This is a genomic window from Candidatus Poribacteria bacterium, assembly GCA_009839745.1.
Lineage (GTDB): Bacteria > Poribacteria > WGA-4E > WGA-4E > WGA-3G > WGA-3G.
This window is the reverse complement of sequence record VXPE01000016.1, coordinates 1-57671: the sequence shown is the minus strand read 5'-3', so window position 1 is coordinate 57671 and position 57671 is coordinate 1. Positions and strand designations below refer to the sequence as shown.

At 49.0% G+C, this 57671-nt stretch carries 44 protein-coding genes (1 of these 44 running past the window's edge); 23 read left to right on the top strand and 21 right to left on the bottom strand.

Features of this window, described 5'->3' with window-relative positions:
• The 7 genes from F4X88_02570 to F4X88_02540 form a co-directional block, all read left to right on the top strand.
• Nucleotides 1-1012: the 3' portion of a hypothetical protein gene (locus tag F4X88_02570; GenBank protein MYA55156.1), read on the top strand. Its footprint begins 74 nt before the window's first position; only the last 1012 of its 1086 coding nucleotides appear in the window; its start codon lies beyond the left edge, outside the window; its stop codon occupies nt 1010-1012.
• A 23-nt stretch (nt 1013-1035) separates the two neighbouring features.
• On the top strand, nt 1036-2754 hold the full coding sequence (locus tag F4X88_02565; protein MYA55155.1) for a glycosyltransferase family 4 protein: 1719 nt from the start codon (nt 1036-1038) through the stop codon (nt 2752-2754).
• Nucleotides 2755-2777: 23 nt separating this feature from the next.
• Nucleotides 2778-4442 carry a hypothetical protein gene (locus F4X88_02560; GenBank protein ID MYA55154.1) on the top strand — a complete coding sequence of 555 codons (1665 nt, stop codon included), beginning with the start codon at nt 2778-2780 and terminating at the stop codon, nt 4440-4442.
• Between the two features lie 143 nt (nt 4443-4585).
• Nucleotides 4586-5260: an NTP transferase domain-containing protein gene (locus tag F4X88_02555; GenBank protein MYA55153.1), complete on the top strand. Its 675-nt coding sequence runs from the start codon at nt 4586-4588 to the stop codon at nt 5258-5260.
• 383 nt (nt 5261-5643) lie between these two features.
• Nucleotides 5644-6123, top strand: a complete 480-nt coding sequence (locus tag F4X88_02550) for a hypothetical protein (GenBank protein ID MYA55152.1) — start codon at nt 5644-5646, stop codon at nt 6121-6123.
• Nucleotides 5924-6616, top strand: a complete 693-nt coding sequence (locus F4X88_02545) for a hypothetical protein (GenBank protein ID MYA55151.1) — start codon at nt 5924-5926, stop codon at nt 6614-6616. Before F4X88_02550 ends, F4X88_02545 begins: the two co-directional genes overlap by 200 nt.
• A gap of 144 nt (nt 6617-6760) precedes the next feature.
• Nucleotides 6761-7222: a hypothetical protein gene (locus F4X88_02540; protein ID MYA55150.1), complete on the top strand. Its 462-nt coding sequence runs from the start codon at nt 6761-6763 to the stop codon at nt 7220-7222.
• A 48-nt stretch (nt 7223-7270) separates the two neighbouring features.
• On the opposite strand, the gene F4X88_02535 is transcribed toward F4X88_02540, so the two are convergent.
• Nucleotides 7271-8638, bottom strand: a complete 1368-nt coding sequence (locus F4X88_02535; protein MYA55149.1) for a hypothetical protein — start codon at nt 8636-8638, stop codon at nt 7271-7273.
• Between the two features lie 56 nt (nt 8639-8694).
• Nucleotides 8695-10185 (bottom strand): M81 family metallopeptidase, encoded by a 1491-nt coding sequence (locus F4X88_02530; GenBank protein ID MYA55148.1) that lies wholly within the window; start codon nt 10183-10185, stop codon nt 8695-8697.
• 173 nt (nt 10186-10358) lie between these two features.
• Between F4X88_02530 and F4X88_02525 the strand changes: the two genes are divergently transcribed.
• The 14 genes from F4X88_02525 to F4X88_02460 all read left to right on the top strand — a co-directional run bounded on the left by F4X88_02525 (nt 10359) and on the right by F4X88_02460 (nt 32504).
• Nucleotides 10359-11318 (top strand): aldo/keto reductase, encoded by a 960-nt coding sequence (locus F4X88_02525; GenBank protein ID MYA55147.1) that lies wholly within the window; start codon nt 10359-10361, stop codon nt 11316-11318.
• 59 nt (nt 11319-11377) lie between these two features.
• Nucleotides 11378-12586, top strand: coding sequence for a phytanoyl-CoA dioxygenase family protein (locus tag F4X88_02520; protein MYA55146.1), 1209 nt, complete (start codon nt 11378-11380; stop codon nt 12584-12586).
• Between the two features lie 19 nt (nt 12587-12605).
• On the top strand, nt 12606-14066 hold the full coding sequence (locus F4X88_02515) for a sulfatase-like hydrolase/transferase (protein MYA55145.1): 1461 nt from the start codon (nt 12606-12608) through the stop codon (nt 14064-14066).
• A 231-nt stretch (nt 14067-14297) separates the two neighbouring features.
• Nucleotides 14298-15311, top strand: coding sequence for a MoxR family ATPase (locus F4X88_02510; GenBank protein ID MYA55144.1), 1014 nt, complete (start codon nt 14298-14300; stop codon nt 15309-15311).
• Nucleotides 15312-15373: 62 nt separating this feature from the next.
• Complete coding sequence (locus F4X88_02505; GenBank protein ID MYA55143.1) at nt 15374-16276, top strand: DUF58 domain-containing protein; 903 nt, start codon at nt 15374-15376, stop codon at nt 16274-16276.
• Between the two features lie 94 nt (nt 16277-16370).
• Entirely contained in the window at nt 16371-18434 is a 2064-nt protein-coding gene (locus F4X88_02500; GenBank protein ID MYA55142.1) for a hypothetical protein, read from the top strand.
• Between the two features lie 163 nt (nt 18435-18597).
• Nucleotides 18598-20838, top strand: coding sequence for a VWA domain-containing protein (locus tag F4X88_02495; GenBank protein ID MYA55141.1), 2241 nt, complete (start codon nt 18598-18600; stop codon nt 20836-20838).
• Nucleotides 20839-20857: 19 nt separating this feature from the next.
• Nucleotides 20858-24277: a hypothetical protein gene (locus tag F4X88_02490; GenBank protein ID MYA55140.1), complete on the top strand. Its 3420-nt coding sequence runs from the start codon at nt 20858-20860 to the stop codon at nt 24275-24277.
• On the top strand, nt 24274-25221 hold the full coding sequence (locus F4X88_02485; GenBank protein ID MYA55139.1) for a hypothetical protein: 948 nt from the start codon (nt 24274-24276) through the stop codon (nt 25219-25221). Before F4X88_02490 ends, F4X88_02485 begins: the two co-directional genes overlap by 4 nt.
• A gap of 15 nt (nt 25222-25236) precedes the next feature.
• On the top strand, nt 25237-25428 hold the full coding sequence (locus F4X88_02480) for a hypothetical protein (protein ID MYA55138.1): 192 nt from the start codon (nt 25237-25239) through the stop codon (nt 25426-25428).
• A gap of 131 nt (nt 25429-25559) precedes the next feature.
• A complete protein-coding gene (locus F4X88_02475) occupies nt 25560-26588 on the top strand; it encodes a terpene cyclase/mutase family protein (GenBank protein ID MYA55137.1) in 1029 nt (342 codons plus the stop codon).
• A 170-nt stretch (nt 26589-26758) separates the two neighbouring features.
• Entirely contained in the window at nt 26759-29290 is a 2532-nt protein-coding gene (locus tag F4X88_02470; GenBank protein MYA55136.1) for a hypothetical protein, read from the top strand.
• A 134-nt stretch (nt 29291-29424) separates the two neighbouring features.
• The gene (locus F4X88_02465) at nt 29425-31338 is read left to right on the top strand and encodes a hypothetical protein (GenBank protein ID MYA55135.1); all 1914 of its coding nucleotides are present in this window, start codon (nt 29425-29427) and stop codon (nt 31336-31338) included.
• Nucleotides 31339-31613: 275 nt separating this feature from the next.
• Nucleotides 31614-32504 carry a phytanoyl-CoA dioxygenase family protein gene (locus tag F4X88_02460; protein MYA55134.1) on the top strand — a complete coding sequence of 297 codons (891 nt, stop codon included), beginning with the start codon at nt 31614-31616 and terminating at the stop codon, nt 32502-32504.
• A 147-nt stretch (nt 32505-32651) separates the two neighbouring features.
• Here the strand turns inward: F4X88_02460 and F4X88_02455 are convergent, their stop codons facing one another.
• The 5 genes from F4X88_02455 to F4X88_02435 form a co-directional block, all read right to left on the bottom strand.
• Complete coding sequence (locus F4X88_02455) at nt 32652-33203, bottom strand: hypothetical protein (GenBank protein MYA55133.1); 552 nt, start codon at nt 33201-33203, stop codon at nt 32652-32654.
• Nucleotides 33204-33221: 18 nt separating this feature from the next.
• Entirely contained in the window at nt 33222-34985 is a 1764-nt protein-coding gene (locus tag F4X88_02450) for a VCBS repeat-containing protein (GenBank protein MYA55132.1), read from the bottom strand.
• A 108-nt stretch (nt 34986-35093) separates the two neighbouring features.
• The gene (locus F4X88_02445; protein MYA55131.1) at nt 35094-35699 is read right to left on the bottom strand and encodes a TetR/AcrR family transcriptional regulator; all 606 of its coding nucleotides are present in this window, start codon (nt 35697-35699) and stop codon (nt 35094-35096) included.
• A 120-nt stretch (nt 35700-35819) separates the two neighbouring features.
• Nucleotides 35820-36620 carry a hypothetical protein gene (locus tag F4X88_02440; protein MYA55130.1) on the bottom strand — a complete coding sequence of 267 codons (801 nt, stop codon included), beginning with the start codon at nt 36618-36620 and terminating at the stop codon, nt 35820-35822.
• 33 nt (nt 36621-36653) lie between these two features.
• Nucleotides 36654-37277 (bottom strand): class I SAM-dependent methyltransferase, encoded by a 624-nt coding sequence (locus F4X88_02435; GenBank protein MYA55129.1) that lies wholly within the window; start codon nt 37275-37277, stop codon nt 36654-36656.
• A gap of 256 nt (nt 37278-37533) precedes the next feature.
• Here F4X88_02435 and F4X88_02430 point away from each other — a divergent pair, with 256 nt between their 5' ends.
• Nucleotides 37534-38334, top strand: coding sequence for a LamG domain-containing protein (locus F4X88_02430; GenBank protein ID MYA55128.1), 801 nt, complete (start codon nt 37534-37536; stop codon nt 38332-38334).
• Here F4X88_02430 and F4X88_02425 read toward each other — a convergent pair.
• The 14 genes from F4X88_02425 to F4X88_02360 all read right to left on the bottom strand — a co-directional run bounded on the left by F4X88_02425 (nt 38331) and on the right by F4X88_02360 (nt 57127).
• Entirely contained in the window at nt 38331-39152 is an 822-nt protein-coding gene (locus F4X88_02425) for a hypothetical protein (protein MYA55127.1), read from the bottom strand. The two genes, F4X88_02430 and F4X88_02425, sit on opposite strands and share 4 nt — an antisense overlap.
• 17 nt (nt 39153-39169) lie before the next feature.
• Nucleotides 39170-39958: a nucleoside phosphorylase gene (locus tag F4X88_02420; GenBank protein MYA55126.1), complete on the bottom strand. Its 789-nt coding sequence runs from the start codon at nt 39956-39958 to the stop codon at nt 39170-39172.
• Between the two features lie 260 nt (nt 39959-40218).
• Nucleotides 40219-41712: an alkaline phosphatase family protein gene (locus F4X88_02415; protein ID MYA55125.1), complete on the bottom strand. Its 1494-nt coding sequence runs from the start codon at nt 41710-41712 to the stop codon at nt 40219-40221.
• Nucleotides 41713-41835: 123 nt separating this feature from the next.
• Nucleotides 41836-43488: a CRTAC1 family protein gene (locus F4X88_02410; protein ID MYA55124.1), complete on the bottom strand. Its 1653-nt coding sequence runs from the start codon at nt 43486-43488 to the stop codon at nt 41836-41838.
• Nucleotides 43489-43494: 6 nt separating this feature from the next.
• On the bottom strand, nt 43495-44919 hold the full coding sequence (locus tag F4X88_02405; GenBank protein ID MYA55123.1) for a tetratricopeptide repeat protein: 1425 nt from the start codon (nt 44917-44919) through the stop codon (nt 43495-43497).
• A 135-nt stretch (nt 44920-45054) separates the two neighbouring features.
• Nucleotides 45055-46074: a hypothetical protein gene (locus F4X88_02400; GenBank protein ID MYA55122.1), complete on the bottom strand. Its 1020-nt coding sequence runs from the start codon at nt 46072-46074 to the stop codon at nt 45055-45057.
• A 170-nt stretch (nt 46075-46244) separates the two neighbouring features.
• A complete protein-coding gene (locus F4X88_02395; GenBank protein MYA55121.1) occupies nt 46245-46925 on the bottom strand; it encodes an O-methyltransferase in 681 nt (226 codons plus the stop codon).
• Nucleotides 46926-47077: 152 nt separating this feature from the next.
• Nucleotides 47078-48199, bottom strand: coding sequence for a Gfo/Idh/MocA family oxidoreductase (locus F4X88_02390; GenBank protein ID MYA55120.1), 1122 nt, complete (start codon nt 48197-48199; stop codon nt 47078-47080).
• 192 nt (nt 48200-48391) lie between these two features.
• Entirely contained in the window at nt 48392-51337 is a 2946-nt protein-coding gene (locus tag F4X88_02385) for a hypothetical protein (GenBank protein MYA55119.1), read from the bottom strand.
• Nucleotides 51338-51390: 53 nt separating this feature from the next.
• Entirely contained in the window at nt 51391-52344 is a 954-nt protein-coding gene (locus F4X88_02380) for a DUF5050 domain-containing protein (protein ID MYA55118.1), read from the bottom strand.
• A 23-nt stretch (nt 52345-52367) separates the two neighbouring features.
• Nucleotides 52368-55451 carry a hypothetical protein gene (locus tag F4X88_02375; GenBank protein MYA55117.1) on the bottom strand — a complete coding sequence of 1028 codons (3084 nt, stop codon included), beginning with the start codon at nt 55449-55451 and terminating at the stop codon, nt 52368-52370.
• A 142-nt stretch (nt 55452-55593) separates the two neighbouring features.
• Nucleotides 55594-55950 carry a hypothetical protein gene (locus F4X88_02370; GenBank protein MYA55116.1) on the bottom strand — a complete coding sequence of 119 codons (357 nt, stop codon included), beginning with the start codon at nt 55948-55950 and terminating at the stop codon, nt 55594-55596.
• A gap of 196 nt (nt 55951-56146) precedes the next feature.
• Nucleotides 56147-56647, bottom strand: coding sequence for a hypothetical protein (locus F4X88_02365; GenBank protein MYA55115.1), 501 nt, complete (start codon nt 56645-56647; stop codon nt 56147-56149).
• A gap of 57 nt (nt 56648-56704) precedes the next feature.
• The gene (locus F4X88_02360; protein ID MYA55114.1) at nt 56705-57127 is read right to left on the bottom strand and encodes a hypothetical protein; all 423 of its coding nucleotides are present in this window, start codon (nt 57125-57127) and stop codon (nt 56705-56707) included.
• A gap of 88 nt (nt 57128-57215) precedes the next feature.
• On the opposite strand from F4X88_02360, the gene F4X88_02355 reads away from it, so the two are divergent.
• Nucleotides 57216-57533 carry an NAD-dependent epimerase/dehydratase family protein gene (locus tag F4X88_02355; GenBank protein ID MYA55113.1) on the top strand — a complete coding sequence of 106 codons (318 nt, stop codon included), beginning with the start codon at nt 57216-57218 and terminating at the stop codon, nt 57531-57533.
• Nucleotides 57534-57671 lie beyond the last annotated feature (138 nt).

Genomic DNA, 57671 nt, shown 5'->3' with positions numbered 1-57671 from the left:
GTTGATGTTTGGCTACAGTCTATTCTTTATAAATACTTGGGCACAAGCCTCCGGGTTTGGAACTCTGGCATTTGCTTCCAACCAAATGGGGCACTCTGATATCTATATCCTAAACAAGGATAGTGGGAATCTCCATAGACTCACAACTGATCCGGCGCGTGAATTCCAGCCAACATGGTCGCCTGATGGTCGTTTCTTAGCGTATACCTACGACCTAGATGGAAACTCGGAGATTTACGTGATAAACACCAAAACAAAAGAACACCGTCAATTGACACATAATATAGTTGATGATTATTTTCCAGCTTGGTCGCCTAATGGCAAATGGATTGCTTTTGTTTCTGGCGGTCATGAACAGAACGCGGACATCTACAGAATGGATATTGATGGCACGAATCTGAGGCGATTAACCGACCGCGGAAAGAACGGCCGCCCCACTTGGTCTCCTGACAGTCAATGGATCGCATTTGTTTCTCGCGGGCGGGGTGAAAGGAAAGGCATCTATATAATAGACACCAGTGGGAAAAGACTGAGACGACTTGATGACAAAGAGATACAGATGATCAACGGTATATTTCACGGTGAGTGTGCGTGGTCTCCCGATGGAAAACGAATTGCTTTCGGACTTCATATCCCTCATGAGAAGCGAATGCACCTATATACCATTAACATAGAGGGCAAAAACTTCCGCCAACTCACCCAAGGCGGTCCCATACTGAAACCGATGAAGGTATTGGGCTTTCCGAATCCAGCCATTTATTATCCTGCTTGGTCACCTGACGGTAAATGGATCGCTTATGTTTTTTCAGATGATCCATGGCCGTTCCAATTTGCTGACATCTATGTTATAGACGCGATGGGTAACGGGCGTGAGAGACCTATTCTTATAGGGGAAGTGGATATGTCAAGTAATATGTACCCGGCATGGGCACCCGAAGGATACTTTGATATCTCTCCGAGAAGTAACCAGAAGGTAATCCTCTGGAGCAGACTTAAACAAGGAGCAAATTAAAAATTTATGAGGGTGAATACATTATGACATCTACACAACGCTTATTTCAACCTCCAAAACCGACGCATCGGTTGCATCCGTTTACGCGTCAAGATCGGCTTTTCATCGTTGACTTAGACGTAGGACAGGTATTAGAAACTGACGATTTGGTCTGGGAGATACTACAACTGTGCCCGAAATCAACGACAGATGAGATTTTCGAAGTTTTATCTGAAAGGTATGAGCCTCAACTCATTTATCAGGCTCTTGAGCAGCTACACAGTTATGAGGAAATGGGACTTCTTCTTGGAGATACGGGGCGTGAAACGCTCGAAAAGAAAAACCGCCTCAGAATCCTCGTGGCAAGTCCTATTGAAACGTGGATGTCAGATAAAACATACATTAAGAGTGGATACCGTCTCGCCTCTAAAGAAATTCTGAGTGCACTGTCGAAGTATGCAGATCTTTTTTTCCACGCCGCAAAATCGGAGGTCATTTCAGACGGGATTTACACCCTTTCCGGAGGCACCTCAAGACACAATTTTTTATTTCAGCTTCAGCAAAACCAGATTGATGGGATTTTCATACCGATGATCCCATTGGACATGGTGGAACAGATGCCACTGCATCTATTTTCATCGGGAATTCCCCTGATAAGCCGGCTTGGCTCACCCCGCGGACACAACGGGTCAATGATTGATTCTATCCTATGCACTTATGCCGCAATGAACGAACATGATGCTTTCATAACGCCAACGCACTCTATCAAAGATTTCTATGCACAACATGTTCTTGATACGGACTGTTTTCATGTCATTCCCAACGGTGTTGATTCGGACCTTTTCCGTCCGATGGATAAAGCACAGGCTCGCTCTCAAGTGGCAGAGATGCTCAATCGACCAGAGATAAGAAATCAGAAGATCGTCGGTTTTTTTGGACGTTTCCAACCTGAGAAAGGCGCGGGCATCTTTATCAAAATAGCCAAAATGCTTCCTGAGGTCCTGTTTTTTGTGGTTGCCCCGACTTTACATGCGTATCAGCTCCAGAAGTTACCCCCGAATTTAATCTATATCGGCGAGCAGCCGCCGAGAGAGATGCTCCCGTTGTATTTAAATACTTTTGATGTCCATTGCTTCCCTTCTATCGTTGGAGAGGAGGCTTTTGGCAACGCTGTTCTCGAAACAATGGCGTGTGGGGTGCCACCCGTCGTAACAAACTTCGCGGGTTTGCCAGAAGTCGTCGGAGACGCGGGGCGCGTTGTGGCATGTCAGACCTTCGATCAAGACATTGGCAGTTTCGCCGGGTATGTTGAACCCGAAGCACTCTTGACAGCGATTCAAGAACTTTTGAATGACGATGCCTGTCGAATGAAACTTGGTAAACAGGCTCGCGAGCGGGCATTGGAATTTAAATGGGATACAACCGCAAAGAAACTCGTCAGGCTCTACGAACGCCTGAAAAGAAAAAAGCAGTTTTCTTCACGAACGCGTTTCAAAACTTCGTTTGTGCCTTCCTATGATTTATTAGACGGCCGATTGCAGTGCCAGTCGATTTTGACGAACATAACGGAGCAGCATAATCAGCAGCCGCTGATGCACAGTAGTTATCATCAAGATTGGAAGACGACATTGGCTTTAACGTTATTGGAGCGTCGGACGGTTCATGAAGTGGAGGCGGTCCTTATGCACATCGTGAAAGACAGACACTCGGTCGCTGATATTCTCAATCGCGTCAATGGATTTACGCAAGCAACATCTTTATAGATGCTGATAAAAGGTTGATACTTATGATAGATTTTCCTGTAAAACTTCATGAAATAGAGAAGTTTCAGATTGACAATCAAAACTACGTCGTTGACTTGGATCGAAATGAAGTAGTATGTGTTGATCCCGTTGTTTGGAACGTGTTGGAATTGTGCGGTTCAAGGAGCCGGGAAGAAATCATCAGACACCTAAAAGAACAACACACTGAAGCAGAAATCTTTGAAGCGTTTGAACGCCTAAAGTATTTTGCGGAATCAAATTTACTTGTGTCGAACGCAGGGCATTACGTCCCGGATGCGGACCGAAAATTACGCCTTTTGACGTTCCTAAGTCAGATACCGGCTTCACAGTCCGAGGATGGGAGTATCTATCTGCTTTTAGAATCCCTTTCACAGAATATGGAGGTTACCGTTGGGCTTCCGAAAGATCAATGGGATGAAGCTTATCGCGATGATGAAGTTTTTCACTTTATTCCAATGGAAACGGATCTTAAACGCGCGCGAACCTATTATATAAACGCAACCTATGATGTAACAATAGCGTTCGCCCCTATTGATTTTGGGCTTTTATCTGTGCAGGCGAATGGAGTTATTCCTTTCTTTTCTTGGAATAGTGTTCCAACTATTGTGCGTGTCCAGGGTGGGATTAGAGACGAAGCCGCTTTTATAAATTTCGTTTTGGCTATATACGGAGCGAAGCGTCCCTTTGATGCCATCGTTGTTGATGCGCCTTGGCTCATACATCGGTTTCAAGAGATATTGTCGTCTGACGTTGATTTTTCTTTTATCCCTGATCCGATTGATCTGGAAAGGTTTCGACCATATCAAGAAAAGATGGTAGGAAAACGATGTATAAGTGCCATTTTTGATACGCAAGAGGTCTTCCAAAAACCTGTTGTTGGAATCATCGCTGGAGAAGTTCCCGAAATCAATTATCGTGTTGGGAAATTTATGGCACAATTGTGTCCAGAACTCTTCTTTGTCATATTCGCACCTATATTACCCGATCTGTATTTAAATAATCTACCCGGTAACCTTGTTTTTTATACAGAGACCGAACAATTCGGGACAGATCCACACTTGCTCCCGATGCTATTCAACGCCATGGATACCTGCTTTTTCCATGCGACCTTACAAAGTTCGAGTTCACTACTGTTTCAGAGTTTAGCTTGTGGAGTCCCCACGCTCATAGGGACGAGTATTGCTATGCCAGAGCTTGGGAACGCTTGTGCTTTTATAGATTCAAAGAGAGGAATCACCAACCGCGAATACTTGAGGTGTGTTCTCGATTTCCTGAAGCAATTATTAGCAGATCCGACAGAAATGGATCGGCTTTCTAAGGATGGACGGAAATTGGCGGAAGGTTTTTCTGCTGATGCGATTTCAGCGCAATTTGCTAATCTTGTTCACGCGTTAACGCATCGGCAAATCGAGACGCAGACGATGCCCACTTATAATTCTTTCCCTAATCTGTTCTGCTATTCATATAATGGTGCTCATGGGACTGTCCGATCTCAGGCACTTCAGCGTCCACACTATTTCGCAGAAAGTATTGAGGTTGGACTTGCTAAGGAGCTTCTCAAATCTCATTCACGCCTACAGGCTGAGATGCTTCTCACTGAAATATACGATGGGGACAAAGAGAGGGCGTGTCACATTTTAGACACACTCTCCGATTCGGTGCTGTAGTATGAGTTATCACTTATGTTATTTATACCATAAGTGCCTGCTCATTTATCGTCCATCAGATAGGAAATCCAGACTAACAATCTATGCTACGAATATGTATTGTTAATTCTGGGATCCGCTAAAAGGGATATAGTATGTAGGCTATTATTTTATGCGGTGGTTTAGCGACGCGGTTGGGTGAGACGACGAAGACGGTCCCTAAGGTTTTGATTGACATTGCTGATCAGACGGTATTAGATTGGCAGGTTCAACTGCTGAAAGAGGCAGGGGTCGAGGAGGTCATCCTCGCCTCAGGGCATCTGCACGATGTGCTTTATGAACGCGTAGGTATCTACCACAACGGTGTGCGTATTCGATATGCGAAAGAGGTGAAAAGGCTTGGTACCGGCGGCGCGATCCGGAACGCTATGAAATATATCACCGCGTCACCCTTTTTCGTCCTGAACGGCGATGTGCTCCTTAATAACTTTTCGCTCCGAGAGATGTCAAATTACTTTCGCCGAGACATGACGGGATTGCTGTTGAGTGTGTACGTTGATGATATACGTCCGTACGGACAGATTATATCCGACAGAAACGGGAAAATCATAACCTTCTGTGAGAAACAATTAACCTATTCTGCAGGATACATCAATGGCGGGGTGTATCTTTTCGATGAAACAATAGCCGATGCATTTTCCAAAGATCGGAACAGTTTCTCGGTCGAACGGGATGTTTTCCCGTACGTGTCCGATCTCTGGACATTGCGTACCGATGCAAGCTGGATTGATATAGGTGTTCCAGAACGGCTGGCATATGCAAGGCAACGTTTCCGATGAATCTTGACATTTTCCAAGCGTATGATATTCGCGGCATTGTTGGCATCAACTTTGCCTCGAAAAACTTCTATTAAATTGCTTGTCGTTTGAAACTTGCTGTCATATACGAGATGTTCTAGAGGCGGTCAATGATGTGATACGTTCAATAGCCCTTAAAAGTCCGATACTAACTTTGATGAAAATTCACTAAGATCGTTATGACCTTGCTGACATGTAGCTTTCGAGAGCATCCGCGTTTTTCAGGAAATATCTCTGGTAATTTGATATTTTTCAAGTGGCAGAAAAAAAGTCGTCTATTTCACAGAAAAGTAATACAATAGGCATTGGGGAACTCCTTTTTGAGGGGTTAGTTACCTGATGATACCAGATGGAGGAAGAATCTTATGAACCGCTCATGTTTATCTGTCTTTTTTGGACTCAATCTGATGCTGTTGTGTGAGACGATATGTCCTGTTTTGGCAAACGCTCCAGCAACTGCGAAAATCGTGTTTAACTCTACCCGTGATGGCAATGTGGAAATTTATATGATGAATCCAGACGGGAGTCAGTCGGTCAGATTAACCAATCGCCCTGCGCGTGATATGGCACCCCATTGGTCACCAACAGGCGAACAGATTATTTTTACCTCCGATCGCGATGGGAAATGGGACATCTACATTATGGATGCGGACGGGACAGATGTGCGGAGAGTGTTTAAGACGCTTGCACATAGAGAATATGCGGTATGGTCTCCCGATGGAAGATGGATTGCTTACACACAGCTTCCTGAATGGGCTATCTATATTGCGGGGATTGATTGGGCGCAATGCCAGGAGGGTCGCTTCGACAGGTTGGCTTGGGGGGGAGCCAGCATGGTCTCCTGACGGAACACAGATCGCGTTTCACTTAACACAAGCCATAGATCCCCTAAGTTACCAACTTCGACTTGCTAACCCACAGACTGGTGATCGAGAAACGATCCATCCGGAGCCTTGGCTGCGAATGGACGAACCGGCTTGGTCTCCGAATGGCGACCAAATTGCTTTTGCCCACGTTCCATTAATGAGAAAGGATCTCCCTAAAGGGACAATCTGCACGATGAATCGCTTTGGTGGGGAACTCAGGCAGATTGTTTCTGAGAAGGGTAGGAGGGTGTCCCAGCCCGCTTGGTCTCCAGATGGAGAGGAACTTCTTTATCAACAGAAAATCGGAAATCATACGCAACTCTTTAAAATCAATTTGCGGACGGGTCAAACCCAAAAACTCACCCGTGGTGATCACAATTTTTGCGCCGATTGGTTTGATCCGGGGGTGTTGCCTGTTCAGCCAACGAAACAGACACTCACAACAACTTGGGCGGAAGTGAAGAAGGAGTAAGGTGAGGCTGTAAAGGAACCCTGTTGTTTGTGGGAATTACTCGCGTAGAACCAACGGGATTTCCGCTGTCAAAGGATTGAAACAATTTTCCATTTTTTTTTTAGCAGTATGCACCCTTTTCACCGATAAATGTGTCTTTAAGTTATGAGGCATGGAAGAGTTATCCTACCGAAGAAAGCGATGTCTTGGCAACATCGACCATCTTGGGCTACCACTGGTGCCAAACTTGTTTTTTCTTGGAACAAGCATCCGTTCCCACCGGACTTCAACCCGCGGGCTGATCGCGCGCCTCTCGCATGGAAAAATAAACAGACCATCTACAGTATCAACCGAGACGGCACCGGACTCAAACAACTTGTCGATGAAGCGGGCAATTACGCACAAATTCCCAAGTTATCACCAAATGGCGATGAACTCCTCTATACACAAGAAATTATGGGACGATTTCAAATTTTCAAAATCAATCTAAACAGTGGCGTTCAAACACAGATGACACATACCGAGTGGAATCTCGGTGGAGATTGGTTTGACCCGGCGTATGCGTTGCCTGTTTCACCCCAGCCGGAGTTGCTAACGACAATGTGGGGAAAAGTGAAAAAGAAGTAAAGTTGGCAAATTCGCGAGCAAAGCTCGCTCCTACAGGAAACGTGTGTGCTACAGCAAATCGAAGGTTTGTCCGCCTTCTGTCTGCCAGTTAGTGAGATCGTTCAACGGAATTGTCCGTAATCCGACTTGAGCGTTTCCTGTGTAAAAGACGTATCCGATACCATCTTTGACGAACATACGGGGCCAACCGACCCAGTTGCTGTCGAATTGGTCGGCGTTGATGCCGAGACCGGGCAGCGCAGGATTTCTCGGGTAGTATTCCCAGTTGACGAGGTCTTTTGAGCGGGCCAGTCCTACCGTATCCCACCAACCGTGATGCGACACACCCTCCGGTTTCCATGTATTACATCCTTCATACCACAGATACCACATATCCCCAATCCGATTCAGAGATCTCGGTCGGACGTGAATCGCGTCCCAGTTGTCCAACGTTTCGGGACTAAAGACCGGATTCTGTTTATCGAGGTGCCAGTTCACCAAATCGTCGCTGTATAGGAGGTACCCGCGATCGCCTGCGGGGCCGTGTTGAGGTTCCGGCGTAAATCCCGCGTAGAAAAGGAGATAGCGATGCGGTAACCCTTCAGCGTGAACGAGATCAAACTCGTGCGCATGCGTGGGATGTTTATAGACTGGATTGTCCACATACTGAGTGAATGGACCCATCGGATGATCCGCCATGGCTAACATGAATCCTTGCCACTCTGGAAACTTCTGCGCAGAGAACATGATCGCAACACGTCCGTCATCGGTAACGACAGCGCCGCTAACATAGAGATTATCATACGGCGTGTCGAGATAGGAGATAAGGGGTTCAACATGTCCCCTCCACTGCTTTAAGTCAGGACTCATAGCGACTCCGATTGTCCGTCTTGAAGATCCCTCCTCGTCGCCTGCCATTCCTGCCATGACGTACATGTAATACAAACCATCATATTCTATAATCGCACCCGGGATGATCTGTTTCTCATAGAAAGAACCTTTGGGACCACGGGATATGACCGGTTTGCTAATCTCTTGGAGCCATGGGAGGGTTGTCACGGTGCAGGATTGGAGTTGGATGCCTGATGGTATTTCAACGCCAAGATAGTTGTTGGTCGGTTCGTAAATATCTTCCCATTCACCCAATGGACCGCGGATCCAACCGGTTGTGTCATTGATCCAAAACCTGAAAAAATTGCCTTTCTTCAGAATCTTGACCTTCCACGGTGGTTTTCCAATGTTATCATAAGTTTTCCAGATTTGCGTGTCGGTGTTGATTTCGCGGACAACCTTGAATCCGTCCTTGGAGATAGCAAGGGACCCCCTTTTACCTAACGCGGTGTCCCCAGAGAAGAAGACTTTGACGGGGTCAAGGGTTGATTCTCCAGTCAACAGTAGATTCATTTCGTAGTTTCCAGTGACACGCTTTTCTATCATATTTTTTCTCATTTGAATGGATGATTGATTATCTATAAAAGAAAGACAGTCCCCTTTTAGGTTGCGTCGATTTTACCATAGGTAAGGGTTGGATCGAGCGGGTAAATGGGTCGCCTCAATTTCTGATAGTCATAATTAAACAGGTTCGGGCTGTGAACGCCCGGGGTATCCACGTCCAAAATTTGGTGCGCAATGGGTGTGTAATCTGCGCGGAAATGAACAGCGGATTTGAGGGCAATGAGTTTACGCGCCTTCGGTTCAATCCCAACGCTCCGAAGAACCTGTGCATCGTAAGGTTGGATCCGTCTTTCCGTGAGGATAATCTCAATCCCACCGATTTGGACGACGGCGGTTCTGCCCATGTTTCCAGCGGTGCCGCGTCCCATTGGACCTTTAAGAATGAATCTGCCGTCAGAGAGTGCTTTGACTGACCCTGTTAGGGCGACCGGTGCGCCGTGTTGTGTGTCCGTTTTACCACCGACGTTCAACTGAACGCGATTTCCGACCCCCGCCTTCACCGCTTGGTCAACCGATTCGGGATCCGCAATGACCGCAATCACCGCGTCTTGCACGTCTGCTTCTATAAACTTTCGTAGAATCGTTGTGCCGTCACAGGGACCACCGCCCCCAGGATTATCCGCGCCGTCAGCGAGAACAATCGGATTACCGTCTGTTTGGTGTGCGATTCCAATTGCGGCTTCCACGCTGTGTAGGTTGAAAGTGAACCGATCACGCATTTCCCAGATATGTGCTGCGAACCGGTCAGCGTGTGTCTCTGCGAGTGCCATGTCCCCGTTGGTCGTAACGAGAACTGAAACGCCAGCATCCGTTATATCCGCAAATGGGAAGCCCATGGAAAGGGTTGCTGTCACAACACCCCGCTCGGTTTCAAGGGCGTGCAGTGCGTTGATTACTTCTGTCATTGGAGATTTCATTGTGCACTGCGCAGGCGGTGCGGTCAGTAAGGGGAGTTGACGGTATGCCATCGTCGGTTGAACGTTACCTCGGTTCATACCGAAGAGGAGTTGTCCGGCTTCAAACCCGCGTTCGTAGCAATCTACGTGCGGATAGGTATCGAACCCGATGATAACGTCGGCGTAGTGCGCCATTTTCTCAGTGATATTGGCGTGTAGGTCGAGCGTTGTGACGATCCATGTTTCACCTACCGTTTCACGGACTGCCTGCATCAGGTCCCCTTCGGCATCTTCAAGTTCCTCTGTTACCATCGCACCGTGTAGGTCAAGAAGCACACCGTCAAGTTCTCCAGCGTTCTGTAGCAGGGTCAGGAACTCCGTTTTCAGCGTCTGATACGCGGCGTGTTCCACCATGCCCGAGGGTGTCGCGAACGCCCACAGAAGCGGGACGGGTTGTAAATTGAGTTGCTCCGCGACATCAAGGAAACCCCCGGTAATGGTTCGGGTGCCGCGGAACGCGTTGATGATTTCGTCACCGCGATGGTAACTCCCTTTTTTGAAGTTATCAATAGTTGTCAGGACGGGTGAGAATGTGTTGGTTTCGTGTCCGATACAACCGACTGCGATTCGCATGAACTGCCTCCCTTGCTCTTGAAACTCCGTAAATTCTGAGACAAATATATCATACCTTTATCGGCGTGACAAGATTTTTGTTAATCAAAAATCCGAGATTTGATAAAATGATTGACAGACATTTTTGAGCTGCCAGATTCAAGAGTCCCAACATTCATACAGGAGCAATCGCTATGGAATATACCTATCTCGGTCGAACTGGATTACAGGTGAGTCGTCTTTGTCTTGGCACCGTCAATTTTGGGAGACATACGTCCGCAGAAGATTCGTTGCCAGTCCTGAGTCGGGCACTGCAAGCCGGAATTAACTTTTTCGATACCGCTAACATCTATAATGAAGGTTTAACGGAGACGATTGTTGGAAACTGGTTGGCTGAAGATAAAAGTCGGCGCGATCAGATTGTTCTGGCGACCAAATTGTACGGTTCGACGGGTGAAGGACCTAACGACGGTCGTCTATCTGCTTACCATATCCGTCGGGCATGCGAAGACAGTCTCCGTCGTCTGCAAACCGATCATATCGACCTTTATCAGATGCACCATATTGATCGCCGAACACCGTGGGATGAGATTTGGCAGGGGATGGAGCAATTGGTCCGTGAAGGCAAAATTTCATACGTCGGGAGCAGCAACTTTGCGGCGTGGCACATTGCACATGCCCAAGGTATTGCGAAGCAACGCAATTTTCTCGGACTCGTCTCAGAACAGAGTGTGTATAATCTCCGCAGCCGGAAAATCGAACTTGAAGTCCTACCGTGTTGCCGCGAACTCGGCTTGGCGGTGATTCCGTATAGCCCGATGGGCGGTGGATTGCTCTGCGGTGTGCTGGATAACCCGACCACCGGTCGACGGGGCAGGGAATCGCACAGAGAAACGATTGCGACGCATCGATCACAGTTTGAAGCATACGAAACCCTTTGCGCCTCAATAGGAGAGCCTCCTGCTAACGTTGCCCTGGCATGGGTGCTCAGCAATTCAGACATCACAGCACCGATTATCGGACCGCGGACGATCGAACAACTTGAGGAGAACTTATCCGTCTTGGCACTGAAACTGGACGATGAAGTCCTCGCGAAACTCGATGAGATTTGGGTGGGTCCCGGTGGCGAGGCACCAGAGGCGTATGCGTGGTAGTGCGTCAGCGCGTTGGGGTGAACTTGTCCGATACGGGAACAGATAAGGAGTGAAGGTTTATGGCATACGAGAATGAACTTTTCCAGGAACGCGTCGTTCGTGTGGAACGCCCGTCAGGGCATTGGACGTTGTTACGCGCCCCGAACGGTGGATTTCTCGGCGCGTCTGACGATGGACTCTCAGTTTTTGAGTATGTAGACGATAAAGCGATATGGGAATCGATTGATGATGGTGCTGCGTATCGTCATGTGGTCACCGATCTCAAACTTAAGGCGGAATCTGTGAAGTCCGGGACGGGCTGTTATCTTCATTACAAGGGTGACCAACTTGCCAGGAACGGCACTGTAGCGGTTGATGAGGGAGCGGTCTTTTCCCCTCGACATGGACCAGCACATCTGCCATCGGAGTATCTAAAAACACTCCAAGAGAACGGTTGGGTATGCCTCCCATCCATTATAGCACCCGATGTTGTTGAGGAATTGGAGCGGATTAGTTGCACGGGTCGGTGGGATCATGAAACATACGATCGAAGTACAGGCGCGTTGGTTAAAGGTATCGCCGTAGCACAAGCCGCGACGGAGCCGGTGTCCTTGTGGGTGATGCGCCAATACATGCGAACGAGTGAAATTCGACTCGGGCACCCGCCGGGTCTCGCGATCCTTGCCCCGGACGATGGCGAACGGGATGTCCAAGGTTGGCATTCCGATTTCCCGTATCATTGGGGTATTTTTGCCACGAGAGGCACCGGTCCAGAGATACCCCCCCACAATTTCCCTGAATTGGTTATGGGTGTTCAGCGCAATCTCTGCGTCTCCGAATTCCGAAAGGAGAATGGCGCAACCTGTTTCAAACTCGGATCGCACATACTCGGTGAAGGTCCGCCAGACGAGTGGGGACCGGGACACATCTACAGACAACCGGGCTATCGCGCAGCCCATGGATTGCCTTACAATGGACCCGATGCAGATGTTGTTGAGGCACCGGGTGGGAGTTATATTCTCTACGATTCGAGAGTCTGGCATCGCGCCGGGGTGAATCGAACAGATCGTAAACGCGCCGCAATGTTGCAAGCCATCATCCCGATGTATATCATGCCGAAAACGGATACCAGTCGTGCCTATCGGAACTTCATTGAGAGCCCTCTCGTTGAAGAATTGACACCGTTGGAACTGAAAGAACTGAAAGCCCTGATGATAACCAGAATCGAGGGTTCAGGTGGAAAGCATGTCGTCACGACTGACGCTGCGCTGAGTGAAATAGTAGAATAGCGATTAAAAAGGAGTAAAAATGGAAAAACGTCCGAATATTTTATGGTATTGCACAGACCAACAACGCTTCGATACTATCGGAGCATTGGGAAATTCACATATCAACACGCCAAGGCTCGACGAATTTATGGGTCAGTCAGTCACATTCACCCACGCCTATTGCCAATCTCCCATCTGCACACCTTCCCGTGCGAGTTTTATGACGGGTATGTATCCCTCAGCTGTCAGTGTCACTGGCAACGGCAACCCGGTTTTCCCCGAATATTATGAAGATCGACTGATAACCCATGCGTTGACACAAGACGGGTATGACTGCGGGTTAATCGGCAAACTCCACCTCGCCAGTGCCTTCGAGGCACAAGAACAGCGTGTGGATGACGGATACCGCTATTTCCAATACAGCCACGACCACGGCAAGCCGAACGCCCTCGGACACGAATACGCGGATTGGCAACGCGCACAAGGGGTTGATCCTGAAGCATTGATAGCAGGAAAAGCGATTTCCCAAAAGTATCCGAACAGTGCTGGACGCGTGCAAGAACCGACTCCCGATCGCGACAATGTTCCGCCACCCCTTCATCAAACCTACTGGTGCACCGAGAAAACAATCGAATTTATCGGGAAAAATCGCCGAGAAAATCAGCCGTGGATGCTGAGTATCAATCCGTTTGATCCGCACCCACCCTTTGATGCCCCTTGGGAGTATTATCGACGATACGACCCGGAATCACTGCCCGGTCCCCACTTTCAGGAGAGCGATATTGCCTTTCAGTCGAAATTGACAGAGGCTGGTATCGACTTTCAATCCCAAGCGAAACTGCCTTCGGAATGGGACGAAAAACGGATGCAAGCGTCTTATTACGCCATGGTTGAGCAACTTGATCACGAGTTCGGGCGTATACTCGACCACCTCGACGCTGAAGGGCTGCGTGAAGATACGATCATTGTTTTCACTTCCGACCACGGCGAGGCACTTGGCGACCACGGGTTAGCATTCAAAGGGTGTCGTTTTTATGAAGGATCCGTGCGGGTGCCGCTCATGATCTCGTGGCCCGGACAGTTTTTGCAAGGCGTTCAGAGTGATGCCCTCGTTGAACTGACCGATATTGTTCCGATGCTATATGATGCTTTGGGTATGGAGGTTCCCTACTACGTCCAAGGCAAATCCCTTGCCCCGCTGCTGCGCGGTGATACCGCTGCTAACGATCATCGGGAGGCGGTCCGTTGTGAATTTTTCGATGCAATCTCAATGCCGGACCGGACACACGCCACGATGTATCGAGACCGACGCTGGAAACTCGTAACCTACCATCAAAAGGGACTTTGCGAACTTTACGATCTCGACAACGACCCTTGGGAACACAACGATCTTTCGGAGCATGCCGATTACCAATCCGTCAAATGGGAACTGATGCAGAAAAGTTTCGACGCGACTGTTTATGCACATCCGCAGATGATACCGCGCGTCGCTTCGCATTAGTATGAGAATAGTTATCGGTTATCGGTGGTCGGTTTTCGGTTAAGAGGTGTTTCTTTGGGGTTATTCTGAGATTGTGCAACCTTCTCACGCTAAAAGTGTGTCACTAAGAAGTGAGTGGAAGGCGAATGTCCATTTATTTTTTGGATTCACTATAAAAGAGGGTTTTGTTAAATGAAAACCTCTTAACTGACGACTAACGGCTGACGACTGATAACCATTAAAAGGAATATTATGACGACCTCAATAAATAACGGAATGCATGCCGATGACGTTGCTGCAATTGACGAGATCCGAAGCGTCTATGACCAGTTAAAGACATCACTTGCAAGGATCATCATCGGTCAGGAACAGGTCATCGAACACTTGGCGATCTGCTTATTTTCGCAAGGGCACGCGCTGTTGATGGGTGTTCCAGGCTTGGCAAAGACGTTATTGGTCAGTCGGTTTGCTGAGACGATGGCGTTGCAGTTTAGTCGCATCCAATTCACACCTGACCTCATGCCGATGGACATTACCGGCACAGACATTCTTCAGGAAGTCCCTGGCGGCAGACGGGAGTTCGAGTTCATAAAGGGCCCCCTCTTTGCGAATCTGATTTTGGCGGATGAGATTAATCGCGCCCCTTCAAAGACCCAAGCGGCTATGCTTGAGGCGATGCAGGAATACAAAATCACTGTCATCGGCAGAACATACGCTCTGGATCTCCCCTTCTTTGTCTTAGCGACACAGAACCCAATCGAGCAGGAAGGCACCTACCCGTTACCGGAAGCGCAGTTAGACCGATTCATGTTCAGAATCGAGGTGGACTATCCGGCACGGTTTGAAGAGATCGAGATTGCACGCACAACGACTGGCGCGTCCCTCCCGACACTGGAGCATGTTCTGACCGGTGAGCGAGTGCGCTCGTTTCAAGACCTTGTGCGTCGCGTTCCGGTCGCCGAGCACATCTACGAATTTGCTGTGGACCTCGCCCGCAGCACACGTCCGAAAGGAGATGCAGCACCTGACTGGTTGAAACCCTTGGTTGCCTGGGGTGCTGGTCCGCGGGCGGTTCAATATCTCATTCTCGGTGCGAAAGCTCGTGCAGCACTCAGTGGCAGCTACATGGCACGCCTTGAAGATGTTGTTGCGGTGGCAAATCCAGTGCTGGCGCATCGTGTTATCACCTCCTTCGCTGCCGAGTCTGAAAATATTACCAGTAAAGACATCGTCAACCGACTCGTTGAAGAGATTTCTAACGATTAAACCCGGGCACTGCGCCACTACATTCCGCAGTGGTTTAATGCCCACGCGTAAAAAAATAAAAAATGTTGCAGCTCAAACGAGATTACCTTGATCAGAAGGTGCTGGAACGACTTTCGAGCCTTCAATTGCACGCTCGGTTGCCTATGATTGGAAGCGTATCGGGCAAACATCGGAGTCCGATTCGCGGTTCGAGCCTTGAGTTCGCAGAATATCGCAAGTATGTGCCGGGGGATGATCCCCGGAGGCTTGATTGGCGCGCTTACGCCCGGAACGATCGCTACTACATCAAGGAGTTTGAGGCTGACACCAATTTACGGATGTGTTTAGTCGTTGATACGAGCGGTTCCATGAATTTCGCACACGATGGGATGCGTAAACTGGACTATGCCCGTCGTATCGCTGGAACCTTAGCCTATATCGCTGCACAGCAAGGCGATGCCGTCGGACTCTACTGTGCAGGCACAGGGTTCCACAAAGAGATACCACCGAAACGGAGTACGGCACATCTCAGCGCAGTTCTCGATGAATTGGGTGCGATGGAAGCCTCTGGTGAAACAGGGTTGGCGAACGTTCTCCATGAAACCGCTGAACGTGTCCGGCAAAGGGCACTCATTATCATCCTTTCCGATCTGTTCATCGAACCGGAAGTCGTTCGGAACTGTCTTGACCATCTGCGATTCCGTAAGCACGATGTCGCGGTGTTCCATTTGTTGGAGCAGCGCGAATTGGCGTTGGAATTCGATCGTCCCATGCGTTTCGTTGACATGGAGGGCGGCGAGCCTATATTGGCGGATCCAACCGTCATTGGGGCGCAATATCAGCGAGCACTGGAGATATATCTCGAAGATATGAACACGGTCATTCAGGAAACCGAAGTCGATTATCATCGTATCCGCATCGACGAGAACTACGACGATGTGTTAGCGCGATTTCTGTTAGGCCGGACACCGAAACGACACAAGTGAGAAAAACGCTACACATCTTCAAACCCAATCGCGAATTAACCGAAAACCTGCCTGAAACGAAGTGGAAGGCAGCCCAGGAGCAATAATTAAAAATATGGGTTTTCTGCAACCGTTGGCGTTAATTGCGCTTCCTTTAATCGCGTTGCCGATCCTTATCCACCTCATCAATCAGTATCGGCACCGCACGATCCCTTGGGCAGCCATGATGTTTCTGATGAGCGCGAAACGGATGCGCAAAGGTATGGCGCGTCTTCGGCATTTCCTTATTCTATTGATGCGTGTCCTTGCAGTCGCCGCTCTAATTTTCGTCGTCAGTCGTCCCTTATCTGGTGGATGGTTGGGTAGCATCGGAATGAGTAAACCGGATGCCACCTTGATCCTCCTGGACCGTTCCGCGAGTATGGAAATGCAAGACTTACAAACCGGGCAGTCGAAGCGATCTGCGGCACTGCAAAAACTCGCGGAATTGCTGGAACAGGGAGATTACGGGACGCACTTGATTCTGATTGATAGTGCAAGCCGTCAACTACAGGAGGTAGATTCACCGAAGGCACTATTGGATATACCCATCGCCGGACCGAGTGCCACCAGTGCGGATATTCCGGGGATGCTTGCGTCCACCTTAGCGTATCTCAACGCGAATGAGTCGGGACGCGTTGACGTGTGGATCTGCTCTGACTTGAACGAGAACGATTGGGATGTTGAAAGCGGACGTTGGCAAGCGATACGTGAGGAATTTGCGCAATTAGAGGGTGTCCATCATTTCTTGCTGGCGGACGCAGATTTACCTTCAAGCAATTTGTCGATAAGGGTAGAAAACGTCCAACGGTGGGAACGCGGGAACGATGCGGAGCTTGTCCTTGATGTGATAGTTCGGTCGAAGGGGAATAGTGGCACAATGCGTCCAGAGGTTCCGATTGAGTTTGAAGTCAACAACGTTAGGTCTGTCGTTGAGGTGGAGCTTGACCAACAGGGAGCCTCTCTGAAAGGGCATCGTATCCCAATTGATACCAAACTCCGTTCAGGGTGGGGTTCAGTTGGGTTGCCAGGCGATGCGAATCCCTTGGATAATCGGTTCTTCTTTGTGTTTTCGGAACCACCGGCGCGGAAAGCCGTTGTTGTGAGTGATGATGTAAAGAACGGTGAAGCGTTTCGACGGGCACTTGCTATTCCGATAGACCCTCGACTTCAACATCAGATTGATGTAATTTCCGTAGATCGCGCTTCAGAGGGTGCAAGCCTTAACAGGCTTGCGGGACAATGGGAAAATACAGGATTGTTGATCTGGCAAGCGGCTCTACCGCGCGGGGCAGTCGCAGAACAGATTGCGCAATTTGTTGATACAGGGCGCGTGGTTATGTTCTTCCCGCCGACGCAAGCCTTTATAGGCTTACGGGACAACCCATCCGTTACTCGGGAGGGGAATCAGAACGCAGATGAACGGCTATTTGGCTCGCATTGGGCGGACTGGCAAACTCCCGGAAGTCAACAGATTTTCAGCACTTCATGGTGGCGTGGTGATACAGACCTGCTGGCTCATGTAGAGAGCGGGGACGCGTTGCCACTGAACGAATTACGCACGTATCGATACCGTTCTTTTGAAAGTCCTGGGACACCCTTGGCGAGATTTAATGACGATGCGCCTCTACTCAGCCGTGTCCCTACCGATCGCGGTGCGATATATTTCTGTAGCACGCTACCCACGGCACAATTTTCCTCTCTCGAACGTGAAGGTGTCATCTTTTACGTGATTTTACAACGAGCGTTGGACTGGGGTTGTCGAGCCTTGTCTGTTGCCTCTCAACGAGACGCAGGTCCTGATGTGTTGGCAGACGCTTCGGCTTGGGAGTTAGTCGCACCTACGGACAACTCGCCACTCCTGTCACAACGCGGGTTACATGCGGGTGTGTACCGAGACGGCATGTATTGGACGGCTGTAAATCGTAGCCAAATTGAAGACAGTGCTACGGCAGTCCCTGTTGAGACAGTGGATGCACTCTTTGATGGGATATCGTATCGACGGATTGATGTTGATGTAGGTGACACATCTGCATTAACGAGTGAACTGTGGCGTATTTTTCTCATTGCCATGATAGTGGCACTTCTGGCAGAGGCGGCACTGAGTTTACCGAGTAAGAGAACCAGAACGACTTTTTAATTTTTCCTTGCGGTTCGGTCAGGGTGTTTTGATGAATAAAGTCCCTTATTTAGAGGAAATACACAGAAACGCCCAAGCAAAAACACGCAGGCGGATTTAAGAGAAAACCGTCGATAAACAGAACACTCCATTTAACGCCTTGCGAATAATTAAAAATTAAAAAATGCAGGAACAGCAGGGAAACCTCGAATTTTTCTCAAGCGGCACCTTCTTAGGATTGAGTGTGGCTGTCATAATTGTGGCGGGCATATTATGCTGGCTAGCATGGTGTCGCAGCGGTTATAGCAAAAAGACCGCGATGCTTGAATTCCTACGCTTTGTGTTGATTTGCATGGTCGTTGTAACCCTGAATCAGCCCGAATGGTTGCAAACACAACTCCCCGATCGGCGTTCTACACTTGCAGTGCTTTGGGACACATCTAATAGCATGAAAACGCGGGACGTAATAGACCCACAAGACCTTGAGCCAAGAGACCCGAAAAGTAGAGCGGAAACAATTCAACCCTTGATGTCTGAGGAGGTTTGGAAACCTTCGGATGCCAGTGACCTCAATGTAGTATTTGAACCCTTCTCTTCGCAGTTAGATCCGGCGGAGGAAGCAACAGACTTGAATGCCGGACTGTCACAGGTTTTGGACACGCATGCAAATCTTCGTGGGGTTGTGCTATTGTCGGACGGTGATTGGAATATCGGTAATTCACCTGTCGAGGCGGCGACGCGGTTTCGGATGCGAGGAATTCCTGTTTTTGCCGTTGGGGTGGGTAGTAAAGTACCGTTACCTGACCTTGAGTTAGTGCGTATGGATGCCCCGACTTTTGCGGTCGTCCATAAACAACTGCGTATCCCGTTTGTCGTTCGCAGCACCTTGGGTCAAGACAGAGACGTGAACGTTACCTTGACGCAAGTCTATAAAGGAGACCTGCGGGACAATATTAACAATAAATCAACTGTTAGCAAACTTATTCGTGTCCCCGCGATGCGCCAAACACAAGAGAACATGGTCTGGACACCGCCAGCAGTTGGTGACTATATGCTAACAATGCGTATTCCGAGAGACACACAGGAATTAATCCCAGAAAACAATGAGATTTCTGTGCCGATCTCGGTGCGCAAAGAACAATTGAAGGTCCTTGTCGTTGAATCCTACCCACGGTGGGAGTACCGCTACCTGCGCAACGCCTTGGAGCGGGATCCGGGGGTCGAATTGACCTGCCTACTTTTTCATCCGAAACTACCGAAGGTCGGCGGAGGACGTAGTTACATCAAAAACTTTCCTACAACCAATGAACTGAGCCGCTACGACGTGGTGTTCCTTGGTGATGTCGGTGTCAAAGAGAAACAGTTAACAATTGAACAGGCACGGGACCTCCGGCAGCTTGTCAGTGCACAGGCTTCAGGACTCGTTTTTATGCCCGGACGGACCGGGATGCATGAATCGTTGATGTCCGGTCCGCTTGCGGATCTCTATCCCGTGGTTTTGGACGCTGCGACCCCGTATGGTGTTGGGGCGGCAACGCAGGGGTATTTCGCACTCACGCAGTTGGGACAGCGGAGTTTATTAACTCGCCTCGGAGAAACCGAGGAACTCAACCGTCAAGTATGGCGCACATTGCCGGGTTTCTATTGGTACGCTGCGGTCAAACGCGCCAAGGCAGGGACAGAGACTTTAGCTGTGCACAATGAGGTCGCGACGGCTTCTGGACGCGTGCCGCTCATCGTGAGTAAAACCTACGGTGCGGGTAAAGTGTTGTTTATGGGAACAGATAGTGCATGGCGGTGGCGGCAAGGGGTTGAGGATAAGTATCACTACCGTTTCTGGAGCCAAGTCGCTCGGTGGATGGCGTATCGTCGACAGATGGCACAAGGCGAATCAATGCGTTTGTTTTATTCACCCGATCGACCACACGTCGATGATGTTGTGATGTTAAATGCCAACGTGAACGATCCGTTGGGGACGCCGGTGGATAGAGGGTCGGTTGTTGTCCAGGTGATTTCGCCGTCAGGTAAAACACAAACGATACATCTGGAACCGGGTGAAGGTGATGCAATAGGATTGTTCGCAGGTTCGTTTACGCCGAAAGAATCAGGAAACTATCAACTCGTTGCGAGTAGCATTGAAACTGGGGCTTCGGTCCAAACCGATCTGTCAGTCCAAGGTTTAAATCGGGAACAACAGGGGCGTTTGGCGCGTTTTGAGGTTTTAGACGAAATCGCCAAAATTACAGATGGCAGGTTAGTGTCGGTTTCTGAGGCAAGAAGTCTGTTGGATGATCTCGCAGCCTTACCGGAACCTGAGCCAACGGTGCATCGCACACGGATTTGGGCACACCCACTTTGGGCAGGACTTCTTATCCTACTGCTCGGGGGGTTCTGGGTTGCGAGAAAAATGTCAGGGGCGGTATAGTGGATCCACGGAGGAAAACATGAAAATTCAGACTCACCTGACCGAACCGCAAGGAAAAGTTAAAATACCGCCACGTATGAAAGCGGCATTGGAACGGTACCAAAAACGGGTATGGACGATCAAGCTCGCTGAAGGGGGTCTGGCGGCAATCTTTGGCATCCTTGTCTCTTATATCATCGTTTTCTGCTTAGACCGAGTCTTCGATACACCTACACTTCTACGGGTGCTCATCTTAGGGGTTGGTATGGTCGGAATGGTCTTTCTCTTACCCATGAAATACTACAACTGGGTTTGGAAGCATCGACAATTAGAGGGTGTCGCTCGGTTGTTGCAGCAAAAGTTCCCACGTTTTGGGGATCACGTGCTGGGCATCGTAGAGTTAGCGCAGAACAGAGAGGATCAATTGTCGAGTCCTACGCTGGTTGAGGCAGCCATGCGCCAAGTTGATGCCGAGGTCGCAAGACATAATTTGGCAGATGCGGTTCCCAATCCGCGGCACCGGCGTTGGGCTTATGCAGCAGCCCTTCCATTAGTGCTGGTGGTGATCGGAGCCGTAGCAATACCCGCAACAAGTTGGAATACCTTCGCCCGATGGCTAACCCCGTGGCGCAACGTAGAGCGTTATACCTTTGCCCAATTGGAGGGTGAATCAGGAGTGCGTGTTGTCCCTTACGCCGAACCTTTTGATATGGAAGCACGCTTAAAAGAAGGTTCTCCGTGGAAACCCGAGTCAGGAGAAGCCCGTTACGCCAACCAAACCTCTGTGGTTGCGACGCGAGACGAGGCAACTTACCGATTTCAACTACCACCTCAAACGAGGGATGGGCATCTCAAACTTCGAGTCGGCGATGCCCGGCGCACCATCCCCATCGAACCCAAATTGCGTCCTGCACTGACGCAGCTTATTGCTAAGGTAGAACTGCCAGTCTATTTGCAACGCAGCGAGCCACTCGTGGAGGATGTCCGCGGTGGGACCCTCAGTTTATTGAAGGGAAGTACCGCAGTCTTAGAAGCCACAGCAACACGGGCACTCGCCGAAGCGACTTTAAACGGGCGTCCACAACGTGTGGATGGTGCGCGTGTGACAACCGAGCCTATAAAGACTATAGAGAAACAGATTGAACTCCAGTTGGCGTGGCGGGATCGCTTTGGTCTCGCTGCACGTGAACCGCAAGTGATACAGTTAGAAGCGCGAGAAGATGAATCTCCGAGGGTTAGTTTCAACAAACTCAATAACAATCGTGTTGTGCTTTCGAGTGAAGTCCTCACCTTTGAGGTTCAGGCAGGGGACGACTTCGGTGTCAAGCGGGTAGGGTTGGAATGGGAAGGCATTGGCAATCCTATTCACAACCCCGAGCCCACGAGTGGTGAGAAAACGGTAGCATCCGGCACACCAACCACAGATGTTATGACTGTTGCGGCTACATTTTCTGCCTTGCGGGAAAATGTGCGTCCACAGAGCTTACGTCTACGCGCCTTTGCAGAGGATTATCTTCCCGGTCGCGAGCGCGTCCGTTCACCGGACCTCGTCATACATGTGTTGACCCCAGCGGAACATTTCAAGTGGTTGGTGGGGCAGATGGAACTCTGGATGGGTGCAGCACAGGAGGTCCACGACAAAGAATTGCAGTTGCACGAAACCAATCGTGAACTGCGTGACCTACCGCCCGAAGCACTTGACGATCCAGCACAGCGCAGGAAACTTCAAAATCAAGCCGCTGCAGAGCGTGCCAATGCCGCGAGGCTTGAGAGTCTCATCCAACTTGGAACCGAGTTGGTGCAAGAAGCCACAAAAAACGAGGAATTCGATCCGAATCAGCTGGACTCCTGGGCAGAAATCCTCAAAAAGTTAGAAGAGATCGCTGGGCAGAGAATGCCCTCTGTCGCTGATCTACTTGCACGTGCTGCTGAGGCACCAGGTCAGAGTAGGAGCGAGGTTACTTCGCCTGCCAGCAATCAGCAAGAAAGCTTGTCTCCGGCATCGGAGAAACCTCCATTCCGTTCCAAGGGTGAACCTAATAATTTGGAGAACGTGGAGAAATACGGACCCGAGCGCAAGACACCTCCTGAAGGGTTAGACGAGATTCCTGAAGATCCGAATATTCCCGGCACAGACGTTGTCGTGAACAGAAGCAAGCAGCCAGATGGTAAACCGGGGTATGTACCTGCCAACCCAACACCGCGTGTCGTTGATGTTGAATCCGGTTTTAATGAAAGTGAAGACGCATCGGAACAGGCACCACAGGTCGTTGGAGGTCTGGGAATTCCTGTGACAACCCTTAAAGGGAGTGGGAGAAAAAATGATGAAGAGGAAGAATCCGCTGCACCTCAGACGGCGGAACTCGTCTTGGAAGCCGTCAAGGAACAGCAGGAATTGCTGGATGCCTTTGCTGCGTTGGCAGAAAAAATGAACAAATTGCTCACGGGTTTTGAAAATAGCACATTCGTGAAACGTTTAAAAGCGGCATCGCGACGGCAGATCGACACCGCAGTGGACCTGAACAATCTGGACGGTTTCGGGCAAGATGTGAGTGATGCGGTGGAAGCTGCATCCGACCGGGAGCGTTTGGCGGGAAAAGAGGTCTCTGAGTCTAAGGTAGCATCTACGCTCCTACAGGACATGGCTGCTTATGCTGACAGGCGACCGTCCAGTGGTTTCTCGCGTGTGCTGTCGGAGATGCAGGACGCGATTGTATCTGAACAGATGCTGGACATAGCGGAAGCGATTCAAGACAATTTTATCGGGGACGCAACGATTGAGGCGGAATTCTGGGCAGATACGTTGGATCGGTGGGCAGAGCAGCTGGTAGATCCGCTACCTGATGGGAATCCTCCACCGGAGGAGATGGGACTGGTTGAGCTGCCGAACCTACCCCCAGAAATCGTCGTGGAAGTGATGCGTATCATCAATCGCGAGATCCAATTGCGGGAAGAGACACGGGAACTTGAGCAGGCGAAGGCGGCACTGACTGCTGATGAATACCGCGATCGCAGCATCGCATTGTACGACACACAAATCACACTCACCGAGGATACCCGCGAGGTAGAGGCACAGATTAGTCTCCTGCCTAATGCCCAAGAACGCTTCATCCAGGGGCAGCTCGCGAAAGTAGGGCGTGCTGCGGAAGTTATGGAAGAGGTCGAAGACATCCTCGCGGAACCGGACACCGGTCCCAGAGCGATTGCCGCAATAACAGAGACAATTGAAATCCTACTCGAAACCGGGCGTATGCCAAATGCCCCCATGATAAGAAACGCACCCGCAGCCACCGCGTCAGCTTTGATGCTCCTCGGTGTCGGTGATGACAGTGGCAAAGCCTCTATTGAAAATCGTTCACCGAGACAGGCAACTGGGAAAACGGGGCGCGTGTTACCGGAAGAATTCCGTCAAGGTTTGGACGCTTATTTCGATGCTTTAGAAGGGAGAACCCAACAATGACCAATCCAAGAAAAGATCCTATTCCATTTGAAGTATTCGCCAGTTTCAAGCGAATTGAGACGGGCAATCCGATCATTTCTCTGCCGCCCCCGCTTTGGGCAGCGGCGACCCACGCTATTATCATCGATGAAACCGTCCATTACATCTGGTGTAAGCGCGACCTTGGGGTCCGATGGTTGATAATGCACGCGACGGCTCCGGTGAATGATCTCACCAACATCACACAGGATGCGCGGAATCCTATTCTGGAGCCTTCAGCAGAGGGGTTCGATGATGCAGCCGTTGAGTACCCATTCCCATTCCTAAATCCTGCTGACGACAAGTTCTACATGTATTATCGAGGCAAAGGACAAACGACACCGGAACAGACGGGGCTCCTTGTGAGCGATGGCGACCTTGGCGAGTGGCGACGCGTCCGAAATATGCCAGTCATTCCTGCGGATACCGATCATGAGGGGCACGGCTCAACCCACCCTTCGGTTGCGATAGAGGACAACACGATCCACATCGTTTATACGGGGAAGGCGACACGGTCCTTCGGGGAGGGATTGACGATGTGTCATGCGACCGCACCGACGAACGATCCAGCGTCGGTCAGAAAAAATTCTAACAATCCCGTTTTTACAGGGAGTGGACAGGCGTGGGACAGTCGAGCCGTTCGTGAGACCGAATTGTTCAAGGATTCGCAGTACTTCCATATTCTCTATGGTGGATACGATGGTGAAGTCTGGCGGATCGGACATGTGCGGACCCGCGATTTCCGGACCTTCGATCCGAACCCTTATAACCCGGTATTCACACCGTCGGACGATCCCAATGCTTTCGATTGCGATGGCGTGTTGACGGGTCAGATATTTGAAGTTGGAGACACCTACGCAATGATCTATGCAGGTAAGAAAGGTGAAGAATGGCAGACAGGCTTGGCTACAATCCAGGAAAATTAGAGGAGGATTGAACAGATGGATGACATGCAACGGGAAACGACAGAAACGGCAGCGTCAGCGTTGATACCTACCCCGCTGCGTGAGAAAAGTTCCCCGACCGTGATGTTTTTCCAGCTCTTCCCACAGACGGTAGACTTTGAAGTCCTGACACCGTGGCAGCAAGGTGAATTTGAACGTGTATTTGGTCCGATTGCGAGGAGAAGATGACGATCATGAAAGTTTCAAAATCTGTAAAGTGTGCTAAAGTCCGTAAAGTTGCTAACAACTTTCGTCGGGAATCGCGATTCCCTCCTACTCACTTTCGATACACTTGCAAACTTTTTTATTTTTTTCTTGTGATGCTGGTCACATTTTCAACTGCGTCGGCGAATGCGCAGGAGGTTGCCCTCCGTTATGGAACAGGTGTTCCCGCGGCGGTTCGTATCATCAATGATCGCGGTTTACGCTATCTCGCGAACTCACAGATGGCGAACGGGAGTTGGTCAGGTGCGGGAAGCGGACCCGGCATAACTGGAATTTGTGTCATGGCATTGATGGCGAGCGGTGAAGATCCTGACTTCGGTCCTTATGCTACGAACATCCGTAAAGCCTTGCAGAATATCATTAGCAATCAGGATGCGAGGACCGGGTACATCGGTGGCAGCTGGGGTGGACACGGATCCATGTACCAGCACGGTTTCGCCCTGTTAGCACTCTCCGAAGCGTATGGTGCGGTCAGTGAGCGATTGCTCTGGGAAGGGAGCGACGTTCCCTCTCAACGGCGACGCACGCTTAGTGAGGCGTTAGAACTGGCGGTGCGTTCCTCGTTGACCTCGCAACGGAAAAACCCGTGGGGGGCTTGGCGTTACTCTCCAGATTCCCAAGATGCCGACACAACTGTGGCAGGAACCGTGTTGATGGGCATACTCGGTGCTCGGAACGCCGGTATTGAGATTTCTAACGAAGCCGTTGACAAGGCGGTGAGTTTTTTTCAGACACACACGATGCGAGATGGGAGTGTAACGTATCAGATGGCAAGCAGTCATGGTAGCGGACTCACCCGGACGGCAATTGGGGTTCTGATTTATGCGATTGCGAAAAGAAAAGACACCCCTGAATACAAAGCGGCTTCCGAGTTCATCAAACGGCGAATTGACCAGCGCGGCGGTGGACACCTGTTCTATAATCTTTACTATATGGCGCAGGCACTGTTTCAAAGCGACTTTGAGGCGTGGAAGGCTTGGAATCAAAAAACGATCGACTGGCTCCAGAGGACGCAGGCAGAAGATGGCAGTTTCTCGAGTTCCCATGGCAGAGCCTACGGCACGGGTATGGCTATCCTCGCCTTGGCGTTGAATTATCGTCTCTTACCCATATATGAAAGGTGAATAGTTGTCAGTTATCGGTACGGTTTTTCTACGAAAAATCTTTCAGTTATCAGTTAAGCCTTTCTGATGATAACGATAACCGCGACTGCCACAAGTACCTCTTTAACTGAAAACTGTTAACTGAAAGCCTGCGCAGCAGACGTACTGATAACTAAAGAAGGAGAAGGACGATGCAATGGAATCCAAAGAGACTCATTGTTGTGGTTACCACAATATTGACGGTATTATGGTCTCCGATACTACAGGCTCAGGTAGGAGAGAACTCCGAGTCCCGATCCCAAACATTGCGTTGGAAAAATGGTGATGCTCTTCCCGGTAACCTGCTGAAAAGCGCGTCTGGCGCGATTCATTGGTCATCGCCCTACTTTTTGGACGATCTGATTGTCGATATCGGTGTATTGGAATCGGTTGCTTTTCCAAAACAGCCCGTTCCAACAACAGAGGCCTTTCGCGTCGGGACCGTATCGGGAGATATCTGGATCGCCGACATCGTTGATTCGGATGCGGACACATTTCTATTTTCCAGTAAGCGACACGGTCAGTTTCGAGTAAATCGTGAGGCGATCTATACCCTTGAACGCCGGGTGCATCCCAATCTTGTTTTTGATGGTTCCCAAATGACGAATTGGGAATTACCCAAAGAGGATGCCAACAAACCAATATTGCTCTTTGGTGGGAATACGCTTCCGGATTGGTATGCGGATCGCGAGGGGCATCCACGGACCGATAAAGTCAAGGGAAAAATGTTTCACCCGCTCGACTGGCCCCAACATTTTGAGATTGATTTGGAGTTAGCCTCTGCAACCCGCCCGCCCGGTTTTGTTTTCGCACTCGGCAAGAATTTATACGAGGCGTTGCGATTGGAGACTTGGGTTAACGAACTCGTTGTCGTTCAAGGCACACTGTTCGAGCCGGTATTGACGATCCAACCTGATCGGAGAAACTTCCGTTTGCGTCTTGCTTACAACGGAGACACTCGTGCGCTGACGGTATTCGATTTTGCTGGCAATTTGCTTCTGAAATTGGGTGAGGTCGGGAAACCGACAGTTGCGGAATCCGGTGTCTATATCTACAATCGAGGTCAGAATCTGACAGTGCGGCGGTTAAGGGTCTACCGGCAACCTGTTGGTTCCACACAACAGCACATCGAGGCTTCCAAACCACGGGTCCATACAATGAATGGGCATGTCGTTTATGGGAAGTTGTTTGTTGAGAAAGAAAGCAGTTATGTCCTCGATGACGACGGAAATCGGCATGACATCGATATCCAGCAAATTGATCGTGTCGTTCAACCCGGTGCTGCCTTAGTCGAAAGGGAACATCCCGTTGCATTGACATATCCCGATGGCGCGGTTTTGCGGGGCAAGATTGCGCAAGTGAACCCAGACAGTGTGTTGTTACAGACAGCGTTCGCGAATGAACCGATAGAATGTATGTTCGCGGGGGCGACGCAAGTCGCGTTTTGGACTTGCGGGACAATGCTGCGTCTGGAATCAAGGGATCCCAAGAATAACGATCAGATTGAAGACGAGGATAGATTGTTTCATCCATTAGGGAATCTCCGGGGCCGCGTTTTCTTCGATATAGAAGATGGATCGTTGATTCGCTGGAAACCCGTCGGTGCGTCAAAGGCAGTCCGGTTGGCGAACAGTCGGAGGGCACACATAGAACGCAACAATAGACGTGCCTCGAAGGTGTATCCTTTTGACACCTCACAGTTCCGCCATATATTGCATCTGAAGAGTGGAGAGATCATTCCGTGTCAAATCTTGACATACGATGAAAAGACTGTCGGTTTCCAGTCTCCTTTTATTAGCGCGCACCTTATGGATTCAGCGGACGTAAAAGCACTTGAATTCTCTGGCAGAACGCACGCGCGCTATATTGATTGGGTACATTCAACAAACAATAAACGTCCATCTACTGTTTTAGAGAGAGGGGAAAACCGGTTCAACAACCGTGTCATCCATAGAATTGAAGTCAAAGGAGATGGTAACTTGGACGGATTTCTGGCAGAGGGTGGCGAGATAAATGTGGGAGAAGGCGAAATCATACTCATGATAGATGGCAAGAAAATACACGTGCGTCCCGACCAGAATTTAGGCGAAGCGGTCCTTGAAGAGTTTTTTCATGACGGTCCATCTAAAAACCACAAGTTAGACGAGAAATTGGAGCGTGCGTTAACCGTTCCACGTTTCAACCGTGACACACCGCCGAGTCATATCTTAGTGGCAGAAAACGGGGATATGAAACGGGGAAAATTGCTGGGTTTCAATGGGGAAACGATTCGGTTTGATTCCAAACTACGCCAGTTTTCCGTTCCTATAGACCGTGTCGCACGGGTGGTGGATGTAACACAAATCTCTATAGGAAACCTGCGGGACACTATTAATAACAATCAGCGATCAGCAATCAGCGATCAGCAAAGAAGTCGGCAGTTAAAAGATAGCGTTATTAAACCAGGTGACACTTATTCTGAAGTCGCTATGAGATTAACCGATGGTTCAATTCTAATGTTTGAACCACTTGAGATCAAAGATGATGAATTGTTGGGACGTTCATCGATCTACGGAGCAACAAGAGTTCCGATCGAAAGTATCCAGCACCTGTATCTCGGAGACACGTCAGCGTCGTTTGAGGTGGCCTTCGCAGCGTGGGTCGTTCGCCCGGCAAAAGAGCCAGTGTTCAGTGACGAGCCTTAATCCATTACAAGAGTGCCAAAGAGCATAGCCTGCAACAATACGCAGGGTTTTTGATAGGGTATTTCTTCAGATCTACGCACAGGCACTTCAAAACCTCAATTTCACGTGATCGAACCGCAAGGAATAATTAAAAAATGAGCGTGAGAGCGATTCTGATCGGTTTGGCACTCGTCATTATACAGACAGCAATTACCCCCTATAATGACTACTATCTCCAAGGAACAGATATTGCCGGAAACCATTTTCCTTTGGGGACAGTGTTCACACTGATTTTTCTCACCTTTGTCGTCAATCCCATCCTAAAAAAAGTATTTCCTCGAGGCGTGCTAAATCCAAGTGAATTGATGATCATCTGGGTGATGATGGTCATCAGTTCAGCGATCCCATCGAAAGGCATGATCGGGTATTTACTCCCCTTTCTGGCGGCACCCGTCTATTTCGCTACACCTGAGAACGAGTGGGCAGAAACGCTACATCCGCACTTTCCTGAATGGCTAATTGTGTGGGACGCGCATGCCGTTACCGATTTCTATGAGGGGGAATCGGTTGTCCCTTGGCTGCTCTGGGCAAAACCCCTTCTTGTTTGGACGGTTTTTATTCTACTGCTCTACGCCCTGACGATTTGCGTATCGGTGGTGTTAAGGAAACAGTGGGTTGAGCGTGAAAGGTTCATCTTTCCGCTTGTTACTGTGCCTGTGGAGATGGTCCAGCAAACCTCAATGCAGGCAGGGCTGAACAGTTTGTTCAGGAACCGGCTGGTGTGGGTCGGATTTGGAATCGCTGCTTTCTTCCATTTACTCAATGGACTGCACGAGTATGTCCCCGCACTCCCGCGCATTCCGAATCGGTATGATTTGTACACCCCATTCACGGAGCGGCCGTGGATTGTGATGGGGTGGTGGCCCCAATTTCGGTTCTTCCTCTATTTCTCGGTTATCGGTATAACCTACTTTCTCGCGATGGATGTGTCTTTCAGCTGCTGGTTTTTCTTCCTATTCTTCAAGTTACAGTACATCATCATCAACGCCTTTGCGATCCCTATCAGCCCCTGGATTTCTGCCAGAGGGCAGACAATGGCTGCTTATGTGGTCATGGTCCTCGCCTTCCTGCTGAACAGTCGGTCCCATATCACAGAGCTCTTGAGACGCACGTTTCTAGGGGCATCTACCTCCACAACGATTGACGACTCAGAGGAAGTATTGCCGTATAGATGGGCTGTGCTGGGGACAATTCTCAGTTTTCTGTTGCTTGCGGGTCTCTGCGTCTACGCGGGGATGTCGTTTTGGGTCGCTTGTAGCATTCTGGCACTGTTCCTGATTGCTTCTACGGCATTGTCGTGGATGGTCGTCAACGGTGGCATGCTCCTGATTCAGGCACCGATGTATCCCGTCGAATATTTTGAAATTATTGCGGGTTCGAGAATCATTAACGCCAACAGTTTGTCCCTCTTAGGGTTCCAGCGGGTAATGATGCGCGACTGGGGCGGTATTCTGATGCCGAGTGTTCTGCACGGGTTCAAAGCCGCGGATCCGGTCGGATTAAATCGAAGGAGCGTCCTCGGCGCGATGGTACTTGCGATTGCTGTTGCTATCGGTGTTTCATACGTGGCATCGTTGTCCTTGATTTATGAGAAAGGTGGCTTGAATCTGCAAAGGGGTCCTTTTACCGGTGCCCCGAGATACTTCAATCATATCGTTTCCCTGATTCAGTATCCGAAAGACCCGAAATTGGGAGAGGCATACAGCATGCTTTTGGGAGCTGGGATCACCGGTTTCCTGTTGATTATGCAGCGTCAATTTATGTGGTGGCAACTCCATCCAATTGGATATGTGATGGGTGCGGTTTACTCCTCCTATTTCCTCTGGTCCTGTATATGTATCGGCTGGTTTTTGAAGTATCTGGTACTGAAATCGGGTGGGATTGGATCCTATCGAAGGCTTCGACCCCTGTTTATGGGATTGATTATCGGTGAATTTGGCATTATAGGGGTTTGGATGCTAATCGGGATGTTTACCGGTGTAAATTACCAAGGTGCCTTACCCGGATAGCCTTTCTGACTTATTTCTTGAACGCTAATTTAGTCGATCCCAAAATGGTCAGACCCAGGCATGAGATGTTCTCTGGCAACGGCTGCGTTGATTTCGACACCGAGTCCCGGCTGCTCTGGCACCACGAATACGCTATCCTGCATGAGCGGTATATTCATATTGCGTTTGCCCAGCATTCATGATAACATATCTTCTGAGATTGTGCAACAGCGACGGGCGGAAGCGGGTCATCACGATAATCGTGATCGCGTGACTTCCCCAAAGGAGATGCGTCAATGACAGATCAAGAAATCAAAACCGCTTATGAACGTGATGGTTACGTTGTCGTCAGAGACCTTATTGATAACCGGGATTTAGAACCTATTCGAGATTTCATTAAGGCGAAAGTTGCTGCGTATAGCCACGAGTTATATAGTGAAGGCAAACTATCCTCGCGCTATGAAGACGAATCCTTCGAGCGCCGGTATGCGGCGATCTGCGAAGAGTTGGATATATTACCTCGCAACTGGAGTTTTGGTATGTATGGACGTGAGTTTTACGATCTCTACAACCTCCCCGGTGTTCTTGATGTGCTTCGCCTGCTTTTAGGTCCTGAAGTTTCAAATATCGGCACACCGGCATTACGGACGAAACTCCCCGGTAGTGTGATTACTTCGTTTCCATGGCACCAAGACAGCCAGTATTTGGACCAGTCGACTATCGGAAAAAAGGAGCAGCACACAGGTGGTCTCCACATGGTCACGGTATGGGTGCCGTTAGTAGAAGCGACAGTCGAAAATGGGTGTTGCTGGGTGATGCCCCGGAGCCACCGTTGGGGTTTGCTGGACGGTGCGCGCGGCACGGATTCAAACGTCCGGATGGAGGAAGATGTCGAGGCGCGTGGCACACCCGTCCCAGTTCCTCTGAAGCCTGGTGGTGCGTTGTTCATGTCGAACCTTTGCGTCCATACGAGCAAGGTGAACACAACGCGGAAATCCCGGTGGAGTATCGACTTCCGTTACTTTCCCACGCCTGAACGAGCAGATTTGACTGCCGAAGCGCGCGAAGCCGCCGAATTCGTGAAAACGAAAGCTTTGCGGGGAAATAGGGTGCCGCTTGTCGTGCTTACTGAAGGTCATAAACCGACGTGGGAAGAGTGGAATGCAGCACATCGTAAATCGGATTGAACGTTTTTTAAACTTAGGACTTATGCATTTCCCTTTACAGTCCACCTGATAAGGAGGATTCAGAGGGGATACATAAAAATGGAAAAAGGAGCAGGAGCGGTTAGGAAACCGCTCCTACCGGGTCTGAGTGAAAATCGAATGCCTCTATTAAAAATAGGCATGTATCCCCATTCCTACGTAAACACCAGCGATACCTTTAGATTGTGAGTCGGATGTTTCTCTCCCAAACCCCTGACCGACAGCTACGTTCAAACCGAGCGGGATGCCGCCGAGTGAGAACACAAGTTCGCCTCCAAAAGCGAGTCCGCCGCCTAACGTGGTGGTAAGGAATTCGCGTTCTTTATTGTATCGCCAGCCCCCTTCTAAGGTGAAATAGAGGCGTGATGTATGCCACCTACCGTGGTGCTCAAATATAGCGTAGGAAACGCCCCCCCCTAACATGTGATCGCTATTCTGGTCGTTGAGAATAAAACGTCCAACGGTTTGAAAGTATACGGGTGCAAGTCCGGTATAGCGGAAACTAATTCCGCCAAATTCAGAGGTAGCTCCCTGAAGTCCGATACCAAATTCCGAGTCGTCCGTGAGGAATTTGTCTTGCTTTACACTATTTTTGTTAAGATCAGTGGCATGCGCCTGAACCGAGAAACCGAGGGTTAATCCGATAAGGATACAAATTGTGCAAAAAATTGAGCGTGTCATTGTCTTTCTCCTTTTTGTTTATTGAGCGATCAATAGTGTCACTCGGTGTGCATCAGTAGTAGACGGGTGATACATGAGGATATCCTGCTGACTGTCCTTGTTGAAGTCTACTAACCGAGTATTCCGTTCGTCCATAGGCAAGGTGACCGCGATCTTTTTGGGGTGTGGTTCAGTTCCTGGAGGTAGTTTCGGGGCTCCGTGAGCATCCCGTAGCGTGAATGGATGATGCATGAGGATATCCTGGACCCCATCCTTGTTGAGGTCCACCAGCCGTGTGTATTCTTCGTCGTTGGGAAGCGCAACTGCCACCTTCTGCGGCTGCCGTGCGAATATTTCTGGTCCCGGGACGCCGACGAAGACGAGCATGATCCGCGGATGATCCGAGATAAGCAGGTCTGAGCGGCCATCACCGGTAACATCCCCGATGCGCAAGGTTGTGTTGAAGGCGCGCGGGTAACCTTTTTGCGTATTCCGGATCTCGTGTGTCGCGCCTCGCAGGACGACACCCAGTGGCACCCATCCCGGTTCGCGATGGCTGGGTACGCCATCCAACGCGATGCTACGAGTCGTGTTGGGTGTGTCAAGATAGCGACCTTCATCCATTTGGTAGAACTCAAGTCCCAGCCCGATGTCATCCCCCATGAACCCCTTGATGCGCTTCCAGAGGCTTCCCTTGAGGCACTCGGTATGAATGGTCGTAATCATCAGATCGATCTGACCATCACAATTGAAGTCGTGTCGGTTCATCCCAAGCTGGATTCTCTCGTCCGTTCGGAATGTGATGTCAGCACTTCGCGCGAAAGTGGTGCCGCCATCGGGTGTCGGCACGCCGAAATGCACCTCGTAACTGGAGTGCTTGTTGGAGATGTCCTTACCTGAAAGCCTGAAAACGACCAGGTCGGCGATACCGTCGCCGTTCAGGTCTACCAACGAGTGCAACACCCTTCCTGTCATGTCCCCGGTGGTGAGTGCGGCGATCCGGTCAGAGTCAAATGCGACATCGGTCATGAAGGTCTTGGATTTCGGTGCAAACAGCCCACGCTTGTCCTGGAGATGCACCTTGAAACGGTCTTCGTTCCAGAACACCAGGTCGACGCGACCGTCTCTGTCAGAGTCGATCTCATAGATACGGCTCTGAGACCACGGATCGTATCGATATCCGTCGGCACCGAGGATCCGCTCCATCTCAGTGGGTGGACCGAGTTTCACTGGGTCGGCGAACGTGCCGTCGCTCATCTGGATGAACACATAGAAACCATCGGCATCAGGCACTACCAAGTCATCGCGGCCGTCAACATTCACGTCCCGAGTGATGTCTACATGGGGAATTTCGTCTTTACGGGGTGGTGTGAAATTGGAAGTAACCGACACCAGCAAGCGTTCCGTCTGTGAGTCTGGATCAAACCAGTTCAGGCGACCGTTTCCATACGTGATTAATCGATCACGACCACCGATGTCTACGACATCGACAAACAATACTTCGGGACGCAGGGTTGTGTTGAATTTCAGTGTCCACGTGCCGTCGCCGAACGTGTAGATGCGTAAATGACGGTTGTCGTTCCCGTCAGTGTGCACCACAGCAATTTCCGCGATAGCACCGCCGAGAAGAAATCCCGTTAAAACGGTCTGACGTTTCGTGGCGCCAATAACGATCTCATACTGATCGAAAGTGAATTCCACAGGGGTAGGCGGGGTCTGCTCAACCTCTTCGCCAAACAGGCTGAGGTATCCAGATAGAAGGACACCAAGGGTTAGTATTGAGAATAGGCTTCGCTTTTTCATTTTTATGTTCCTTTCAAGTTTGCGAATATGTTAACATAGGCAAATAAGTTTACAGTGTTAACTTATAAAGCAAAAAATATAGGCACCCGTTGCCAAACAGTTTTAAACCTATGCCTTCAAACCCTCGATTGTCGTGTGAATGACTGTGTCTATCAATTTGTCCTTCTCGGTCCAAGGGAAGTCAGGGAAATCTATCAGGAGCAGTGTGACCCCATGAACCGCTGACCACAGCACCTGACCGGTGGTTTCGACATCGATTTGACGGAATCTCTTCTGCTCGACGCATTCAGAAACCATTTCGCGTAAGTAATTGAACACCTTTTCGCCAACGGATCCTTCCTCCAGACCTAACCCCTTCTGGAACTGGGGTCGGATGACAAAGGTGAGTTTGTAATCCTGCGGATATTTGAGACCGAACTCGACATAGGTTCGTCCACTTTTTCTGAGTGCTTCAACCGGATCACTCTCATCTCTTTTGAGCTGCTCAAGTGTGTTCAACAGGTTCAGGAGTGTTTCCTGGCAAACAGAATCTAAAAGATCCGCCTTGTCTTTGAAGTAGAGATAGATCGTTGTCGGAGAGTATTCAATCTTGTTGGCAATCTTCCGCATGGAGATGTTCTCATAGCCTTCATTGACAAACAGTTCACGCGCTGCAACGAGAATTTGCTGTCGCAGTTGTTCCTTTTCTCTTGCCCTGCGCTCTTTGGTGCCCATTGCTTTAACCTTTATTTACAGAGTGATTTAACTTTACAGTGTTAATATTATATCACACGTTTTTCTCTTTGTCAAATTTTTTTCAAAAATTTTGCATCGGTCATTTTTTCTTATAAGTATTCAAGGGATATTAGGTGGTTTGAAGTCCCAAGAAGTGATAGAGAAAGGTGAGTATGTTTGGTTATCATTTTCTCGTTTCTGTTTATCGGCACGATATTGCCGACCCCACGCCTCAGAAACACCGTCGGCTTGTTTTTGGAGGCGTCTGGCACCAAACACAAGATTTTCGGGATAAGAAATTTCCAGCCACTCCATAACCCTGAGAGCCGTTTTCTCGTAGAAAGGCACGAGATCCTCGTAAATTACTGTAAATGGGGTTATATGGTATTCGGTGAAGTAAGACTGCCATGCCGCTTCGTGAAAAACAATCTCTTGAACGAAATAGTCGATTGCCTCAAAGTTGTACTCGGGTTCTTTTTCCAGTTCAGGAATGGGATCACCGGTTCGTTTCCACCAGATCAATGTCTGAAGTCCTTTCCATAGCGATACGGCTTGACGGACTTTATCTCTGCGCATGATCCAGATATAACGCAGGTTCGGAAACAGTTCGTTTAGCACTGTATATGGGGACGGATTTCTGTCTCTAAATTGCGGGATTTGAAGTGCTTTGTTAATGAACTTTTCAAAGTAGCCCCACATGAGTTTTGTTCCAAAGACCCCATTTGGGGTTGTGCTTTTCTGCTTTACTTTGTTGAGGAAGTCGGTGTAATCGGTCGCGCCCCATTCTTTAGCCCAACGTTCATCCTCCCAAAAATATTCTCCTGGATTTCCAGCAAGTCCTGTATTCTCCAAAGCCTCAAACAGCAGATACCCGCCACAGCGCGGTGTTGCACAAATCAAATATGAAGCGAGTGGTTCCATGAAAGATAATCTCCTCTCTTAATGTTTGCTCTTTCATTTTTTGAACATAAACGACACAAGTCTCGGAGGTTTGTTTTGATCTGTTTCGTGCCACCATTCCTTGAATTCCTCAAGGCGGAATTCACTGCTTTTGGCAGCGTCGAGGAAATCGGATATGTGATGCACAAACGCTTGAATTTCCATTGTTCCGTGAGCCGTTTGAAAGTTTGCCTGTGTCCCTTGATATTGCCTAAATGGGTGAAGTTCACAGAGAAAGAAATGACCATCATCGGTCAATACCCGGAACGCTTCTGAGAATATGAATGCCAGGTTTTCTATATGCTCAAGGACAAGGTTACAGACGACAAGATCCATAGACGCATTATCACAGTGCCATGGACGGGTAAGATCGGCGAGAGAGAACGTAACATTGCTGGATTTCAACTTCTCTTCGGCGAGAGAAATCATGCCTTCCGAGAAGTCAATCGCGTGAACGTTCTCACCGATTTGTGAGAGAAAGTGGGTGTTTTTTCCAGTTCCACAACCGATCTCAAGGATTGATTTATAGCACGAATTTGCCAGCGTTTTTTGGGTAACGCTCTGATCTAAATCTCGGGTGCGGTTCTCATCCGAATCATAAGCTGATGACCAGGTGTCGTATGCCTTTTGTATATTCATACAGAATTAAATGTGAAAAGGATTTATGCATTTCTCAGTATCTCGTAACCACATTATATTATACCTTGTTTGGACTTGTGAAATCAATGAAAGTCACACTGTTATGACTGTTTTTCTCTTGCTTATTTTTCAGCAATTTTGCTATAATCCATTTTTTAGAAAACTATGGTCTGGTGTACTACCCCCTTAGGTCCTTCCATCAAAATATAAGGTTTTGGATTGGAAATTCAGTGATATATTTGCATAGGAGGAAACTATGAAACTTAGAAGTAGAGTCAGTTTTGCGCTGGTTTGGTTAATTGTTATCGCTTTCGGAGTACTGGTTACGAGTATCAGTCATGCCGCTATACTGGATCCCGGGACGGTTGAGGTTGCATACCTCTTTGATGAAGGGAAAGGGACGGTCGCCAAGGACATTTCTGGAAACGGTCGAGACGGGGAGATATCTGGCGCGAAATACACCAAAGGTGTGTTCGGGCAGTGTCTCGACTATGATGGCAAAGATGACAATTTGATCGTTTCCGGCTACGCTGGCATTGGTGGCACGGATCCAAGAACAACGGTCTTCTGGTTTAAAGCAGGGGACACAAGAGAGCATTCGTGGGTGAAATGGGGACCGAACCTGACGGGAGAAAAATACTATGTCCGTGCGCACCTACGGGGTGCGGAGTGCAATTTGAGGGTTGAGGTGGCTGGCGGGCAAAATTACGGAGCAGATGATGTCTGTGATAAAGAGTGGCATCACATGGCAGTTGTTTTTCCCAAAGGTTCAGACTCTGTGCAAGATCACGATCTTTACGTCGACGGTGAACTTCAGGGCAAGGAAGGTGGCGATCAGGCAATGGACACGAATGCTGAGGACCAGGAGGTTAACATGGGTGATTTTCTGGCACACCACCAGTTTATGTTCGGTCTTTTCGATGAGGTCGCTATTTTCAACGTGGATTTGACTGAAAAACAGATCAAGGCAATCATAGACAATGGATTACAAGCAGCACTCGGCGTGGACCCGCAAGGGAAATTAGCCACGAGTTGGGGGATGCTTAAGAAATATTAGTCCCACATATCAAGTCCCAGCAGTTTTCGTCCTAAGGGTGTCAGTTCTGCCGGTCCATAGTTTTTGGCTTCCCAACCGCGTGGGTCGCCTGGATAGGGACCTCGTCCCAATGCTCGCCGCTCCCGCCACAGTGTAATGCGTTCTTGCCGTCGCTCCTCATCGATTGGATCGGGAACAGGATAGAAGTTCATATATTGTGCCAGTCGTGGCTTATCGGAGGTATTGCGACCGTTGCCGTGCGGCAGTGCTTTATGCCATATAAGCAAGGCACCCGCCTTCGCGGGGACTTGAATGAAATGTTCCGGCGAGATTTCCGGTACCCACGGGTTTTCCTTGTCAATCAGCGACTTATGTGCGCCGGGCCAGCACACAAAAGACCCTTGGTTGTCGGTTGTGTCTGTCAGAAACAGAACACCTTGTGTGCCGAAACCGATGGGTAGTTTCGAGGTATCTGCATCCCAGTGATACATCCCCTTATGGTCCCATTCGGGATAGTCGGGGTGCTTCGGCGGTTTCATGTTGACGCGGTCGGGGTGGACCCAAATCCGGTGGGTGCCGTAGACTTCGGTATAGATTCGATGGATCGGTGGGTGCTGGTAGACATTCCACATGGCTTGGTGTTGGTACATCTCTACCATCCCCGCCCCGGGTTTGTGCGGTGCGCGGTACCAGTCATTTGGGTCTAAGGGGTCCATTTCTAAGAACGCAAAGATCGCGTCAACGACAGCGTCGCACAGTTCAATTGGAATAGCATTTTCGATGACCATATAACCGTATTTGTCAAAGTGTTCACGATGTGCTTGTGTTAAAATTGCCATTTGCCTTTCCTTTAATGTTAGTTTTTATTCGTTTCGTTTAAGGTTGCGCGTGCTGCCTGATATAATCGAAAGAGACGCTCGTATGTTTCTTGGGCGAGGATCTGTGGATGCCATACCAATTCTGCCACTAAATCGCTAATGACAAACCCTGATGCCATGTCCACACCGCGCAGGGTACTGATGGCGAATAAAGCGGCGGTTTCCATTTCAACCGTGACAACCCCTTCCCGTTGATAATGCTGAATCTCCCCAATCGTTTCACGAAAAAAAGCATCGGTCGTCCATGTTGGTCCCTGCGTATAAGGAATGCCGTCGCGCGTAAGGGTCCGTCTGAACGCGGTTGTCAGATTTTCGGACGGCAGGGCAGGTGCTGAAGGATCCTCCAAGTAGTGATATGAAACGCCTTCATCGCGAATGGCACTCGTGCAAACGACGACATCGCCAATGTGTGAGTTTTTTTGTAAGCCACCAGCAATTCCTACATTGATAAATCGTTTAATCCCCAATTCTATCAGAAGTTCAAGAACCATTGACACACCCGGCGCACCGATGCCATTATTGCCACTAACTGCCAGGCGATTGTCAGTTTCAGTCAGCAGATAGAAACCTCCACCTACTCCATGAACCTGCTCTACACTTTCAATGCGGGTAATACGATCCAGAAGATTCCCTTCATAACAGAAAATGACGCTCTCGGGGATCGGGAAATCGGGAATAAAGCCTTGTTGACGGAAGTACGCGACGTGCTGTTGTGGAGTGATGATGGGACGTGATCTATGTTTATCGGGGAAATTGGGTATTGGCATCGTTATCTCCTTCCTCTATTCACAGGATGAACAAAACAGGCACGAACACCATCGCACATTATTGCAACCAATTACGAAAATAGTATCACATTTCTCAAAGAAAGTCAAATCAAGGAGCGACTGTTTATGGTAGGTGGGTCTATCAATGTTCAGCGGTGTGATGGCGTTTGAAAATCACCCAATCTCCATCCGCAGCGACCTCTGTAGCCCCAAGTGATTGGCGGTTCAGCATTTGGAAATTTGTGTGGTGAGATTCCGGTCTACTTAACGACTCTACCATCAATGTGACGCTCTGCGACGTTATGTCCACAGAGACTGAGCACCGTTGGAAATACATCAACGGATCGGATACACTGTTCTGCGATTGGATAATTCGTCGCAAGCGGGATGGATAGATGCTCGGCGATTAAAGCACCGTGCGTCGCCCGATGTTCAGGGATTTCATAACGGGCACGTAAATCGTAACCCTTCTCGGCACTGAGAACAAGATCGCCTGTCCGTTCACTTTTGAAAATCTGCCACAATTGAACGATACCATCAGGGTGCGGACTGTCATAGGTCTCACGGAGTGCTTCCCGTGAGGACAAATTCTCATAGGGAACACCATATCCGAGTGGATCTGTCCCTGTAAATTGGTAGGAGAAACGCAACGCGTCTGAGGATTTGAACGTCCCCCCTACGCTTTGTGGGTTTCCGCGGTCCGTCTGCACTGAACGACACAAGATTCTTCCCTGTCCACCTCGGTTTTGGACGAGAATATCTCCAGTTTCGCTCTGCCCTGCGACGAATCCCAACCCCTCCAATTCAATCAAGGAACCAATGACCCCCATTTTGTGAAGTTTCTCGAAGGGGGTGCGTTCCCCCCATCCCTTTCCAATCGGATTATTTTTAAAATAGAGATGCGTCATCCCGTTTCCTGATACCATACTGGCAGATACGGTGCCTTGTCGCCAGACCTTTGGGTAATGCAAACATCGCCAACCGCCTTCGTCTAAGTGCTGTGGGACATCAATATGCGTATGTGTATCGGTCATCCCATGGTCGCTGGTTATCAGAATCAGCGTTTCTTGGAGGGTGTTCGCCTTTTGCAATGTATGAACAATGTTTCCAATCGCGGTATCAATCTCTCGGTAAGTCTGAAGTACCTGTGGAGATTGTATCTGTGAGAGATGAGAAAAGGTATCAACTGCGGGAAAGAGGCATACCACGAATTTGTCACCTGCTTCAACGGCTTTATATAAGCGACGGGCTGCAATCTGATTGACGAATCGCCAACGATGGGAAAAGTGTGCGTAGGTGTATACGAAGGGTTTGCTCCAGCGCGTCAGGTTTTTGGATGGCGGACACCCGCGGGCGAGAAGATTGTAAATATTGCTGACGGGTGAAAAAAAATCAAAAAGTGTGGGAGAATTTAGGGGCAAATCGGCTTCAAAATGCAACCCATCAAACCCCATATAACTGCAGACCCCCGGACGTTTGAAGTGGTGGGGGATATGGAAGTTCGATTTAGACATCCACCGAATGCCGGGGATATTCGCAGTGCCAGGATACAAGCCCATAAAAAATGGGATAAAGGCGGGTCCCGTTGTTGACGGAAAGACGGAGACCGCTTTATTCAAACTGCCGCGATCTACTACATGTTTCTTGATATTTGGAAGATCCCCGTTCTCAATCAACGTTTTAAAGATTTCATACGGTGCCCCATCGATGATAATAAAGATAAACCGTTTGAAACGTGATTCGGTTAATTCCATCACTCCCCCTAAATATGTAGACGTTTATTGGCGGATGTTGTCCTTAGGTGCGATCATAGCGGGTTCCTTGAAAAACATTTGAAACCGTAGCGAAACATCCCTTTCATGAACAAATCAGGCGTGTTACCGAACGTGAGTGCCTTCCGTGATGGTAATTATCTGGTTCGGTGCGACATCTCGAATTATGTCAACAATGCCGCTGGGCCATCTCGCTTCAATACGGTCGATGTGCTTGTGCGCACCAATTCCAAAATGGAGACGTAAGTCGTTTTGAGAGAGGTAGCCAGAGCCACCCCGCACTTCATCAATTTGGATGAGAGTGTCGGTTTGAATTTTTACCCGTGTACCGATCCCTGCGCGATTACTCCGCGTCCCAATCGTGTGAATCAGAATCCAATTTTCCTGCATTTCACTATCGTTGCGAAGGAGCTGCGGGGTATCATTGGCGTTACAGATCAGCACGTCTAAGTCGCCATCATTGTCGTAATCCCCTGTCGCGAGCCCCCGACTCACCTTACGCGACTGTAAACCGTTTCCAGTCTTCACCGATTCATTAACGAAGTATCCCTGTCCATTGTTAATCAATAGATGATTGTGTTGGGGATAGGTCGTTGTATCGTCGTATTGTTCGATCGCGTCTTGGAGATGACCGTTGGCGATAAGGAGGTCTTTATCCCCATCGTTGTCCACATCGAAAAAATCGACACCCCAGCCAACATAAGGAACGCTGTCAGCCATACCCGCAACGAATGATACGTCGGTGAAAAAGTTAGCGTTATCGTTGCGATAGAGGGCATTGGGCTGTTGTTGATAGTTAATCGCGATGAGGTCTAACAGCCCATCATTGTCATAATCCCCAAAATCGACGCCCATTGTTCCCTGGACGTTCCCGTTTTCATCGGCTTCCACCCCCGCCATCCAACCGACGTTTGTAAATGTGCCATTCCCCCTGTTCTGATAGAGAAAATTCTCCCCAGCATCGTTGCCCACATAACAATCCGCATCGCCATCGTTGTCATAATCCCCGAACACGACTCCCATTCCTTTTCCACCTTCATTATAGACCCCGGCGATCGTGGTGACATCGGTGAACGTTCCATCACCGTTATTGCGATATAAAGTGTCTGGTGCGCCCTCAAAACTTTCGGGTGGACAGTATGCCGCCACACCTTTTTGTGTGCAGTTGGTATGGGTTTCAAAGTGGAAGTCGATGTAGTTAGTGACGTACAAATCAACAAAACCATCATTATCATAATCAGCGAAAGCACACCCAAGGCTCCAACGCCTATCTCCAACGCCGGCATGCTGCGTGACATCCGTGAAAGTGCTGTTCCCATTGTTACGATAGAGCACATTCGCACCAAAATTCGTCACGTATACATCCAGATTGCCATCGTTATCATAGTCTCCGACAGCACACCCTCCACCATAGCCGGTATCTCCAACGCCTGCCTGTTCTGTGACATCCGTGAAAGTGCTGTTCCCATTGTTACGATAGAGCACATTCGTTGGTGATTGGGGTGAGCGAAAGCCGGGTAAATCTGCACCGTTAACAAAATATATATCGATCCATCCATCCCCGTCATAATCAAAGAAGGCAGCACCCGATCCAACGGTTTCCAGAAAATACCGCTCACCACTTCTGCCATCAACGTGGTGAAACTGGAGTCCTGCTGCCGCTGTGATGTCCGTAAATGAGATTTTACCTTCAGCATACCCGCAGTAGGGCGTGTTAATCAAGCAGGTTATGAGAAATAGAAAACTTGTGTATCGCATCCCAAATCAGTCCGACGCTCTCTTTTTTTCTTGACGCACTTGCTGGAGGTATTCCTGAGCCTGTTTGTTATTTGGTGCTAATTTAAGAGCCTTCTGAAAGGTGGCTTCAGCCCGGCTATAATCTTTCATGGCGAGATAGATTGCGCCCAGCATATTGAAACTTTGCACGTTTGGCATCGTTTCGGTTGCTTTTTGGGCGAGTTGGCGGGCGATTTCCAGATGCTGTGCAGATTCCTTTGGCTGTTCATACTGTCGATACAGTAATCCGAGCCTTAGATGTCCTTTCGTATATTCCGAATTAACGCCAACAGCGGTTTTGTAGACGGGAATCGCCTTCCTGCCCTGTTGATACCGAATATAGAGTGAGGCGATTCCATCGTAAGCCTCCATCAAAAAGGCATCTTTGAGAATAACGGTTTTATACTGCTCAAACGCCTTCTCGGGTTGGTTATGTTCTGCATAGATTTTCGCAAGTGCCATATAACCATCAGGATCGCTCGGTTCTTCACGAATTTTTCCCTGTGCTGTCTCAAGGGCATCTTGAAATTCGCGGATCTCCTGTGCAATTTCGTGTTGATGTCTTGCCGCTTCAACCTGTCCGAGACGAAAATAGCAACGCGCGAGATTATGGTGCAGCGCGAGATCACCTGTCCGGTGCGGCATCACCCGCTCGTATTCGCTAAGCGCTTTTTCATACTCACCCATCTGCTGATAGAGGAAGCCGAGTTCAAATCTTGCTGGCGTGTAATCGGTATCCATTGCCAACGCCTGCTGAAAATCTGTAGTTGCCTTATCATACTCGCCCTGTTTGGTGTAGATGATTCCACGATTGCAGTATATCCCTGGTGTCTGTAACTCCAGTTCAATAGCCCGTGTATACGTTTCCAGCGCGGCATTAAACTTGAGCTGGGTGTAATAGATATTTCCCAACCCAAGATATGCTTGTGGTGACTTGGGGTCTAATTGGATGGCTTTTTGATAACGAGAAATAGCCTGTGGAACTTGATTCTGAGTCCAAAGTAACGCAGCTAAATTGGAATGCAGCCAACTGAGGTGTGGATCGATGTCGATTGCTTGCTTATAATGTGCGATCGCTTCCGTGTTTTGCCCACGTTTTGAAAGCAAGAGTCCCATCACGGCGTGCGCTTGCAGGAGACGATTGTTGCGGGCAAGGGCTTTTTGGAAGACCTCAATAGCGTCATCTATCCTGCCTGTTTTCCAGTAGATCACACCCATGCCGCTATACGCCTCGGCAAAATCCGCGTCCAGTTGTAAGACCTTCTGATATTCACGAAGTGCCTCATCAAAGCGTTGCTGGTTGGCAAGTGCTTCCGCCTGTCGATAGTGCCATAGCAAAGGGTCAGGGTGTTGGGCACTTGCCATGAAACAGCAGTAGACCAGGATAAGCACACCTTGAAATAGATATCTCATCACTTAAGTTGCTTCGACAAATAAGCGTCAATCGATGTATCAGGCTTTTCGCCCTCATAGTTGGTGAAGAACCACTCGGTCCTGTCTATGAAGGCGAAAGCAAATAATGCAAAAGGTATCGCGGTTAATTGGATGCTATTTATAGTCGCGTTTAATCTTACCCCATGTTTCGGGCAATTTGCCTGCGGGGTCGACAGACGTTGCACTGCCGATGATCTCGTTGGAAATGAGGAGATCGCCGAGCACACCCGGACTGTTATCGTTTTCAAAATCACTCGACCAAGCGACGGCACCACCAAGGGGGGCAGCGTAGGTGCCGGGGGCATCCCCATCGATGTCTGTAATTGTGATGTCGAATCCGATGACCAAGCCGTCCGTCGGCTCAAGGGCTGCACCAAAAAACGGCTCAAAGATCGACCAAGGGAGACGTATCTCAGCGGCATAACCGCTTCCCGTTTTCTGACCCGCGACGTGTCCGTTGCCGGGTTCGCCTAACTCTGGATCACGTCCCGCACTCAACGCTTGTGACCATGCCCCACTTGTCCCCTCAGTCGTTACGGGCGCAAAGATCCAATAATGATCGTCGTCTTCATAGGTGCTGTTATTCGCTACATGTTTCGTTTCAAATTCATGGTGAGGGAACTCAAAGACAGGGGCATCGTGTTTGGTGTCGAAGAGCAACCATATCCCGTCAATATCCCCGTCCCGAGAGGCGTGATCGTTGGCGTAGGCGTGGTAGGTATCGTCGGTGATATCGAACGCAAAATAGAGGTAGTCGTCATCCCACAGCGTCGCCCAGCGTGCCAAGAAATCGTCATCGCCATCGAATTTGCCGCGACTGACACGCAACCCACCGTCGTTGGTGTCGCTACCCGCACCGCCCCCGGGGATAATTTGATACCACTCTTGGTTATGTTTCGGATCGCGTGGGTCTACAACAATATCTTGCAGGGGTGAAGATTCTTGAAATGCTGCGTCCCACTCCGCCTCATCCATCATTCCATCAATCGTGATAGGCGTTTCAGTTTTTTTCGATGTCACCTCACCGCCTGAATGTGCCATCACCGGCAGTGTGGACAGTGCGAATAAGATACAGCAAACAATAGTGAGTAGGTCGACTTTAACAGAAAACGATTTTTTTTCAAAAAACATCATGACTCTCCTATTGATATTCTTCGCCCTAAAAGGCAAAGATAGGTCTATTTTCTTATAGAAACATGTCTGAGATGTAGATTCTCAAACAACACATCGGTAAGACACACAGAATAGCAATTAGGGAAATGACTATGTAATTCGGACAAAAACTCGCCAACGCAGGTTATGAATTAACGCTTCACCGCGACCGAGACCCCATCGCGGAGGGGGATGATCGTCGTGAATACATCAGGTGAACTATAGAGAAGACGTGTTAACTCTTTAACACCGATTGTCGCCGCATGGAACCATTGCTCTCGTTCATCAAGTCTTTCTGGAGGACCACCGGGTTCCTGTGTGACGACGCGTCCCATCCAAAGCATATTGTCCGTGATAAAGAGTCCACCGCTTCTGAGCCGTGGGATTGCCTTGTGGAAGGCTTCAGGGTATCCGTCTTTGTCGATGTCGTTATAGATGATGTCAAACTCACCTTCGGTTTCGTCGATGATTTCAAGTGCGTTGCCGACGCGATAGTCGATGCGATCTGCGATACCACCGCGAGCGAGATAACCCACTGCGCTATCGGCGTTCTCCTGTGAACCATCCGTACAGATGATAGATGCTTCCGGTTTTTGCAATGCTTTCGCCATCCAATACGCCGAATATCCAAAGCCCGAACCCATCTCGAAAATCCGCGTCGGATTCGTCAGCAATACCAATTGGTGTAAGACACGCCCAACGAGCGGTCCTACGATTGGAAAACGGTTTGCCCGGGCATGCGTCTCCATCTCCGTTAGGACTTCATCGCGTTCAGGTATGATGTCGAGTAAGTAGTCATCAATTGAGGGATGCAGAATATCTAATCGTTGCATTTTTTTAATCTTGGGCCTTTCTGATCCGTTTTTTTCCGTCGTCAAAAAACGGATTTCTGGTTACAGTAAACATCTCTTTGAACCCAACCCAGAGATCTTACTTGGAAAAGCAGCCATTTCGGACAACGGACGAAACGCACCGGATTCCATCGTTAAGAATCTCTTTTCCACCTTTCAAGGGGGTGTTCGCGTGGCGTAAGCGGCATAGATACCCGGGACTTCTGTCTATGTGATTCCCATGTGGCGTGGATCATTTCAAGACAATCTCGACCATCCCTGCCACTCGCGAACGGATCCCGGTCTTCTTCAATGGCTGCGATGAGGTCGCGTAGCATGAGACGTTGCAATAGCAACCGTATCGATCCCTTGTCCCGTGGGTTTCCTTGTTCATCCAAGTCTTCGGCGGATAGATGCACAGGTTCCCATGCCTCTGCGGGTGTCTTATGTTGTCCTTTGTGGATAAACATGGTCGTGCCGACACTCTCTCGGATCGCAATTCTGCCTTCAGTGCCGATGATGTCGATGCCGTATGCATTATCGTTTGTCTCTGGTTGCGCGAGGAACTGCACATCGGCATGGATGCCATTCTTGAAGCGAAACGCGGCGTGTCCACGCTCTCCAAGCACGAGTCCCGCATCCCGATCGAACGCGTGGACTTCTTGAGTGTGTTTGATGTCATCGACGGTTGACTCGCGTCCATCCATCTGCACGAGGTGCGCGTGCGTCCACTCAACGTCGCCAGCGAAAAGGCGTAACCAATCGTAGAGATGGGTGCCCATCTCCATCAACGAGTTACCCACCTTGCGTCCACCTTTGTCAGTCGCCTTCAACAACACAACATCGCCGATTTCACCTTTTTCAATCAGCGATAGAACGTGACGATTATAGGGACTGGCGCGTTTAATGTGGTTAATGGCAAACTTGACCTGATACTGGTCGCAGGTTTCGACCATTTCGTCGGCTTCAATGAGGTTGAGGGCAGTCGGTTTTTCACAGAATACATGGATACCGCGCTGTGCCGCGGCGATTGTTGGCGCGTGGTGCATCGGTGCCTGCGTTGGGACGATAACGATGTCGGGTTGTTCTTCGTCAAGCATCTTTTCGTAGTCGTCATAGATGGCTTTGACGCTGAATCGTTCGCTCCAGGCTTTTGCGCGTTCTGGATTGATTTCCGCTCCGGCGACGAGTTCACAGTTCGTCTCTAACTGCACCGCCTCGGCATGCGCTCCACCCATGCCCCCTAAGCCGATGATTGCAATACGGTAGTCGTTCATGTGTATCTCCAAGTTTGCCAAAGAGAGTGTGCTAATTTACACCTATCATAGCACATCAGAGTCAGAAGGCAAGAAAAAATTGAAGAAAGTGTTGTCGATATAGTTGAATACAGGAAAAGATCAATGCTGACCGGCAATTTCGTGAAAACGCCCAAGCGTAGGTCTGTTGGGAACGCTTTTCCCTTCACGCCATTAGAAACCCATCATCGCTCGAACGAAGGTTGTATTACTGGTCGTGCTTTCAAACAGATGCGTGGTTCTCCGATGCCCTGCGAGAATGACGATATAGAAACCGAGCCAACTGCCTCTGTTAATAGTTTGGATTTCAAAAATACGCGTTCGTAGGTCAGGGCGGTATAGGTTGGGAAGGTCAGTGTCATCTGAGAAAGTTTGTAGGTAGTTTTTGAAGTTTTTATCCCGGTTGGAAAACTTCCGGTATTGGAAGCCTCCGATGATATTCAATCTTGGTGTAAACTGATAATCGAGACGGACCCCAAGAATATCCTCCCGACTTCGACGATTGAATCGCAAGTATTCAATGGGTTCATCGTTGGTAGGAAGGAACAGTGCTGGGTTGAGTGTCTTTGGAATTTCCTCGGCACTTCGATCAAAAGCTCGGTCCCAGACGTATTTCACCATAGGTGTTAGCGTTAAATCTTCAACAATTTTGTGGACATAAGGGAGATCTGCAAGTGGTATCTCGTATTTCGCCTTCAGAATCGTGAGTTGATTACGAATGTTCCGTTCAGGGTAACGGCGTTTTTTCCAATTCGTGTCGTCATAGATTAAACCAGTGTCCGTCGGGTCGAGTGCGTTAATGCCGTGATCGGGATAGAACGGGTATACACGTCCCCTGTCGCCAATTCGGACCTGTTCAATTGGAACCATAAAGTCAACGCGTTCATCGGATTCAAAGTTCTTTGATATTGGATCGTATTCAATATCCGTGAAAAGTGCCTTCTCTTTCTCCTGTTCAAACTGTTTTTGCATGTGAATCAGAAATTTGGCTTCAAGCGTCAAGTTCCGCACCGCGGTATAGAGGCATTGGAACGTTGTTGTATTCACCCGCGCGTTGTAAAAATCAAGCTCGTCATTAATGCGAATCGGCTCCAATTCTCCAACAGGCAAGACGATTGCGTAATCCGGAATATCATCATGGACTCGGACGAACCAATTTTGGAAGTGAAAACTCCCAAAATCGGGGATGCTGCGTTTATAGGTGATATGTATGTATTTAGAGTTATTCTTCCGTCGACTTGAAACTTCGGTTTCATTTAACCAACCCACTTGAACAACAAAGTTATCGAGTAGATCGTATTTTGCTTTAAGGTGATACCCCTGACGGTCTATACCGTATTCGTATTCCGGTTCAAGGTCATCCTCAATTCGATCAACAATGCCGTTATTATTCAGATCGATACCATTGGTAAATACAGGTGGGTCGGCTTCAAAAATAAGAAAATCTTCTTGGAAGTCTAATACCCCGTTCTGGTCTCGGTCATCAGCGCGTGGAATTACGCCATCAAAGTCGGCAATGCCATCGGGCCAGTCATCGCCATCATCGTCATCCTCAATCAATGTATAATTGGCGGCATCCCATGGAATTTGTTCTGCCGGGATTCGTTCTTCCAAGGGTCTATCTCGCCTGCCGCGTTCAAGCGTGTAAATTTGACCCCGATTCGGATGTGCACCGAAATTCAGGTAGTTAGTCGTGTAGCCTGGGTCGATATGATACAAGACGGCTTCTAAGTGGAGTTTGCCAAAACGAGACTTAAGTTGGATGAACCAAGCGGTTTCTCTACCGAGTTTCCCGTTGCTATCTTCATCTGTTCCGTCACCCCCTAAAAAAGCCTCAAAACGTTCGCCCTCAGTTTCCGAGTATGTCGGGACTCCATTTGCATCTACTGGGAGTTGGCTGCCGAGATCAATAGTAACACCTGTTTCTTCCTCACCATCGGGCAGCTGAAGTGTGGTTTTAGTTCGACTAAAGCCGACTTTATCTTTCGGGATAGTGGGATACTGTTTGTATTTACCATTAATGGAGTAGTGTGCCCTGATGAAAACATTGCTGACAGTGCCTTCAAGATCAAGTCCATAGAGAGTCGCAGCACGTGCAGCACCGTAGCGGTATCTAACTTTCCGAGGTCTCCCTTCACCCCTCCATTGCGTGGGATTGTCTACAAGTTTTTTCCTGTCTTTGATGTAATCCGGGGATTGACCGTAATTCCCCGGTGCCTGAATTATGTCGCGATACGGCATCTGAATGCGGCCATCTGTTGTTTTAATCCACTCCTGTAGGTCGGGGTTTTCCTCGGCTCTATTCGCTTCGCTAAAACCGATAACGGCTATATTGTAATCGCCGGCAACAACCATATCAAATACAACAGATTTAACTGTTCGTGGATCAATGTTAATCTTCTGATCCGTCAGCATAAGATCATATTTCATTTTATTGAAACCGGTGACAATCTTCCACTTCCCGTCAACGGAATCTCGGATTTCGGAAGTACCTCCGCTATGATCAAACGGCACGAGTTCGTCAGCAAAGATATCGAATTGGTGCGTCATTTCGGGAAGAAGCTCGGGTTCAATGCCTTCCGCTATAGCGGCGGGGGGTAATTTGTGAAGTGATTGTGTAACGATAGTTATCTTCATGCGCTTAAAAGCGGCACCGACACCCTCTTGGCTATGATCGTTATGTAAATTAGGATCATAAGTACGAAGATCCGTGAATGCGCTCGTCTGATTGTCCTCAGGCGAGTCATCACGAAAAACAACGGATATTGTTTCAGGGGGTGTGTTGGCAACAGTCCCCATGAACGAGTTTATGAGGCGCTCGGGATGTTCCTTATGCAAATTGACATAAGTAAATCCGACACGGAACATTTCGCCGAAAAGTCCCTGTCCTCGAAAACCGACGAGTCGTGCGTTTTCAATATTCCTGACACCTGACGCTGCGTTCAACCCGTTTCGGCGTCCGAGATCCTGTCCGAGTGCGCCATCTTCTGCAGCGTCTGTTATTTTAATAGGATTAGAGATACGGGAGTGGATGAAGCTAAAAAGATGGTGTTCTTGCGCAAAAGAGATGTCCCACCGGAGTCCATCGAACTCCGTTTTGTATAGAATATATTTGTTCAAAGTTGAGGAGGGTATTGTGATGGGAAACCGCATCTCCCTTGGTTGGAGACCGATTATTTTTTTCTTTTTGTTTGCTTGAGTATTCCCCAGAGCACCATCTGTGTGTGCGCGCTCAGTGAAACACTAAACGCCGACGGCACCCATGCAGGAGAAAATTCCAGTCCCGGATCTTGTGTCAATTTTCGGAGACCACCCCCTGCCGCGCGGATCAGATAGATGTCTTTGTTCGCATCTTGAACGGATACATAGGCAATCCACTGACCGTCAGGCGAGCCATCAGGTTCTTCGCAGATCTGTCCAGCATCCGTTATTTTTTTTGGATTTTCTCCATCAACGTCTACTGCGAACAGTGTCGGCACTTTCACACCGCCTAACTTCTCACTGGAAAAATAAATTTGTTTTCCGTTGGAAGCCCAAGTGGGACCTGTTGCAGAAACCTGTGTGAGTGCTCGTTGTTTTTCACCATCAGCGTTCATGACATGGATACCGCCGATGCCGTCCTGTGTGGAACGGAACGCGATCCATTCGCCATCCGGGGACCATGCCGGTGTTGAATTGTGTCCGCCCTTGTTTGTGAGTCTCTGAACCTTCTTTCCATTCACGTCCATTATGTAGATGTCAGTGTCGGCAGCATGATCGCGCGCTTGGTTGGATGCAAATGCGATCCACTTGCCATCCGGGGACCATGCTGGATCCACATCCGTTGCTCGATGGTTTGTGATCCTTCGAGATTCTTTCGTATCCATATTCATTACGTAAATTTCTGGATTTCCGTCCCTGTTTGAGACGTAGGCAAAAGCCCGACCATCTGGAGACCATGTCGGCGAGAAGTCATCTGATGGATGATTGGTTAAGTTGACGAGATTCTTACCATCTATATCTATGATGTAGATGTCAAGGTTTCCTGTGCTATCGGAGGTGAAGGAAATCTTACCGCTACCCCAAACGTTGATTATCAACAGACTACTATTGAACAACACCATCAACAGAAATAATATTCGTTTCATCAATAAACTTCCCTTGATCGAACCTAAGATTGAATCTCTACCTTTCGCTTGAGGATCGTGCCGTGCGCCCCCAACACAACTATGCCAAACCCTTCGACATACCCAACATGATATAAATCTTCACCGGTGCCGGATTCCTCAATTACCCATGTTTCTCCACGATCCTTAGTATGCAGGATGAGTCCACCTTCTCCGACAATCCAGCCTTCCATTTCGTTTACGAAAGAAACATCATAAAGGTGCGTGCTGATGCCCGTATTAACTGCAGACCACGCTAAACCGCTATCTGATGTTCGGAGAACGATCCCGTCTCTTCCGACAGTCCATCCCTTTCGTCGGTTCAGAAAAGACACACCATATAGATCATATCCTGTGTTGGTTGTCTGAAGATGCCATGTGTCCCCTTGATCGTTCGTCCAGAGGACCTTTCCCGACGACCCGACAGCCCAACCGTAGTGATCTTCTACCATCTGGATGTCCCGATAGGATGCCGAGGTTTCGTTTTCCTGATGTCTCCAGATTGTATTTCCGTCCTTGTTGTGTAGGATAACGCCTTCTTTACCGGCAGCCCATCCTTCACCGAAACCCTGAAAGTGTGCAGTATAAAGTTCACACGGTTCTTCTACGCGACGACTCCGTGGGGCATATCCAGCCATATCGGGTTCAGCCCCTTCGTCCAACATCTCCCATGTTTTGCCGCCATCGGTCGTCAATAGGTAACGCATGTCATCCGTAACGACCCAGCCGGTCTCTACGGCGGTAAAGTGAACAACACTCAAAGGGGCATCTATGGGGGATTCAACGCGCTCCCAAGTGTCGCCGCCATCTAAGGTGTGGAGCAGTGCCATCCCAGAAGCGTCTATTGTCCATCCTTCAGTAGCATTGATGAAGGAGACATTCGCGTTGTAACCCGCCATCCCGGGTTTAGTGGTCTTATTCAGAACCTGCCACGTTTTGCCACCATCGGTTGTAGATAGGAAACTCGCGTCTTGGGTGAGAATCCAACCGATTTCTGAGGAAACAAAATGCACGGCAATCAGGGGCGTATCCACGGGCGATTCAACGCTTTTCCACGTGTTGCCGCCGTCCAAGGTGCGGAGCATCGTGCTGGAATTACCGACTACCCATCCTTCGATGGCGTTAATAAAGGAAATATCCGCTGATTTTATGCCGGTATCCGCGCCCATGATTCGGAAGGGACCGTCGGTATGTAAAGTGTCCCACCCAGCATCCTTTTTCGGCAGCCCAGTTTCAATCTCATCAAAAAATCGCTTGCGTGGCGTATATTTTGATATCGAGGGAATTGTGTAGGCAAGAGCGATACCGTCTTCACCAACCGCAAATATTTTATCCTCCGTGACACTGATGTCGCTGAGATTTTTGTCCGTTCCACTGTCTTGCCGGGTCCAGGTCTTACCGCCATCCTGCGTGAGTAAGAGCGTCCCTTCGTCACCGACCGCTATTCCGACCCTAGGAGAAGCGAAAAAGATTTTGTTGAGATTCGCCTGCGTGCGAGTATACTGGGAGTTCCACGTTTTACCTCCATCAGTAGTATGAAGGATGAGTCCGTATTGTCCAGAGATCCAACCGAGTTCGGGGTCTATGAAATAGATCGAGTAGAGTTCGTTAAACGTCCCGCTCTCTTGGGGTTGCCATGTTTTCCCACCATCGACGGTGTGGAGGATTTTGCCGGGCCAACCGATCGTCCATCCCTCATTCGGTGAAACAAAGCAGAGACCTTTTAAGAGCTCAAAAATATAACCACGTTGCTCGATCCAATTTTCACCACCGTTGTTGGTATAGAAGATACCCCCCATATCCCCAACAGCCCAACCCCGCTGACTGTTTAGAAACTGGACATCGTGTAATCCGATCCAATCGTAGCCTTTTTGGACTTCCCATGTCTCTCCGTCTTTGGTGTGCAAAATGTAGCCGGAATCACCGATTGCCCACGCCTGTTCTTCGTCCACCGCGGTCACCTTATTCAAACCCACAGAAAGACCACTCTCTTGTCGTTCCCAAGAGCGTCCTTGATTTTCCGTGCGGAAAATTGCACCGCGACGTCCAACGGCCCAACCGCGTCCGCTATCTGCCATCTCCACACCCGCTAAAGGTTCGGCATTACTTTCAAAGTCGATCGTCCACGTTTTCCCACCATCGGTAGAATGCAGCATTGTGCCGTAACTACCGACTGCCCAGATATGTTTTGCGTCAGGAGAATGGACAGCCATCAGGTCGCTACGGGTGCCTGTCTCTTGAACCGTCCATGTTTTTCCACCGTCTTGTGTATGCAACACTTCACCAACTTGGGCCGCCAGCCATCCATTTTTAGTATCGGTAAAGCAGAGGTCATAGATGGCGTGGGAGGCTTCGATGCTGGGTTCCCCACGGGTCCACGTTTCTCCGCCATCTGTCGTTGAGAGCACAGTAGACGCAATTCCGACAGCCCAGCCCGTTTTCTGGTCGGCATCGAATTGTATATTAAGTAGACCGTCCTGCGGTCCTACCGATTTATAATCCCATGTTTTCCCGCCGTCTGTCGTGTGCAATGTTGTGCCGAGTTGTGCGATCAACCACCCATCGTTTTCGTTAACAAAGTGGATATCAAGGAGTGCTTCCCCAACACCGCTGGCACGAAAGTCCCACGATTCTCCGCCGTCTGCCGTATAATAGAGCGCACCCCCTTCCCCAGTTATCCAGCCGCGTTGTTCGTCCAAGAAGTGAAGGCTGATCAGACTCATGCTCCGGTCCCTGACAACCCGTTTCTGCCATTTTTTACCGCCGTTTCCTGTTCGTAAGAAAGTTCCTTCGTTTCCGACGACCCACCCTCGCTTTTCATCTATGAACTGCATCTTGTTCAGACGTGCTTCGGTGTTACTCTTCTGCGTTTCCCAATTTTTGCCACCGTCTTCTGTGTAAAGGATTGTGCCTTTCTCTCCAATGACCCAACCGTGCTTTGCATCGCGGAAGAAGACATCCCTGAATTCTACCTCCCAGTCAGCCTTTCTAACGATTTCTGCTGTGACAGGTGCGGGTTGTTGGACTGATTTTATGCCACACCCACTAAGTAATAGAAGAAAAAATATGACTATTGTAATAATACGCATGTGTTTCTCCCATCCTCGTGTTTAGGTTGTTGGGTTTCGCTATGTTCCTGTACAAATCGGACATTGAGAAACGGAATTTACCCTACAAATTGGATGGATTTTAGTCTTTTACCGCTCAACCCAACCTACGAGAATTATATCCTTATATTGAATTCACGTTATCTAACAAATCGCTAACACCTAATCCTTTAAATACTTGCTTGACGGCTGGACTCGCGCTACGGACTTCAACGCGAACATCGTCCTGTTCGGCATCTCTAAAAAAAGCCACCAATCCAGCGGCTGTAGACGGATCCAGTAAAAACACATCCATCATCTGAAGGTGGATTGCGCCTTGTCCTCGAAGCTTCAATAGAGATTGTAACGTTCCGCGGATTGTGTCTCTGAGTGTCCGGTCAAGTCTACCGAAAAGTCGAACGGAAACATCGGTGTCTTGATAACCGACCTTGAGCCAACCGTCTTGACGCGTTATCGCCGGTTTCTTCTTCCATAATAACATTTTAGCACCTCTCAGTGATTTTGCAAGTTCTAAAGACGATTTTTGGGTTGATAGAGGGAGCGATGCAGCATTCAAAATATGGGAAAGCCTATTGCATCGCTCCAAATTTTTCCAAGAGGGAAAAGAGGAAGTATAACACAAAGTACACAAGTGCTACCAAAGGCACATTGTTCAATTAGAAATGGTATTAGAAAAATTAGTTGTTCTCAGCACCTTCATCAATCCAGTCCTTGACAAGGTCTATCAAGTCATCGTCAAGAGGTCCTGCGGGTGGCATGCCACCGCCGTCAATGCGGGTAATAACGATACTCCTTTTAGCGTTTCCTGGGACGAACGTGCCGCTTTTCTCGAAGGAGTCGTACCCCGTCAGGTCGAGTCCTGCTGCGCCGCCAGCGACGTGACATCCAGCAAGCGCACAATTCTTTTCGAGAATCGGCAAAATGTCGTTCTGGAAAGAGATGCCAACATCTTCGTCTGGTTCGGCTTCAGCGACTGCCACTGGGGGCGGGGTGGTCGCCGTAGAAGGCGTTGATGCAGGTTGAACGATACTTGTTGGACTACTGGATTCTTCATCCGTATCACTGTCACCCCCGCAGCCGGGCATGTAAATGGTGATCAGTAAAAGACTCACAACCGGAATCAAGAAATAACAAGAATGTTTATTGAAAACAATCTGGGTTAAATATGCATTTCTCATAGAATTTTCTCCTTTCTGTATATACAATCATTTCTGGGTGATCACCCACTATCTGTTTTATGAGTTTTGCGGCACTCCAAAAACAGCGTCTGCCTCTTGCGCAAGAAAGTCACCAAGCTCCTTAACAAGTGGAAGAAGCTCCTCTACGTTTCCTGTCGGATTTATGGCGTATTCCAATGCCTGCCACATTGCGGCATCCTGCTCTGGATAGAACTTAGCAAACTCTTCATAGCAATAATACAGATCGCGTGTGAAAGCCTTTGAACGTGATAACACGAGGATCATACCTGCTCGTAGAAACCGCTTACAAATCCACCTACAGCCCGTCTTGATCCGTTCCGGTTCTGGATTCTTTTCTGCACCTTCGTAAATTTGATGAACGATTCTGGTGATATAGTTACGTTGGAATTGTGAATCAGCAACAACCGTCTCAAGTTTAACCAGCGGAATACGCGGAATCAGATTTTCACAAAGACTCACGTTACAGAACTCCTTGACATATCTCGCGTGTTGAAATATACTTGGCAGTAGAAGGCGTTTTTATCTTTACATCAGATCGGAGATATTCATGCGGGTTTTAATTATTGGTGGGACAGGATTGATTAGCACGGCGATTACGCGCGCTCTCATTGCGCGTGGGGATAATGTGACGCTCTACAACCGCGGACAGACGAAGGCTGATATTCCAGAACGGTATAATACCATTACGGGTGATCGGAAGGACTACGCGGCGTTTGAAGCACAGATGACAGAAGCAGGGAATTTCGACGCTGTCATTGACATGATCAGTTTTGTTCCAGCGGATATTGAGAGTGCGATCCGTGCGTTTCGTGGTAATATTGGACAATTCATTTTCTGTAGCACGGTCGATGTTTATACAAAGTGAAAGAAACTTTTTTCGCCGGGACTGACAGTGCAAGAACGTAAATGTAAGATTCAATACTTTTTTTAGGAGAGATATTTGATGGGCATCGTCTAACAATCCCAATGCTTTAGCTTTGGGTCCAGCGGGTTCGGAAGTCTA

What these genes read in the sequence shown, in the direction of transcription:
- F4X88_02540 (MYA55150.1), top strand. Translation starts at nt 6,761, where the DNA reads ATGAGGCATGGAAGAGTTATCCTACCGAAGAAAGCGATGTCTTGGCAA.
- F4X88_02490 (MYA55140.1), top strand. Translation starts at nt 20,858, where the DNA reads ATGAAAATTCAGACTCACCTGACCGAACCGCAAGGAAAAGTTAAAATA.
- F4X88_02355 (MYA55113.1), top strand. Translation starts at nt 57,216, where the DNA reads ATGCGGGTTTTAATTATTGGTGGGACAGGATTGATTAGCACGGCGATT.
- F4X88_02515 (MYA55145.1), top strand. Translation starts at nt 12,606, where the DNA reads ATGGAAAAACGTCCGAATATTTTATGGTATTGCACAGACCAACAACGC.
- F4X88_02470 (MYA55136.1), top strand. Translation starts at nt 26,759, where the DNA reads ATGCAATGGAATCCAAAGAGACTCATTGTTGTGGTTACCACAATATTG.
- F4X88_02435 (MYA55129.1), bottom strand. Translation starts at nt 37,277, where the DNA reads ATGAATATACAAAAGGCATACGACACCTGGTCATCAGCTTATGATTCG.
- F4X88_02370 (MYA55116.1), bottom strand. Translation starts at nt 55,950, where the DNA reads ATGTTATTATGGAAGAAGAAACCGGCGATAACGCGTCAAGACGGTTGG.
- F4X88_02425 (MYA55127.1), bottom strand. Translation starts at nt 39,152, where the DNA reads ATGGCAATTTTAACACAAGCACATCGTGAACACTTTGACAAATACGGT.
- F4X88_02445 (MYA55131.1), bottom strand. Translation starts at nt 35,699, where the DNA reads ATGGGCACCAAAGAGCGCAGGGCAAGAGAAAAGGAACAACTGCGACAG.
- F4X88_02440 (MYA55130.1), bottom strand. Translation starts at nt 36,620, where the DNA reads ATGGAACCACTCGCTTCATATTTGATTTGTGCAACACCGCGCTGTGGC.
- F4X88_02520 (MYA55146.1), top strand. Translation starts at nt 11,378, where the DNA reads ATGGCATACGAGAATGAACTTTTCCAGGAACGCGTCGTTCGTGTGGAA.
- F4X88_02530 (MYA55148.1), bottom strand. Translation starts at nt 10,185, where the DNA reads ATGCGAATCGCAGTCGGTTGTATCGGACACGAAACCAACACATTCTCA.
- F4X88_02525 (MYA55147.1), top strand. Translation starts at nt 10,359, where the DNA reads ATGGAATATACCTATCTCGGTCGAACTGGATTACAGGTGAGTCGTCTT.
- F4X88_02400 (MYA55122.1), bottom strand. Translation starts at nt 46,074, where the DNA reads ATGATGTTTTTTGAAAAAAAATCGTTTTCTGTTAAAGTCGACCTACTC.
- F4X88_02535 (MYA55149.1), bottom strand. Translation starts at nt 8,638, where the DNA reads ATGATAGAAAAGCGTGTCACTGGAAACTACGAAATGAATCTACTGTTG.
- F4X88_02430 (MYA55128.1), top strand. Translation starts at nt 37,534, where the DNA reads ATGAAACTTAGAAGTAGAGTCAGTTTTGCGCTGGTTTGGTTAATTGTT.
- F4X88_02485 (MYA55139.1), top strand. Translation starts at nt 24,274, where the DNA reads ATGACCAATCCAAGAAAAGATCCTATTCCATTTGAAGTATTCGCCAGT.
- F4X88_02505 (MYA55143.1), top strand. Translation starts at nt 15,374, where the DNA reads ATGTTGCAGCTCAAACGAGATTACCTTGATCAGAAGGTGCTGGAACGA.
- F4X88_02455 (MYA55133.1), bottom strand. Translation starts at nt 33,203, where the DNA reads ATGACACGCTCAATTTTTTGCACAATTTGTATCCTTATCGGATTAACC.
- F4X88_02420 (MYA55126.1), bottom strand. Translation starts at nt 39,958, where the DNA reads ATGCCAATACCCAATTTCCCCGATAAACATAGATCACGTCCCATCATC.
- F4X88_02510 (MYA55144.1), top strand. Translation starts at nt 14,298, where the DNA reads ATGACGACCTCAATAAATAACGGAATGCATGCCGATGACGTTGCTGCA.
- F4X88_02405 (MYA55123.1), bottom strand. Translation starts at nt 44,919, where the DNA reads ATGAGATATCTATTTCAAGGTGTGCTTATCCTGGTCTACTGCTGTTTC.
- F4X88_02390 (MYA55120.1), bottom strand. Translation starts at nt 48,199, where the DNA reads ATGAACGACTACCGTATTGCAATCATCGGCTTAGGGGGCATGGGTGGA.
- F4X88_02415 (MYA55125.1), bottom strand. Translation starts at nt 41,712, where the DNA reads ATGGAATTAACCGAATCACGTTTCAAACGGTTTATCTTTATTATCATC.
- F4X88_02460 (MYA55134.1), top strand. Translation starts at nt 31,614, where the DNA reads ATGACAGATCAAGAAATCAAAACCGCTTATGAACGTGATGGTTACGTT.
- F4X88_02395 (MYA55121.1), bottom strand. Translation starts at nt 46,925, where the DNA reads ATGCAACGATTAGATATTCTGCATCCCTCAATTGATGACTACTTACTC.
- F4X88_02480 (MYA55138.1), top strand. Translation starts at nt 25,237, where the DNA reads ATGGATGACATGCAACGGGAAACGACAGAAACGGCAGCGTCAGCGTTG.
- F4X88_02565 (MYA55155.1), top strand. Translation starts at nt 1,036, where the DNA reads ATGACATCTACACAACGCTTATTTCAACCTCCAAAACCGACGCATCGG.
- F4X88_02410 (MYA55124.1), bottom strand. Translation starts at nt 43,488, where the DNA reads ATGCGATACACAAGTTTTCTATTTCTCATAACCTGCTTGATTAACACG.
- F4X88_02500 (MYA55142.1), top strand. Translation starts at nt 16,371, where the DNA reads ATGGGTTTTCTGCAACCGTTGGCGTTAATTGCGCTTCCTTTAATCGCG.
- F4X88_02450 (MYA55132.1), bottom strand. Translation starts at nt 34,985, where the DNA reads ATGAAAAAGCGAAGCCTATTCTCAATACTAACCCTTGGTGTCCTTCTA.
- F4X88_02380 (MYA55118.1), bottom strand. Translation starts at nt 52,344, where the DNA reads ATGAAACGAATATTATTTCTGTTGATGGTGTTGTTCAATAGTAGTCTG.
- F4X88_02465 (MYA55135.1), top strand. Translation starts at nt 29,425, where the DNA reads ATGAGCGTGAGAGCGATTCTGATCGGTTTGGCACTCGTCATTATACAG.
- F4X88_02495 (MYA55141.1), top strand. Translation starts at nt 18,598, where the DNA reads ATGCAGGAACAGCAGGGAAACCTCGAATTTTTCTCAAGCGGCACCTTC.
- F4X88_02475 (MYA55137.1), top strand. Translation starts at nt 25,560, where the DNA reads ATGCTGGTCACATTTTCAACTGCGTCGGCGAATGCGCAGGAGGTTGCC.
- F4X88_02365 (MYA55115.1), bottom strand. Translation starts at nt 56,647, where the DNA reads ATGAGAAATGCATATTTAACCCAGATTGTTTTCAATAAACATTCTTGT.
- F4X88_02545 (MYA55151.1), top strand. Translation starts at nt 5,924, where the DNA reads ATGCGGACGGGACAGATGTGCGGAGAGTGTTTAAGACGCTTGCACATA.
- F4X88_02560 (MYA55154.1), top strand. Translation starts at nt 2,778, where the DNA reads ATGATAGATTTTCCTGTAAAACTTCATGAAATAGAGAAGTTTCAGATT.
- F4X88_02550 (MYA55152.1), top strand. Translation starts at nt 5,644, where the DNA reads ATGAACCGCTCATGTTTATCTGTCTTTTTTGGACTCAATCTGATGCTG.
- F4X88_02375 (MYA55117.1), bottom strand. Translation starts at nt 55,451, where the DNA reads ATGCGTATTATTACAATAGTCATATTTTTTCTTCTATTACTTAGTGGG.